This is a genomic window from Aquimarina rubra (assembly GCF_042684305.1).
Taxonomy (GTDB): domain Bacteria; phylum Bacteroidota; class Bacteroidia; order Flavobacteriales; family Flavobacteriaceae; genus Aquimarina; species Aquimarina rubra.
The window spans coordinates 115,344-171,141 of record NZ_JBHULE010000001.1; the positions used below are offsets into that span (position 1 = coordinate 115,344).

The following is a 55,798-nucleotide window of genomic DNA, read 5'->3' on the forward strand; positions in this document are numbered from 1 at the left end:
CTAAAGCCGCTCCTAGATTTTTTTCTAAAGATTTTCCTGCAATCTCCGAGCGTTTTTCTGATTCTTCAACCATTTCGGAAATATCATCCGATGATGATAAAATATCACTCCAAATCTCCAATGTCTTTTGAAGTTTAGCCCTCTCCAATTTTTTAGTTGACTCCGTAAGAAAAATCTTTTTACGCGCTTTACGATCAGGGTTCATGTTCTGAACATCGTCTATGCACGCTTCTAAAAGATCAAACCCACCATATCTGGCTAATTTTTCTTCGTTTATTTTAAGTTCCTTTGCTGGATTCTCTATTTTAACACTCTCTTGAGCTTGTTTTCCTGCTGCCATGTATTCTGTACTTTATCTTTTAACCTTGTTGTAATTCTGCTAATAATGATTGAATGGATCTTATCAATGCTTGTTTTGCATCGGGATCTGCCAAAGCGGTTTTCAAAATTTTGTTTGATTTAAGTTGTTTAACAACCTTAAGATACTGATCTTTTTCTGTATCCAAATCATTTAAAAACTTACTCTGATTGATAATCCCTTTTTTTCCAAAATCACCCAAATGGTTAAATTTTAGCGTTTCTTTACTCTCTACTCCATCTGCGTCTTCAAATTCAACCTCTACCTCAGGTTTGTAGTTTTCAAATACGTGATCGATCGACGTCAATCCATTAACTATTTGTGGTTTAATTGGCTGATCGTGCGTTAATTTCTGAACAAGAAGTGTTTTATTTTGTCCGATTTCCAATATAGCTTCACTAGCATCGGTTTTTACCTCTGTCCCTCCTAATCCATATGTGTTATTGCTCATATTTTCTCTAAATAATGATTGTGAATTATAAATATACTAATTTTATTGCAGGATACGGTCTTTATTCGTACGACCACTGCATTTTTTCATCTTTAACATCAAGCTTTACCTTGCTTCCTTTTCCTATCTTTCCGGTAATCAGCATCTTAGACAAAGGTCCTCTAAGATCAGTTCTAATGACACCTCGTAAAGGTCTTGCTCCATATTTGGGGGTAAATCCCTTATAAGCAAGAAATTCCTGAGCTCCTTCCGTCAACTCTAAGGTTACTTCTTGCTTGTTTAATGCTTTATGTAAATCTTTTAATTGAATATTAAAAATCTTAACTACATTCTCTTTGGTTATAGGCGCGAAAGGAACAATTTCTGTAAGTCTTCCTAAAAATTCGGGTCTAAAATGCCTAGACATAAGTTCTAAAAGGTCTGAAGATTTTGGTATTTCTCCGTCTGTAAATGACTTTACTACGTGCTCACTTCCTATATTGGAAGTAAATAAAATAACCGCATTAGAGAAATCTCCGGTTTTACCGAGTCTGTCATTTAACTTCCCTTCATCCAAAATCTGGAGAAAAATATCAAATACCGATGGGTGCGCTTTTTCAATCTCATCAAAGAGCACAATTGAATATGGTTTTTGTCTTATTTTATTTACTAATAAACCTCCTTCTTCATAACCTACGTATCCTGGAGGTGCACCATATAACAAAGCTGCAGAGTGTTCTTCTTTGAACTCTGACATATCAAATCTAATGATAGCATCTTCTGTCTGAAATAAGAATTCTGCCAAAGATTTTGCCAACTCGGTTTTACCTGTACCTGTGGGTCCTGTAAAAAAGAAAGATCCTGTAGGTAAACCAGGCTTACTTAAACCTGATCTGGATTCTAATACTGCTTCAGAAATAGTTTTAATGGCATGATCTTGACCAATCACTCTTTTTTTAAGGTGATCTTCCATATTCAACAGCCTTTCTTTTTCATCCGCCTGTAGTTTTCCAACCGGAATTCCTGTTTTATTTGCAATCGTAGCCGAAACATCATTTTTATCAACTAACGTTTTTTCTTCGGAAGCTTTCTTAAAAAAATGATCTAGAATTCCAACGATTTTTGTTTTGTAATTATCAAAATTTTCTTCACCCAAGATCATTTCGTCTTCACCTAGTTCGGTAAATAAGAGATAACTAAATTTACTTTTTAGATTGTTGTATATCCAACTTACCGATGATATCTTTTCTGATTCTTCTGATTCTTTTTCTCCAATTTCTTTTATATCTTTTAATAATGTCTCTACATTATTAGCTGTTGTTTCGATCATATACCTAGAAGCAGACATTGTTCTATCTATAAGATCTATGGCAGCATCCGGAAGGCTTCTGTCTTTATTAAATCGCTTAGAAAGTCGTATTGCTTCAGCGATAGTTTCATCTACAATATCTAAGTTATGATGCTTTTTATATTTATCGATAGTATTAGAGATCATAGTAAGCGCATCCTGTTCTGATGGTTCATCAAGGGCCACAATTTCAAATCTTCTGGTTAATCCTTCGTCGGTCTCTATGTGTTTTCTAAATGCATCATTAGTGGCAGTTGCAATAAAAGTAACTTCTCCTTTTGCCAACTCTGATTTTAAGATATTAACTAACCCTTGATTACCACTATTTTTATCGGTAAGATTATTAATCTCATCAATTAGCAAAACAGGTTTGTCAAATTCTTTTAATGCGGCTATAATTTTTTTAAATCGATCTTCTACCTCACTTTTATAACTTGCTCCCGAAACAAGATTAATAAAATCCAGTTCATAGATTTGAGCGTCTTTCAATCCCTCTGGAACGTTACCATTTACCACTGCTTCTGAGAAACCATCTAAAAGTACCGTCTTACCAACACCTGGTTCCCCAGTAATCAAAACGTTAGGTTTAGAATGTCTACCTAATATTTCTGTAATCATTTTTACTTCTGCATCCCGACCAAAAACATCGTCTAACTGTTTGTTTTTTGCTGCAAAAGTTTTATCAAAACAATACTCATCCAATATGCCCGAGTCACCTTTGGATACTGCTGCGCTTGCCGCTCCGCTTTTACCCGAAGTTCCCTTTACTGCTCCGGTTTTACCTTGTGTTGCAGCAATTAAAACTTCATCTGCCTTTAGCGGTAATGTTTTTAGTTGTTCATAGGAAAAACCAACACCCGGAGTACATAAGGCAATTAAAACAGCATGAGGCGTAATTTCATCCTTTCCAAGTTTAAGTTTTATGGTATCCGCTTCATTAAATACTGCTTCAATTGATTTATCTCCATTAATCGTATCCGGAATATTGACAACTCTAGGTAGTGCTTCTATTCTAACTTCAGACCATTCTTCATAATAGTAGATATCACCATCAATTTGGTTAAAAAAATCTTTTAATCCGACGTCTTTATGTAAAAGAGCTTTTAATAAGTGAGCAGCATTATACTGATCATTATAATACTCTTTAGCAATAGATTGCGCTATGTGAATAGCATTATTTACTTTTGGAGATAATGTATAGTCTAATATTTGCATGAAGTTGGTTTTTCGTAAAGTAAATAAATAACCGAGTAATTAGCAAAAAATTATCGACCAGCTCAACATAAAATTTAATATTTTATGATCTGGGAGGTATTTTCTGCCTACAACCTGTCAAATCATACTTTCTGAAATCAAAAGTACATTGTTTTTAACAGTATTTGCACCTAGTTTTTGGGTAAAGTGTTTACCCTGTTTTCAGTGAATTTATATCTTTCTTTTGTAATCTGCCAACCTAATTAAATTAGTAGCTCCACATTGTAGGAAAAGAAATGAGTCTGATATTTATCGAATCTGAGTAAATTTAATTCCCAGTTGCTTTTCTAAGTCTCTAATAACTTTTAATTCCTGCTTCACTATCAAAGCTAGAGACAATCCTGTTTTACCTGCTCTGGCTGTCCTACCGCTTCGATGTGTGTAGTACTCCATTTGGTCAGGTAATTGATAATGGACTACAAATGCCAAATTGGCTACATCAATTCCTCTGGCAGCTACATCTGTAGAAACTAATAGTTCTTGAGTACCTTTTTTAAAAGCTCTCATTACCTTATCTCTGTCTTTTTGGGTCATATCACCCTCAAGTAGGCCTACTTCATAATTTTTTGCAGTAAGTTGTTTGGATAATTTTCGAGCTGCCGCCTTGGTTTTAGTAAAAATGATACCTCTTTGATTTTTCTGGGATTTAAGAAAATAAGTGAGTGTGTCTAATTTATTTGCTTCTTCACCAATTACAAAATGATGCTCAATCCCTTTGTTCACAGCATCATTTTTATCCACAGACACTCTCACAGCATTCTTATCTACATAGGAATTAATAATTTCGTTAAGTGCTGAAGGAATGGTAGCAGAAAAAAGCCATACATTTCTGCGACCTTTGGTTTTGCTCAAAATTGTGGTAAGGTCTTTTTTAAACCCCATACTTAGCATTTCATCAGCTTCATCCATAATAATGGTTTTGATCTTAGAAATATCTACAGCTTTTCTTTCTATAAGATCAATAAGTCGTCCCGGAGTTGCTACAATAATATGTGTAGGCCTTTTTAATCTGGAAAGTTGAATTTCTATTTTTTCACCTCCGTAAACTGATTCGGTGAAAATTTTATCTGTATACTTGGTAAACTTAAAAAGTTGTTTAGCTATTTGTTGACCGAGTTCTCTGGTTGGAGCCAATATTAATGCTTGAACCTCTTTCTTTTCTGCATTTATACTAGTTAATAAAGGAATACCAAAGGCAGCTGTTTTCCCGGTGCCTGTCTGAGCCTTACCGATAAAATCTACTTGGCTGTTGATCAGAACAGGTAGTGTCTGTTCTTGAATTTTAGTAGGAACGGTTATTCCCATTTCTTTAAGACCCTTAATTAAATCTTTAGGAACACCTAATTCTGCAAATGTCATCCTTATATTCTTTTAGGGTACAAAAGTAAAGGAATATATCCATTACCCAACAAAAAAGGATATTACAAATATTACTAACAAGAAATTTTCATGAAATAACCAAATAACTGCTTTTTGAGAGTCAATCCTTTTTTATGGAAATGAGATTTATCCATACAAAAACCTCCTGAACAATTAAAATCAGCTCCTTCATCAGAAGAGATAATATCAATCAAAGAAATACGACTAAAACCAAAATCATGTGATTCACTATGGATTTCATGTTTGTGAGCACTGTGATCCATATCTGAATTGTAAGAAAAAACTTTCTCGCTATGAGATTCCTTATTTTCGGCTAACTCTAACCTATTAGTTATTGCCGCATCCTGATTAAATAAATCTATATTCTCAGTAAATACAATGCTCTGTGCCTGTAAAGAGGAAACAAACAAAATAGAAAAGAATAATAAAATGGAGTGTAGTCGTTTAGTCATATGTATTTATTTTGGCTTGTTAGAATTAGTTCAAATTAACATCGTTTTTGAAAAAACTTTCGTAAAATCAGAACGTTAACTCTTTAAAACATCGGCAAAATACACATAAACCAGATAAAGTGCAAAATATTTTTAAACTTTAACACTTTCCATTCCGATTTGACCTACAATCTTGATAATACTATTACTTTTTTTGAATAAATTCCTACTAAAACAAGGTAGCTCCATCAGATGAATGATTAGGCAAACTGAGATTTGTTCCTAAATCTCTATTCAGTAATTCAATAAAATATTTAGATAATAGCGGAGATTCTTTCTCTACATTTTGATGAACAAAAAAATGAATATCCTCTATACCCTGATTTTTCCAAGATTTTAATCTGTTGCTCCAATCTACCAATCTCGTATAATCTGTTTCATGATTGGCACCAACATATCGAATAAAAGCTTCTTTATTGGTAAGTCTCATATGCAATAAGTCCCTTCTTCCAGCAGAATCCGTAATAATGTTTGCGATATTATGATTCTCCAATAAATCATATAACTCATTGGCTACGTTATTATCATTAAACCAATCCGTATGTCTAAACTCAATTGCTAAACGTACATCTTTAGGCCATCTATCAACAAAATTAATTACCCGGTCAAAATATTTAGGAGAAAAATTACTGTGCATTTGTAAAAAAATGGTTCCTAACTTTTCTTTTAGATGAATCGCACTAGCCAAATATTGATCTACATATGGTTGCACATCATCATTTAATCTTTTAAGATGAGATATATTCTGAACCAACTTCGGAAAAAATTTAAATCCTTCTGGAGTTTTATCATACCACTTTTTAAATTGATCTTCGGAAAAAATTCTGTAGAATGTAGCATTTAATTCTATAGAATTGAACTGCCTTGAATAATAATGTAACTCATCTTTTGTGCCTCGAGGGTAAAAACCTTTTAACTCCTGTTTATTCCATTTTGCACATCCCACATACACAGATAATTCCTTATTATTTTCTTTCTTCAAAACTCTGGATGTATCTATATGATCTTTTGGCAGTGCAAAATCAATATGCTCGGGATGTTCTACTTTTCCGAATTTCATTATTTTAAATTTTAAAAATATTGAGATAAATAGTGTAACAAAAATAAGATTCGAATGACTAACTTTACATAAACACTAATAAAATTTAAAAATGAATACTTTAAAATCTTTTATTGTAGCATTAATGATAGCAATTATTGCTCCTGCGAATGCTCAAACTGCAGATGAAATTATAGCAAATTACCTCGAAAATACTGGAGGAAAAGAAAGCTGGGAAAAACTAGAAGGTATAGAAATGGTTGGAGTGATGAAAATGCAAGGCATGGAAATCCCTTTTGAACAGATATCTACAAAAGATGGAAAACAATTAGTTACTATAGAACTGCAAGGTAACCGCATGGTATGGTCTGCTTTTGATGGAGAAACCTCATGGCAAAGAAACCAAATGACAATGGAAGCTGAGAAAAGTGACAATGAAGCTACCGAAAACATTAAGAAACAGACAAAAGATTTCCCTGATGCATTATTAAACTACAAAGAAAAAGGATATACTGTAGAATTGATCGGAAAGGAAACTATAGATGGTACAGAAACTTTTAAAGTAAAAATGACTAAAGATCCTATTTTAGTAGACGGTCAATCTGTACCTAATATTATGCATTACTATTTTGATACAGAGAATTTTGTGCCAATTATCTTAGAAACACAAGTCAATCAAGGTCCTATGAAAGGACAGACTATCAAAACATCATTAAGTGATTACCAGGAAGTGAATGGTGTTTATTTCCCTTTCACCATTGGTAGTGATTTTCAAACAATGAGCTTCAAAGAAATAAAACTCAATCCAGAAGTTGACAGTGCAAAATTTGCATTTCCAGAGAAAAAGTAAAAGATTAAAACATACTACTATCCCCAATTCGTTGGGGATTTTTTTTCACATAAATTACTAATCAATCAAAAGGAATTATGAATAAAAAAATTATAATCGCAGGGCTTAGCGTTATATTTTCATTAGGATTACAAGCTCAAGATATTATTCTAAAAGGTAAAGAACTTTTTGGAAAACTGGAAGCAAGACATATTGGACCTGCATTAATGAGTGGTAGAATCATCGATTTAGAAAACCATCCTACCAATAGCAGAATTGTGTATGCTGGTACTGCAGGAGGTGGAGTATGGAAGTCCTCTAACGGTGGAGCTAGTTTTGCTCCAATATTTGATGATTATGCACAATCTATAGGTGTCGTCTCTATTGATCCTAATGATCCGGATAATACCGTTTGGGTAGGAACCGGAGAAATTTGGACAAGAAATAGTGTATCCATAGGTGATGGAATATATAAAACTACCGATGGTGGATCCAACTGGAAAAAAATGGGATTAGAAAACTCTGAGCGAATCAGTAGTATTCAGATAAACCCAAAGAATTCAAATGAAATCTATGTTGGTGTTATTGGAGCTTTATGGGGTGATAGTGAAGATCGTGGTGTGTACAAGACTACCGATGGAGGGAAAACCTGGGAGAAAATTTTGTACATTAATGAAAGAACCGGTGCCAATGAAGTCATTATGGATCCCAATGACCCCAATACACTTTATGCAGCTATGTGGGAATTTAGGAGAACAGCCTGGAATTTTAATTCGGGTGGACCTAATAGTGCATTATACAAATCTACCGATGCAGGAAAAACTTGGAACAAGATACACAATGGTTTCCCAAAGGGAGATTTAGGAAGATTTGCAGTTGCGGTTGCTCCATCCAATCCTAAAATCGTATATGCAGTTGTAGAAAGCAAGGAAGACAAAGGTTTATACCGCTCTGATGATGCTGGTGGAAGTTGGAAATTACTTAACGGGGATTTCGGATTGGTAGTTAGACCATTCTACTTTGCAAGGATCGTGGTGGATCCTAAAAATCCTGATATCGTAGCCAAAGGTGGATTATTTGGATCTATCTCACGAGATGGTGGAAAAACATTCAAGAACCTTGGCAACATGCACGCTGATATCCATGACATTACATTTGACATTAACAATTCTGATAGAATGTACGTAGGTACTGATGGTGGTGTTTACAGAAGCTGGGATGGTGGCTCTACATTGGATATGGTGGATAATCTACCATTATCTCAATTTTATCAAATTAGTGTAGATAATGAAGAACCTTATAATATTTATGGAGGATTACAAGATAATGGTTCCTGGTATGGTCCATCTTCTTCTCCGGGAGGTATTGAGGCACGCGATTGGAAACGCATAGGTGTTGGAGATGGTTTCAGAGTGCTTAGACATCCAACTAAAAAAATTATATACTCTGAAATGCAAGGAGCTCAAAATGTCTGGAGATATGATATTGATAAAAACAATACTAAAAACGTAAAGCCTCTACAAGTAAAAGGGAAAGCTGACCTTCGTTTTAACTGGAATGCTCCAATGGCTATAAGTGCTCATCAACCAGATAGATTTTATATGGGTAGTCAATTTCTTCACGTAAGTGAAGATATGGGGGATAACTGGAAAATTATCTCTCCGGATCTTACTACTAATGACCCTGAAAAACAAGACAAAGAATCTGGAGGTATTTCTACTGATAAGTCAGGAGCAGAGACACATACTACAATTTTCACGATTGCAGAATCACCTATCGATGAAAAGATCATCTGGGTTGGAACTGACGACGGAAATGTTCAGATAACACAAGATGGAGGAAAAAACTGGACCAATACAACACCTAATATCCAAGGACTTCCTAAGAATACATGGGTTTATCATATAGAAGCAAGTAATCACTCAAAAGGAACTGCTTATGCAGTTTTTGATGGACATGCTCAAAATGATATGAAACCATATGTGTACAAAACATCTGATTTTGGAAAAACATGGAAATCTCTGGTTACAGATGATATCATCGGTTTTGCACGGAACATTCAGGAAGATTATGAAAACGAGAACTTACTCTATTTAGGTACAGAATTTGGGTTATTCATAACAATTGATGGTGGAAAAAACTGGTCTCGTTTTACAAATAATATGCCTGCAGCCGCAGTTCATTTTATTGATTTGCAGAAAAAAACTAGTGATCTTGTATTAGGTACGCACGGTAGAGGAATTATTATTATTGATGATATTTCTCCGTTACGTCAAATTAATCAGGAAGTACTAAATAAAGATGTTCATTTCTTTTCATCAAAACCAGCTATCATAAAAGAAGAAGGTGGTTTTGGAGGAGGAAGTACAGAACTTCAATTCGTAGGAAACAATCCATCTTCTTCAGGTCAGATCATTTATTATCTAAAAAAGAGGCATACTTTCGGAAAAATGACTTTGTCTATTCAGGATAACAACGGAAAAGAAATTGTTTCTCTTGTTCCGGGAAAATCTAAGGGAATTAATATTGTTAACTGGGATTTTAGAACAAAACCTCCAAAAGTTGCTGCCGGTAAATCATACACTGCAGGTGGTTTTACTGCTCCAAGAGCTAAAAGCGGAATATATAAAGTTATTCTAAAGAAAGGAAAAAACTCTTATGAAAGCTCTATCAAATTAGAAAATGATCCTAATTCCAGTGTAACTGCTGCCGAAAGAGAAGCTCAATTTAAAACAACTAAGGAACTTTATGATGACATGGAAGATCTCGCGTATTTAGTGTATCAAATCGACCAAAACATCAAAAAAGCAGAAGAAGTTGAGAAGAAAGATCCTAAAGCTAAAAAAATAATATCCGCTCTGGTAGGTGAATTAAATTCATTAAAGGAAACACTGGTAGTGACAACTGGCGATAACTACGTTGCCGAAGCGGAGCCACAACTAAGAGAAAAATTGGCGTTATTATATAGTGATGTAGCGAACCTTTTTGAAAAACCTTCTTTATCTCAAATTGAGAATAAAGAAACACTCAAAAACAGATTAAACGAAGCAAAAGCATCTTTTAAAAAAATAGAAGCTAAGCAAGTAGCCAAGTTCAAGAAGTATTTAGAAAAGAATAATGGAGGTGCTATCAATATAAAGTCTAAAGAAGAATTCTTAAGTAAATAAGAAAATCTTAGTTATAATTCTCTGTACAAGGGGCTCTTTTTGAAAAGAGCCCCTTGTTGTTTTACTAAGAGAAAAAGAACTCCTAAATAATGTTCATAACTGGTTTAAAACTCTAAACACCCAGCTAGATTTTGGATCAAACAATTCTGTATTTTTAGTAAACACTCTTTATTATGGAAAACAGGGAATCAAATTTATTGGCTATCCGCCCACAAATTTTAAATGCAAGAGTTTCTGAAAACATGTCAGAAGATGAACAGTTTCAGAACAAAACAATCAGACCCATTATCAAACTTCAGGGAGAATTATTAATTGAAGTGTTTAGAAACTATATCAAAAAGAGGAAAAACACTTTTTACGAATTATCCTTGGAAAAACGTTTACTTTATATAGACAATGCTATACAAAAGGACATGAAATTCAGGAATAGCCTGAAAGGGATGATCATTGGTCAGTTTACTGTAGATGAATACTTAACATACGTCCAAAACTCTTCCTCATTGAATAAAAGAATGATGAATATTGTCAGAGAACGTCTTCATAGCAACATTCAGCTATTAGAACGTCCATTACTATCTTATTAAATAACTAGACCAAATAGAAAAGTGCGCATCAAAATTGATGCGCACTTTTTTATTGCTTTTAAAGTTTTAGTAAAGGGATTAATTACCTCCTTCTAAAGCTTTTAATTTACTTTTCATATCCTCAGCTTTTGGATCATCTAATTGATAAAAAATCTGCATTAACGTACGAATAGCTTCAACATTATCAGGCTTAGATTCTAAAGCTCCTTCTAAATAAGGAACAGCTTCTCTATACAAGTCTTGCTTCTGCTTTTTTAGAACATCGAATCTTTTATAATCTGCACTGGATCCTCCTAAACTGTTCATTTCTTCATTAAGAGCAGTTTCTCCACTTAAAATAATCGCTGCAATATTAATTTGAGCTGAAGAGTAATCTGGCTTTATCTCTAAAGCTTTTTTATAATATTCTTTTGCTTTTTCATTATCTCCTAAACGGGAAGCACTTACACCTAAATTATACAATAAATTAGGATTTTCAGGATCATTAGCAACTATCTTTTCCATTAATTCCTGATATTTAGCAAGGTTACCTAATTTGTAAAACATATTAGCTTCTTCTTGCATTAAAGCAGGATCATTAGGATTTTGCTTTTTAGCAGCTTCCATTGCCTTTATTGCCTCTTCGTCCTTACCTTGAGTTATATAGATAAGCGCAATATTTTTAGTGATTTCGGCTTGTCTAGATTTGGTTTTAGTAACTTCAGGTTTAATATGAGTACCAGCTTTAACAGAAAAATCTCTTAATTCTTTTGAATCAAAAGGATCAACTTCTCCAGTTTCTTTATTGGTAGCTGTATATTTATCTTCAATTCCTTTGTATCCAAGGTCGATTAACTCATTATAGTAGTTTAGAGCAGTATCATAATCTTTTCCATTTACGGCGTTAGATGCTGCAAAATACAAATAAGAAGTATCTGACTTTTTAGTTTTATATCCTAAATATAGTTTATCAGCAGCTTCTTTATTTTTTCCTGCTTTCTGATCTGCTACGGCCTGTTCTACTAAGGATTGACGTATTGTCTGTATTCCTTTATTAGCCTGATCAGAATATTTACTACTACCAGAAGCGTTCTCTATCTCTACAACTTTAGAATAAGCCATCGCAGCTTCCTCTAATTTTCCTAAAGATTTATCTGAAGAAGCAGAAGCTACCTGTCCTTTAAGTAAATAGTATTGTGCTTTCATCTTCTCGTCTGCAGCATCCAGTTGACCTTCAGCAGCAGTCAAAGCTTCACTAGCCACTTCTAAATTACCAGATTTTAATGCTTTTTTTGCTGCACTAATTGCTTTCTTTTGCGAAAATCCTATAGCACCTATAGTTAGAAAAAATGCTACAATAAATTTAGTTCTCATTACTCGTTTTTTTTTATGGGATTCTTTTATTCATTTGTTGATTCATCAATAGTCGTGCCATCCGATGCATCTTCATCATTTTGCAAAGATATGTCAATTTCTTCAATTTCACCATCAATATCTTCAACATCATCTTCATCGTGCATTACTTTGGCTACCGCAGCAATGGAATCCTTACCTTTTAAATTAATTAAACGAACTCCTTGTGTAGCACGCCCCATTACCCTTAAATCTTCTACTGATAATCTAATTGCAATACCGGATTTATTGATAATCATCAGGTCATCAGCATCAGTAACGTTTTTAATAGCCACTAATTGTCCGGTCTTATCTGTTACAGAAATGGTCTTAACTCCTTTTCCTCCTCTATTCGTAATTCTGTAGTCTTCTAACTTTGAACGTTTACCATAGCCATTTTCAGAAACCACCAAAATATTACTTTCCATATCATTAACAGCTACCATGCCGATTACTTCATCTTTGTCATCAGCAAGACGTATCCCTCTTACACCAGATGCTCCACGTCCCATTGGTCTTGTTTTTTCCTCTTCAAAACGAATGGCTTTTCCGGATTTAACAGCAAGCATTACCTGGCTTTTTCCATCGGTTAGCTTAGCTTCTAACAATTCATCATTATCCTTAATCGTTATGGCATTTATACCATTAGTACGCGGTCTTGAATATTGTTCAAGCGAAGTTTTCTTAACCTGACCTTTTTTTGTTGCCATTATGACATAATGAGAGTTTATATATTCTTCATCTTTAAGGTCTTGGGTACAGATGAATGCTTTTACCTTATCATCACTTTCGATATTGATCAGGTTTTGTATTGCTCTACCTTTTGATGTCTTACTTCCTTCCGGAATTTCATAAACCCGCATCCAGAAACATTTCCCCTTTTGGGTAAAAAACAACATATATTGGTGATTTGTTCCAACAAAAAGATGTTCCAGGAAATCTTCATTACGCGTGGTACTTCCTTTCTGACCAACTCCTCCTCTATTTTGTTTTTTGTATTCTGTTAATGAAGTTCTTTTGATATAACCAGCATGAGAAATAGTAATCACCACTTTCTCATTCGGTATCATATCCTCGATACTTAAATCACCTCCGGCATATTCTATTTGAGAACGACGATCATCTCCATATTTTTCTTTTACCTCAAGAAGTTCTTCTTTAATGATTTCCATTCGACGTTCTTTTTTATCAAGAATATCTTTAAGGTCCTCAATAGTTTTCATTAACTCCTCATACTCAGCACGTAATTTATCTTGCTCCAGACCTGTTAATTGTCTTAGACGCATTTCGACGATAGCTTTCGCCTGAATTTCAGTAAGCTTGAATCGCTCAATAAGCTTTTGTCTTGCCTCATCTGCATTAGAAGAAGCTCGGATCAACTTAATTACTTCATCAATATTATCTGAAGCTATGATCAACCCTTCTAAGATATGCGCTCTTTCCTCTGCTTTTCTTAGTTCATACTTTGTCCTACGCACAACAACTTCGTGTCTATGCTCTACAAAATAATGAATCATTTCTTTTACATTCAGCAATCGAGGTCTTCCTTTAACGAGCGCAATGTTATTAACGCTAAAAGAAGATTGTAATGCAGTATACTTGTATAAAAGGTTAAGAACTATATTAGGTATTGCATCTCTTTTCAAGATATAAACAATACGCATTCCTTTTCTATCAGATTCATCTCTAATAGTTGAGATTCCATCTATTTTCTTATCATTTACAAGATCAGCGGTTTTCTTAATCATATCCGCCTTATTAACCTGATAAGGAATTTCAGATACGATAATACATTCTCTTCCGTTTACTTCTTCAAAACTAGCTTTGGCACGCATTACTATTCTACCACGACCAGTTTTAAAAGCTTCTCTTACTCCATCATAACCATATATGATACCCCCAGTAGGAAAATCAGGTGCTTTAATGTGTTGAATAAGCTCATCTATCTCGATATCATTATTCTCTATATAAGCAATGGTTCCATCAACAACTTCGCTTAGGTTATGTGGAGGCATATTAGTTGCCATCCCCACAGCAATACCCGAAGCACCATTGATTAATAATCCAGGCACTCTACTCGGTAAAACCGTAGGTTCCTGTAAGGTATCATCAAAATTAAAGGTATGATCAACTGTATCCTTTTCAATATCAGCAAGCATATCTTCCGATATTTTTCGCATTCTTGCCTCGGTATATCGCATCGCTGCAGGACTATCTCCATCTACAGACCCAAAGTTACCTTGACCATCTACCAACATATATCGCAAACTCCACTCCTGTGCCATACGAACCATGGTATCGTAAACAGATGTATCACCGTGCGGGTGATATTTACCAAGAACCTCACCTACTATTCTTGCTGATTTCTTATGAGCACTATTGGCTTTAACACCTAACTCATACATACCATATAAAACTCTCCTGTGAACCGGTTTAAGACCATCTCTCACGTCTGGAAGCGCTCGCGATACGATCACAGACATCGAATAATCGATGTATGCAGACTTCATCTCATCCTCTATATTGATAGGTATTAGCTTTTCTCCTTCTGCCATAAAAATTATTTTATTCTAAAATTGATTTTATTTAACGGGCTAATTTAAGTAAATTAAGACGGTTTTAACAGCCAATAGCCTTTCTAATATACGTAATTTATTAACAACTTAAACGACCAATATAGTTAATAAGTCTGCTAATATAGATTTTGATTATTAATGCTTTTTTTGTCTATTTACTCAGAAAATCAGGTAATCCTGAAATTTGGTTTTCAAATAATTCAAAAAAACATTGTTTATATCTACAGAAATATGACAATAAAAGCATTTTTGTCAGCTTATCTGTTAATCATGGTTAAAAGGAATAGTTTTTGCCAATGTAATTTTAAAAATTACTATATTTAGTAATAAAGAAACACAGAAAAAGAAAGAAACTAATTATATGGATGATAATTTTTCACCAAGAGTCAAAGATGTTATTGCATACAGTAAAGAAGAAGCCTTAAGATTGGGACATGATTTTATTGGAACAGAACATCTAATGTTAGGACTATTACGTGATGGAAGCGGAAAGGCAATTAGTATACTTGATGCGTTAGATATAGATTTAACAAATCTGAGAAGAAAAGTTGAAATTCTTAGCCCCGCAAATCCCAACGTAGCAGTAGCTACAAATGAAAAAAAGAATTTACACTTAACCAGACAAGCAGAAAGAGCTCTGAAAACTACTTTTTTGGAAGCCAAGTTATTTCAAAGTTCTTCTATAAATACAGCACATCTGTTATTGTGTATATTAAGAAACGAAAACGATCCTACAACAAAGCTTTTAAACAAGCTAAAAGTAGATTATGATAATGTTAAAGATCAATTTAAATTTATGATTGCTAACGAAGAAGAGTACATAGAAAACCCAAAAGCAGAGTCATTTTCTGATGACGATGACATGACAGGGGATGCATCAAAAGAGAACCCATTTAATTCTCCAACTGGTGGAACAAAAGCCAACAAAAAATCTAAAACACCTGTATTAGATAATTTTGGTAGAGATTTAACTGCTATGGCAGAAGAAGGAAAACTAGATCCTGTAGTAGGAAGAATGAAGGAAATCGAGCGTGTTTCCCAAATCCTAAGTCGAAGAAAGAAAAACAATCCATTACTTATTGGTGAACCAGGTGTTGGTAAATCAGCTATTGCTGAAGGTTTGGCACTACGGATTATTAAAAGAAAAGTATCACGAATTCTTTTTGACAAACGGGTCGTAACACTCGATTTAGCTAGTTTGGTAGCTGGTACAAAATATAGAGGTCAGTTTGAAGAACGTATGAAGGCCGTAATGAATGAACTTGAAAAGAATGATGATATTATTCTTTTTATTGATGAAATTCACACGATTGTCGGTGCCGGTGGTGCTACGGGAAGTTTGGATGCGTCCAACATGTTTAAACCTGCACTTGCAAGAGGAGAAATTCAATGTATTGGCGCAACCACCTTGGATGAATACCGTCAGTACATCGAAAAAGATGGTGCTTTAGAAAGACGTTTCCAAAAGGTAATCGTAGAACCTACCAATATAGAGGAAACCATAGAAATCCTTAATAATATCAAAGAGAAATATGAAGAACATCACAATGTAAGCTATACAGATGAGGCGATTCAAGCCTGTGTAAAACTTACCAACAGATATATGACTGATCGCTTCTTACCAGATAAAGCTATTGATGCGTTGGACGAAGCCGGTTCAAGAGTGCATATCACTAATATTGATGTCCCTAAAAAAATATTGGACCTGGAAAAAAAGCTGGAAGAAGTTCGAGAGCTTAAAAACAGTGTTGTCAAAAAACAGAAATATGAAGAAGCTGCTAAATTACGGGACGATGAAAAAAATCTTGAAAAAGAGCTAAGCCAAGCACAGGAACAATGGGAGAAAGATTCTAAACTACACAAGGAAACAGTAGATGAAGAAAATGTAGCAGATGTAGTATCTATGATGACAGGTATTCCTGTAAACCGAATTGCCCAAACAGAAAGTAACAAACTTGCTGAATTACCAAGTCTTATCAAAGGCAAAGTAATTGGTCAGGATGAAGCGGTTTCAAAGGTTGTTAAAGCAATACAACGTAATCGTGCAGGTCTGAAAGATCCAAATAAACCTATCGGTTCTTTTATATTTCTTGGACAAACCGGAGTTGGTAAAACCCAACTTGCAAAAGTATTAGCAAGAGAGCTTTTTGACAGTGAAGACACACTGATCCGTATTGATATGAGTGAATATATGGAAAAATTTGCGGTATCAAGACTTATTGGAGCACCTCCTGGATATGTAGGGTATGAAGAAGGTGGGCAGCTTACCGAAAAAGTAAGAAGAAAACCTTATGCTGTTATTCTATTAGACGAAATTGAAAAGGCGCACCCGGATGTTTTCAATATGATGCTGCAGGTGTTAGACGACGGATATCTTACAGACAGTCTTGGTCGTAAGATTGATTTCAGAAATGCAATTATCATTATGACATCCAACATCGGAGCACGTAAACTGAAGGATTTTGGACAAGGTGTTGGTTTCGGAACTAGTGCAAAAAAGACACAATCCGATAGTTATGCAAAAGGCGTTATTGAGAATGCTCTGAAAAAGGCATTTGCTCCAGAATTCCTAAACCGAGTTGATGATGTCATTGTGTTTAATGCGCTAGAGCGCGAAGATATCCACAAAATCATTGATATCGAATTAGATAAATTATATGGAAGAATCAGCAGTCTTGGATATAAGCTAACACTTAGCGAAAAGGCGAAGGACTATATCACTGAGAAAGGGTTTGATAAACAATACGGAGCCAGACCTTTAAAAAGAGCAATACAGAAATATATTGAAGATGCTTTGGCTGAAGAGATTATTACTTCTCAATTGCGAGAAGGCGATAGTATCTATATGGATCTGGATGAGAACTCTAATGAATTAACAATTAATATTAAGAAAGCTGAGAAGTCAGCAGAATCTTAAAAAATTAAATAGTATTATATTTAAAAACTTCCTCTTTAACGAGGAAGTTTTTTTTTGATATGGAAGTAAAAAAATCTATTTTTTTCTTAATAAAACACTTCAAAGACCTTAAACACTTCTTAAAATTTGCACCATAACTCTAAATCTCAGTAAAACGTTCATAATCTAAGCCATTAAAAGCATATTTTTACGACATAGAAATGGAATCAAATGATTACCTCTTATAAGACAAATTTTGGTCTCGCAGAGATATACGAAGATTACATTAAAGTAATCATAAATGAGGGAATAACAGTATCCCCTAATGATAACAACACTTTATTGGAAATGGTAGAAAATCATTTTCAGAATAAAGCTTTCGTATATATCTCACATAGAATTAATTCTTATTCTATAGACCCAACTGTATACCTGGAAACTGCAAAGATTAAGAGTCTGGTAGGACTTGCTGTAGTTTCTGAAGACCCCAGGCAAGAAAAACAAACTCTGGTAGAAAAAACTTTCTTTGATAAGGAGTTTAGACATTTTAATGATATGGAATCGGCTTTAGCTTGGAAAGAAGAACTACTTAGTAAACGGAGCTAGATTTTGAACTGTTAAAACGCCTTTTCAGAAGAGATATTGCAAAACCTAAAATAAGGGAAAAATCCCAAACAAAGCAAAGGATTTCTACATTTCATAGTACTTAAAGCATATATTTGCACTTCTTAAAACAACACCCCAAATGATTACGTCATACCAATTAGATTTTGGCCTTATTGAAATTTTTGAAGATTATATAAAAGTTACAATGAACGAGGGAGTAACTGTTTCTCCTAAGCATAACTGTGTTCTATTAGAAATGGTGGAAAAACACTTTAAAAATAAAGCTTTTCTATATTTAACACACCGCATCAATTCGTACGCAGTAGACCCCACCATATACTTAGAAACTGCAAAAATTGAAAATTTAATAGGATTTGCAGTAGTATCAAAGGACCCAAGACAAAAAAAACAAACCAAACTGGAAAAAGCTTTCTTTAGTAAAGAACTAAGAAGATTCGATAACATAGAATCTGCTTTGCAATGGAAAGATAAATTGTTAAAAAAAAATCATAAACCAATCTTCTAAAATTTCCCCTTGAGAGCCATTACTGAAACAATTAGCTATTTTTATAAGTAATAGTTTTGTTGTAACTTACAGCAAAATTAACCATACTTAAATAATAGTTTTGTAATTACAAATGACAAAATACTATGATTTAGGTTTTGCTAAGGTAGAAATCCAAGAGGATTTTTTAAAGAATACTATTACTGAAGGCTTTTTAGTTAAACCAGAGCACAACAAATTACTTCTTGAATTTGTTAGGAAATATTTTAATAATAAACCCTTTGTATACATCTCCAATAGAGTCAATTCATATTCAGTGGATCCAACAGTTTATCACGAAACAGAAAAAATTGACAGTCTTGCTGGCATCGCCGTTGTCTCAAAAAACCATAGACAAAGAAAGCTAACAGAATTAGAAAGTAGGTTTTTTCAAAAAAAAATAAAATACTTCACAGATATTAATGAAGCATTAGAATGGAAAAATCAATTATTAGAAAAAATATAGGATTTTAACACTAAGTTTTTTTTATTTCTATCTCCTAAAAAGTATCTTACATACCTAATCTTTTTTTTTCAATCTACTATCTAAAAATCCCCAATGATTAGATTTTATGACCTAGACTTTTGCAAATTAGAAATACACCATAACTACATGATTGCGGTTATGAAAGAAGGTATTGTTGTTTCAGCTACAAACAACTCCATTTTAATAAAAATCGCCGAAAAACATTTTAAGAAAACTCCTTTTGTATATATTACACATCGAATTCATTCTTATTCCGTAGATCCAATTGTATACATAAAAACCGGAGAGGTGCATAATCTTTTAGGGTTTGCAGTAGTATCAAAGAATCCGATGCAAGAAATTCAGACCAAGTATGAAAGATCATTTTTTAAAAAAGAATTCCGCAGGTTTGATGATATCGAATCAGCACTTAGTTGGAAGGATGAACTTATAGAAAAACATCAAAGTAAAAAGACTCATACCGATGAAGAAAAAAAGGGAATCAATTGATTCCCTTTTTTTCTAACCACTGAGTGGTTATATTTTATTTAGCAATATTTACCGCTCTTGTTTCTCGGATAACGGTAATTTTAACCTGACCCGGATATGTCATATCAGTTTGTATTTTTTGTGAAATTTCAAAGGACAGACTTGCCGCTCTTTCATCATTAACCTTTTCACTTTCTACAATAACACGCAATTCTCTACCGGCCTGAATAGCATATGCTTTCTTAACACCGTTAAACCCGAATGCAATATCTTCAAGATCCTTTAACCTCTGTATATAAGAATCTAACACTTGTCTACGAGCTCCTGGTCTAGCTCCACTAATAGCATCACAAACCTGAACTATTGGTGATATGAGCGCTGTCATTTCTATTTCATCATGGTGAGCACCTATAGCATTGCATACATCAGGCTTTTCTCCATATTTTTCTGCCCACTGCATTCCTAAAATAGCGTGAGGAACCTCAGTTTCTGTGTCCGGAACTTTACCAATATCGTGCAGCAACCCGGCTCTTTTGGCTAGCTTAGGATTCAATCCAAGTTCTGAAGCCATAACACCACATAATTTCGCAACTTCTCTAGAGTGTTGTAATAAATTCTGCCCATAAGAAGAACGATATTTCATTCGCCCTACAGTTTTAATCAACTCTGGATGCAAACCGTGAATACCTAAATCTATAACCGTTCTTTTACCAACTTCTATAATCTCTTCATCTATTTGTTTCCTGGTTTTCTTCACCACTTCTTCTATCCGAGCAGGGTGTATCCTACCATCTGTTACCAATTTATGCAAAGACAGACGAGCTACTTCCCTTCTTACAGAATCAAAACAAGATAATATAATTGCTTCAGGAGTATCATCAACAATAATCTCTACTCCTGTGGCAGCTTCTATGGCTCTAATATTTCTACCTTCACGACCTATGATACGTCCTTTTACATCATCACTTTCAATATTGAAAACAGATACACAATTTTCTACAGCTTCTTCTGTTCCTATTCTCTGTATCGTATTAATAATAACTTTCTTGGCCTCCTGCTGAGCAGTCAGTTTTGCTTCTTCTATGGTATCTTGTATTAATGCCATAGCGTCTGTCTTTGCCTGCCCTTTTAAGGACTCTACCAGTTGCTCTTTAGCTTCTTCTGCAGACAAGCCTGATATCACCTCTAATTGTTGCACCTGACTTTTATGAAGCTTTTTTAGTTCGTTTTGTTTCTTTTCGAGATATTCATTGCGATGATTATAGTCTTTGATCTTCTGTTCCAATTCAGCGCTTAATTTCTTTCCTTTAGAAAGCTCATTAGAAACCTGAGATTCTTTATCCCTGGTTCGCTTTTCGGCTTCAGCCATCTTTTTATCACGAGATAAAATTACTTTTTCATGCTCTGATTTTAATTCTATAAATTTTTCTTTAGCCTGCAGTATCTTATCCTTTTTAATTGTCTCTCCTTCACTTTTAGCTTCTCTAATGATGCTTTGTGAAGTTTTTTTAGCGCTTTTGATAATTTCTGAGGCCTTACTGCGCTCTAATACTTTAGCAATAATAAAACCTATCACTAAACCCGCCACTGCCGCAATAATCAAAAATATAATGTTATCCATAATCCTAGTTAGTGTTTATATATAAAAAAAGCCTGCATTAGCTTGGGTTTTGTATAAACTCTGTAAAAACAGGTTTAGGGCTAACAAGTTGATCAAGGATCCGTAATACTGATAAATCAGCACGGCTTGCTTTTACAACTTAAACTCACCCTTTTGAAATAATTCTTGTTGAGTTTATCAAAAAATAACAACTAATGCAGGCAGTAACCTTATTTATTTTAATGAACGTTTATGATAGATAATCCTGTAACAAACTATTTAGGGCATTTAATCTGCCTGTAACTTGTACCTCATCACTATCTTTATCTATAACTTTTTGTTCTACTTGTGCAGCAAATTGCAAAGCACACATTGCTAATACATCTTGCTTATCTCTCACCGCATAACTTTGCTCAAATTGCTTAATCATAGCCTCAATCTTTTTAGCTGCTTTTCTCAATCCTTCTTCTTGATCAGGATTAATTGTTAATGGATACACACGATCCGCAACTGATAATTTGATTTTTAATTTATCTGCCATATCTTAATTACTCAGACAATTGTGCTATACACACGTCAATCTCCTTTATTAAGGCATTTATTTTGAGCTTGGTTTCCCTTTTATATTCGTCACTGCCCAGCATTGCGTTTGCATTTTTGAGTGCACTGAATTTTTCTTCCCACTGCTTTAATTGATCAACCTGAAGTTCTGAATTAGACTCCAAATCTTTTATTTTCTCCTTAAGATTGGTGTTTTGTTGTTTCAGTAAATCATACTTATGTAGTAACTTACTTATCCTATTCTCAAGAGAATCAACAATTTCAATTAAATCACTCATTATAATTTCACGCAATACTTCGTTACACAAAGTTAACATACCAATTGAAAAAACCCAATAGTTTTTAAACTAATTTTATAGCTTCAATAACTCTTCAATCAAGTATTTAGTTTATAGCCATTTAGTTTTTAATTAACATCACTTTAATTTTAATACTTAAATATTTACTTTTACCTGCTATGCGAGTAATTACATTATTTTTAATCCTAAAATTTACAATAGGATATAGTCAAAGTGATATTCCTACTGACTATTTCATAAATCCTTTAGATATTCCTCTTGCTGTGTCGGGAACTTATGGTGAGCTTCGATCCAATCATTTTCACTCTGGTCTGGATCTTAAAACTGAGGGACAAGAAGGTTTACCGGTGTATGCATCAGCAACCGGAACGGTAAGTAGGATCAAAATTTCGCATTTTGGTTATGGAAAAGCAATGTATATATCACATCCTAATGGGTATACAACTGTATATGCCCATCTTCAAAAATTTTCTCCTAAAATAGAGGCCTACATTAAGAAAAGACAATATGCCAAAGAATCTTATGAAATAGAACTTTTTCCCAAAGCCGGAACGCTATCTGTTACTAAGGGAGATGTTATTGCTTACAGCGGAAATACAGGAGGCAGTGGTGGTCCACACTTACATTTTGAAATAAGGGATGCGAAGGCCAGACCTATGAATCCAATGAGTTTTGGTATAGATGTAAAAGATACTAAAAAACCAATAATCAACAGTGTTTGGTTATACAGCCTGGATGAAACCTCTCATATCAATGGCAATCAAGAACCTGCCAAATTAAGATTAATTCCCCAAGATGATGGAAGTTTTAAAGCATCAAGTGTCGAAGCTATCGGAAAAATAGGAATTGGTGTTTCTACCATAGATCAACAAAATCTGGCAGCCAATAAGAATGGTATCTATAAAATCTCGACAGCGCTTAATGGTCAGGAAAATTTTGCTTTGGAAATGAAACGATTTTCATTCTCAGAAACCCGCTATATCAATCGTTTAATTGATTATGAATACTACAAAAAGAATCGCAGTAGGATTACAAAACTTTTTATTGAAAAAAACAATCCGCTTACGATTTACAAAAACCCTATTGACAAGGGTATTATTAAAATTGAAGACAGCCTGTCTTATACTGCTAAGGTTTTTGTAAGAGATTTTAAAAATAATACAACCATCATTAGCATTCCTATACAAGGGAAAAATATCACAGAGATTACTACAAGAGAAATCATCAAGACTCCCTATCTCGTGACACCAACAGAAAATTTTACGTTTAATTCTGGGATCTTTGATCTTTACATCCCAAAGGGTAGTTTTTATGAAAATGCTTATTTGGATATTCAGGCTAATGGTGATACGATTAAAATTCATCAAGACGAAATCCCTTTACATAAAAATATGACTGTAGTATTTGATGTTTCTAATTACAGCGAAGCAGATAAAAAAAAGTTATATATCGGAAGATTAGGATACAAAGACACACACTACCACGTAAAAACTAACAAGAAAAATAATCGTTTTTCTGCAAGAACAAGAACATTAGGAAGTTATTCTTTATTCTCTGATGAAAGTAAACCAACCATTGTACCTATTAACGTTTCTGATAAAAAATGGATGTCTAAAGCTGATTTCTTGAAAATAAAGATTGATGACGCCGATTCTGGTGTTCAAAGTTATCGCGCTACCATAAATGGAAAGTTTATTTTAATGGAATATGATTACAAAACCGGAATGCTTGTATATGATTTTAATGACAAAATAATTACGGAGACGGAAAATAAATTTAAACTTATTGTGTTAGATAAAGTAGGAAATAATGCTACATTTGAAACAACATTCTTTAGAAAACCGTAAATAGATATACTCTTTGAAAAATCTTCTCTTCCTTTTTGTTTTTTTTCTAGTTTCTTTAAGTCATACCATAATAGCCCAAAACGCAGTTGTAAAAGGTGTAGTACTCGATGAGTCTAACAAGCCAATTATTGGCGCTAATGTATCCTATGAGGATGATGGAACATTAACAGATGAAAATGGTGTGTATGTACTTACCATCCCAGCTAACAAAGAAATAAAAATTAAAATTAGCCATGTAGGACTAAAGGATATCACTTTCACTATTAACCTAAAAGAGAATCAGGAATATGAACTAAACCCGGTTCTGAAAACAGATATAGAGCAAATCAGTGAAGTAGTCATTACCGGTAGAGAACGAAAAGTAGTGGAAGGTATCACTACCCTTGATCCTGAAACTATTCGTATTACTCCATCTGCCAATGCCGGAGTAGAAGGTTTATTAAAAACCCTACCAGGAGTGAGTTCTAATAATGAACTTAGTACACAATATGCGGTAAGAGGAGGAAATTTTGATGAAAATCTAGTATATGTTAATGAGATAGAAGTATATCGCCCATTTCTTATTCGCTCAGGACAACAAGAAGGATTAAGTTTTGTAAATACAGATCTAGTGAGAAATGTGGATTTCTCTGCCGGAGGTTTTCAGGCTAAATTTGGAGACAAACTTTCTTCTGTTTTAGATATCACCTATCGCAGACCTACGCGATTCGCTCTGACAGCAGATCTAAGTTTATTAGGAGGTAGTATATCTGCAGCTGGAATCACAAAGGACAAAAAATTTGCCGGAGTGGTAGGAGTTCGATATCGAGATAATAGTCTTTTAGTAGATGCTCGTCAAACAGAAACCAATTTCAGACCTAGATTTGCAGACGTACAGACGTACCTTTCTTATAATTTCTCTGATAAATTCGAGTTAGGTTTCCTTGGTAATATCGCTATCAACAAATATGATTACGAACCACTTACACGCCAAACTAATTTTGGAACCATAACCGACCCAATAGCGTTAACAGTTTTTTACGACGGTCAGGAAAAAGATCAATATGAAACGTATTTTGGCGCGCTAAAAGGAACATATCAGGTAAACGAAAATTTAACTTTAAAATTAATAGGTTCTGCTTATCATACCCAAGAACAAGAGTATTTTGATATTTTTGCGGCTTATTTCATAGGAGCAGTAAATACAGATATTGGTAGTGAAGATCTAGGTGAAGTTGAATTTAGCGAAGGTATTGGTTCTCAATTGACTCACGCCAGAAATGATCTGGATGCACTTATATTTAATCTAGAACATAAAGGAACATACATTGCTGATGAGCATCAAATAGATTGGGGTATAAAATACACTTCCGAAGATATTAGAGATCGAATTCAGGAATATGAAGTTATAGACTCTGCAGGATTTTCTATTCGTCCTCCCGGCACCTTTGTTAATGATCAGCCATACAATCCTAATGCAAGTCCGATAGTTCCATTTACCAGTGTAAGAGCAACAAATATGGTAACGATAGATCGATTTTCGGGCTATGCTCAGTACAGCTATCGATCTACAATTAACGAACACGAAATTTGGGCAAATGCGGGAGTGCGAGCTCATAACTGGAGTGTTTCTGGAGATGGAATTAACAAAACATCTCAGACCGTGTTCAGTCCTAGAGCGCAAATTGCTATTAAACCCGATTGGAAAAAAGATATGATCTTTAGACTATCTGGAGGATGGTATCATCAGCCACCTTTTTATAGGGAACTTAGAGATATTCAGGGAACTGTTCAGCCTGATGTAAAGGCCCAGCAATCTATCCATATCGTAGCAGGAAATGATTATAGCTTTACGATGTGGAAAAGACCGTTTAAACTGACCACAGAATTATACTATAAAAAACTTACAGATGTTAATTCATACACCATAGAAAACGTAAGAATTAGATATCGTGCTAACAATAATGCAGAAGCATATGCTGCCGGATTCGATCTACGATTAAATGGAGAGTTTGTTCCAGGAACCGAAAGTTGGGTAAGTCTCGGTTTGCTAAAAACCGAAGAAAATCTAGATGACAGGGGTTATATCGCAAGACCTACCGATCAAAGAATAAAAGTTGGAGCCTTATTTCAAGACTACGTTCCTACGATTCCGAATTTAAAAATGTATCTGAACCTTGTATACCAGACCGGTGTTCCCGGAGGTTCACCCAGTAATGCTGACCCTTATGCATTTCAAACCAGGTTACGTGATTATAGAAGAGCAGATTTAGGAATTTCTTATATCGTAGTGGATCAAAAAATAAGACGCAAAGAAGGTAGTTTCTTTAATAAATTCAGAGAATTAAATGTAGGACTTGAAATCTTCAACCTTTTTGACAACCTTAATTCTATTACAAATACTTTTGTTAGGGATGCTGCTTCTCAACAACAATTCGCGATTCCGAACTTTTTAACTCAACGGGTTTTTAATGTGCGATTAGGGATGAAGTTTTAATTCTCTATAAACTCCTTTAATACTTCAACCACATAGTCCACTTCTCCTTTTGTATTATACTTAGAAAAAGAAAATCTAACAGAAGGTTTCAGCATATCTTCTTCAGAAAGTATTTCTGCAAGCACATGAGAGCCTTTACTGCTGCCACTTTGGCAAGCACTTCCTTTAGAACAGGCTATTCCTTTAATATCTAATTGAAATAATAAAATACCGGCTTTTTCTTGTGATATCGGTAGACACACATTGATTAGAGTATACGTACTATGGCCTAGATCACAACAGTTTGCATTAAACTTAACACCATCAATATTTTGCCGTAATTGATCAACAAAATACTGTTTTAGATTAGAAATATATGTTTTTTCTTCTTCCAAGTTCTCATACGCTAATCGTAATGCTTCATCCATTCCTGCTATATTATGCACCCCTTCTGTTCCACCACGATATCCTCTCTCCTGCTCTCCTCCGTAGATCAATGGTTTTAAACCGGAGTTTTTCTTAATATATGCAAAACCTACTCCTTTGGGACCGTGAAACTTATGAGCACTTACCGCGGTAAAATCTACATGTAATCCACTAAGATTTACATCCAGATGCCCTATCGATTGTACCATATCACTATGAAAAAGAGCCTCATATTGCTTACAAAGATCACCCACTTTTTGAATATCTAAAATAGTACCTACCTCATTATTCACGTGCATTAAACTCACCAGAGTTTTTTCTGGAGTTTCTTTTAGCAACTTTTCAAGATGGCTGTAATCAATAGAACCATCTTTATTGATATTAACATAGCTTACCGATATATTGGTATGAGATTGTATTTCTTGTACTGTATGTAACACCGCGTGATGTTCTATTTTGGAAGTAATTATATGTTGTACTTCTAAATCTCTAACGGCACTATTCAGGGCTAAGTTATCTGCTTCAGTTCCACCTGATGTAAAAATGATCTCAGAAGCTTTTACACCCAGATATTTTGCAATATTCTTACGAGCCTGTTCAATATGATTTTTTGCTGACCTACCAAATCCGTGAGTAGAAGAAGGATTACCATAATCCTCTTTTAACACCAAAGCCATTTTATCAATTACCTCAGGTCGCACTTGTGTTGTTGCCGCACTATCGAAATAAACCTTTTGCATTAAATTTAAAAAATTAGTTGTTCACAGGTCAAAAAATACGATTCATGCAGTAACTAATAATGCATTTTATCATATTCCTATTATAAAACCACAAATCTAATTCAAATAAAATTATTTTCCTCGCTGCACGTTATAATCTTTCAATTCCTTTATTTTTGCTCTGATACATCAGATAAACTTAAAGATGCGTAAACATGTTGAAATTTTATTCGTCTTTAAATAAAATTCTTTCTGATATGTTATTAATTTTCAAAAGACAGCATGTGAAAAAGCTTTTATATACTTTAATTTTTTTAGGATTAGCTGCTTGTGATGACGGTGATATTATCGTTACTAGCTTTGATTTTGAGGATGTTGACCTTCAACTATGTGAAGGAGCAAATCCTAATGAATTTGTATTCTTTAAAATAAATACTTCCGTCAATGAAGCGATATCATACAACTTTAGTGACGCAAGATACTCTGAAACAACTACCACAGAAGAGCCTATCATAATTAATTTGGAAAACTCTGATAACAGCTTAATCTATCGACAATTCAATAATTCGATTACTGCAGATTATTATTGTAACAATATTCCTGACAGCAATATTATTGTAACCGAAGAACTTGTTAGTGAGGGTGGTGAAGCAACTATTACGAATGTAATAGTTAGTGAAGATGATAATGATGGAGTAGCATCTACTTTAGAATCTCCTAATGAAATTGATCCGGAAGATGATCCCGACGGAGATGGAGTTCCAAATTATCTTGACGATGCTATGGATGATCCGGAAATTGGTGATGCTAACGGATTGATAGAAGATGGATATGATCAAGATGGTGATCAAATTCCTAATTTTAAAGACCAGGATGATGATAATGACAACGTTTTAACTAGTGTAGAATTTTTTAATATTGATCCTAATGATGATAGTTTTCCAGACACTGATGATGATGGCACTCCTGATTATTTGGATGATGATGATGATGGAGATAAGGTTTCAACTTTAGATGAAGATGTAGATGGCAATGGAAATCCAAGAGATGACGATACGGATAATGACAATATCGCTAATTATTTAGACGATGATGATGATGGAGATGGAATTTTAACTAAAGATGAAGATACTAATGGTAATAATAATCCAATGGATGATGATGATGATATGGACGGGATCCCTAATTATTTAGATAATAATACTGCAGAAGATGTAGCTAATACTAATATGGATAATCCATCTATACTGGACAACACTGTCATAACTATTTTTAGAACTACCTTAACGATTCGTAATCTTAGTCTTAATGAAGTTAACGATCAATTTACGAGTGATACATTCTCTTTTGGCTTTAGAGATGAAACTATTTCTATAACTACCGAAAAAAATGAAGATTAATATAATGATAAATAAATTAGGCTTTTTAATTTGTATTCTTACCATTTTCGGCTGCAGTGAAGGTGATATTCTAGATCTTTCTGTGGAATTCGATCCTGAACCAGAACTTCAGAACTGTGCTAACGAAAATGATAATACTTTTGTTTTCTATACAATTGATAGTTCAATGAAAAAGTCATTATCCGTTAATTTTACCAGTACTACGTTTGATATCGCTCCGGAGGCAGAAGACGTTCCTGTTAACCAAATCACTGAGATTACATTAAACGCAAGTACTAATCAACTCATTTATAGAGAATACGGATCTACTATTGTGGGAGAAGATTATTTTTGCAATAGTGTCCCTCCTGCTAATGTTAGTGTTACTGAAGAACTTATCAGTACTAATGGGACTTTGGAAATAATGTACGAAGCGCTCACTACAAATTCTGAAACACAGGAAAGTTTCAATAGAAAATTGACACTACGAAACATCACTTTAGAAGGTAATGGTAAAGCCATAAGAAGAGAGTTTTTGGATCTGGGAACGGAAGTTATAGATATAGACATTTCAATAGATTTTGATGCAGAATTACTGAATTGTTCTGACACTAACGGAACTTCTTTTGTCTTCTACAAACTTGATCAAGATTCTAATTCATCATTATCTTTTAATTTTGTGGATGCAGCTTTCGATATTACTCCTGCAATTGATGATATTTCTGTAGACACACCAACAGTTATTAACTTAAACCCTACTAACAATCAGATAATTTTCAGAGCATATGATACTGCTGTTACTGATTCAGATGCTGTTGAATATTTTTGTAATAACACTCCACCTATTGGCGTAAACATTACCAAAGAACTTATAAGTTCCAGCGGTACTGTAGAGGTTAGTTATGAGGAATCGGATCCGGTAGAAAACCCGAGAAAATTCACTCGGACATTGACTTTAAAAGATAATGTTTTTGAAGCTGCTAACGGCAATCCTATTCAAATAGAAAGTTTAGTAATTGGGTCAGACGAAATTATAGTAAACTAGTAACTATTTAGGATTTTGTAATATATATATTTCCATAGCTCCAAGACCATATTTTTTGTAATCGGCGTCAGATATTTTTACGTTATCATATCTACCAAACAGGTACTTTAGTTCTTCCTTAAGCACTCCTTGACCCACCCCGTGTATGAATACAATTCTAGGAATACGTTTACCTATCGCAAAATCCAGCTGTCTCTTGGCGGTATCCAATTGTAAAGTTACCATATCGTGATTGGTCATTCCTTTTGTAGACTTTACTAGTTTATGAATATGAAGATCTACTTCCATGGGTGGAACATTTCTTTCTTTCGGTTTTGATAGAGGTCTTTTGGGTTTCTTTTTGAAGACTTCTTTTTGCTGAAGGTTTTTCTCTACTTCTTCGTATGAAGGAACAATTAAACTATCAGATTCTTCTTTGACCAATTCGTGAGCAAAAAACGTCATATCAAAACCATCACTGGACTCGATCGTAACCTCATTTCCTTTGACAGAAACTACTGTACCAATAATTGGTTCATCTAATACAGAAACTTTATCTCCTATTTTAATCATATTCATTTACTCCTCTTCTATGCTATTTTCCTGGTACTCTATATTGGTTTCTGTTGATCTGGATGATACACTAGAATTGACCAAAAACAGTCCTGTCATTAAGCAAATTAGTCCTCCACTTTGAGCATAATAGTTTTTCTTTGACGATGCTATTTCAATAATTAAAAGCACAGCACCCACTATAATTAAAAGGAAACTAATCGTCCTTTTCAACTTTGTTTTATTCATTGTGCAAAAGTATCAAATATTAGATTTTTTTACACACATTAATTCTGGAATACTCAAATTGTGTATATTGTGTCTCTTAATTCAAAAAAATGTCTTTGGAAAAGTATATGTTTCCTTGTCTAAACAAAAAACTATTTGGTGTTGATTGTTTAGGATGTGGTTTACAACGATCTTTAGTGCTCCTGTTTAAAGGAGAATTTGCGGCTGCTTTCCAAATGTATCCGGCGATATACCCTTTACTTATACTGCTTTTTTTCTTAGGGTTTAATTTTTTTATTAAATTTAAATATGATTTACTTATCAAAGTGAGTCTTACTATTATATCTCTGCTTACAATCGTTGTAAGCTATCTAATCAAAATGAAGTTCATTTTTAACTAATCAACTATTTTATGGAAAAACAAACCTTACCCAACTCCACCCTGATTTTAGTCTTTGGTATCTTATCGATTGTGGGATGCTGTTGTTATGGAATTTTGGGATTAATCTTCGCTATTGTAGCTTTAGTGTTAGCTAATAAGGCAACTGCGCTTTATACAGAAAATCCTGAGTTATATGAAGGTTTTAGCAATGTTAAAACTGGTAAAATTTTAGCTATTATAGGATTAATTCTAAGTGGGATTTATATTATTTTATTGATTATATCATTTGCTATGTATGGATTTATGAGTCCAGAAGAAATGCAAGAAATGATCAGGCAATATCAATAATACCTATATTAAAACTATCATCAGACTGCCCGAGTAATTTATCGGGCAGTTTTTATTTATAGAATTTGTCAATAATGAATGAGGTAGTGACTTTCCTAGAAAATAATCTTCTATTCTGCCCTACCAAAAACTTAATAGGAATTGATTGCTTAGGTTGTGGGCTTCAGAGGAGCTTTATTCTTTTGATAGAAGGAAACTTTGTAGCTTCTATTAAAATGTACCCTGCTTTAATCCCTATGCTTATGATGTTTGGGTATTTAATCAGCCATTTATATTTTAACTTCAGAAATGGCGCAATGATCCTTAAATGCTTTTATTTCTTGAATATAATTCTTATTGTTGCCAATTATTTTATTAAACAATTTTTACAGGTATAAATGGAAAACAAACAACAATTACCAAACGCTACTATAATCCTTATCTTCGGTATCGTTTCGATAGTTACTTGCTTCTGTTATGGAATTCTTGGTCTTATATTCGGAATCGTAGCACTCGTCCTTTCTAAAAAAGCAATCGAATTATATAATACTAACCCTGAATTATATACAGGTTATGAAAATGTAAAAGCAGGAAAAATTTGTGCAATCATTGGGATCGTCTTAAGTTCCTTATATTTATTATTTATCATTGGATACTTGGTTCTTATTGGTACAATGATGCCTTGGGGCGAGATATTGAATCAATAATTTATCCTTATTCTATTTTTATAACAACTTCTACTTCAAATATTAAAAATCTAAAGTTTGTTCAATTTAGCTGTTATCCTACGATGTAATTAATAATTTATGACAACACTACATAAAATATGTAGGTAAAATAAACCGCTTCTTTTTGTACTTTAGATTTGTATTGAAAAAAGCTGTTTCCATATTATTATATTTAATTATTAATTTTGCTTTTTCCCAGCAAAATTTAATTCATTACACCAGTGCTGATGGACTTCCTCATGATATAACCTATGGTATTTATCAGGATAAGAAAGGATATATTTGGATAGGAACCGACGATGGTTTAGCCAAATTTGACGGAAAAGAATTTAAAAACTATACCACGAATGATGGTTTATCCTCCAACTACATTATTGATATTAATGAACTATCGACCTCAGAACTTGTATTAGCTACTTGGAGAGGAGGAATAAACATTCTCGATACAGAAACTAACAGAGTTTTTAACAATTCCAACAGCCCTCATAAAATAGGAAACCTTCAGGTATTTAATGATACTATCTACAACACTCATAATAAACACAATAATATTTACTGGTTTTCTGAAGATGCTACAATCAACTTTAGAACCGAAGTTATAACACAAAAAGAAAAATCCGGTGAAATACATACTACCTCAAGAGTAGATAAAAAAGCAACGGCATTGAAATATCAAGTAATTGATGATACTCTATACGCACATGCCACATCTACTATAGCGCTTCCTATTAAGGGACTTCTGGTTAAGAAAAAAGATATGTTTTCTCATCGGTTTTTATTTCTAAAGGACAAAATCATTACCTCATTTACTAAAATTGATATATCATTCTATGTAGCAGCGCAAAACGATACATTACTTTTTTTTAATAACAACAAAATTCTCTTTACCGATAAAATAAATATTGATGGACTATCAATAAACAAAATTATTTCTAGAAATCAAGAGGAGCTTATCCTACAGGCTATTGATCCAAACGGTTTTAAATATGCTTTTAAATATCATATAAAAAGAAAAAGCATAACGGATCTTAGGGATTATCACGGCATAGAATCTACCATTTCTGATGTTTTAATAGATCGAGAAAACAACCTTTGGATTTCTACTTTTGGAGAAGGTATATATTGTATTTCCTCCTACAACAATGAACTAAGCACTTTTGAAACGAATACTAACATTATTGATATCGTTTTTCTCAAAAATAAAACATATTTAGCCTCTAATTATAAGTTATTCGTTCTGGACTCTCTATATAAGTTGGAAAAAGAACTTAAGCTAAAGGGATTCGTCAAAGATCTGTTCGTACTAAATGACACCATCCAAGTAGGATCATTGGACCTAAGAAATGATAATATAATTAATGAAATAAAGGAAACCTTTGCTTACAACTTTTTTCAGACCAAAACATATGGAACTATTATAATAAATGACAGTATTCGTTTTGTTAACAAAAAAAAATCCTATCCCTACCCTAGGTTAGATTATAATATTTTTAATGCTTTTGAGCATAAAGAACAATTATATTTTGGAACAAATAAAGGCTTGTTTTGGTTCAACCCCATTCTTGATAAAGTCGAAGAAGCTTCATCTTTAAATTCAAGATTTGGCAAACAAGTAATAAATTCTGGAAAAACAGTAGGAGACACACTTTATCTAGGTACAAATGAAGGCTTATTCAAAATTTATGATGAAAAATTTGTTCGATTTACTGAAAAAGATGGTTTATTAAATAATAGAATTAATTCTTTGACTATTGATCACAAAGGAAATATTTGGATTGGAACTCAGAAAGGTCTTTCTGTTCTAGAAAAAGATAATTTTATTAGTTACAATCAAAAAAATGGTTTGACCTCTACTTATATAAGCAAAGTTGTGGAGGATTCTAATTATTCTATATGGGCTACAGGTAATAAAGGAGTTTCAATTATTGACAATAAACAGAGTTTAGTAACATCAAAGCCACCAGAAATAGAGGTTTCCAGATCGGAGTTATTATTTTACTATAGCGCAATCACATACAACCCTAATGAACCAATAGTACAGTACAAAATAAACACCTCTGACTGGATAAAAATCAACAAAAACGAAGGAATCTTAAATTTTAATGATTACAAATCCGGATCTTATTCCTTAACGATTAGATCAAAAAACATTGATAGTGTTTGGAAAGAAACAGGTTCCTATAATTTTGTAATTAAATTACCTTGGTATAAAACCTGGTGGATTATATCCTTGATCAGTTTTGTATGTTGCCTTGTCATTATTACATTTATCTTACATAGATTAAAAAAATCTAGACAAAAAAACAAACGACTACAAAATGTAATAGAAAGAAGAGATCAACTCGAAAAAGAACTTATCTCAGTAAGAAATAATATTGCTCAAGATTTTCATGATGATCTTGGCAATAAATTGGCACGCATATCTATCCTCTCTAATCTGTTGAATGAAGATAAAAATTCAATAAAAAAAGAAGATAAAGAACTATTGCAACAGATAATTTCTGATTCGAACTATTTATTTAAAGGTACTAAGGATTTTATTTTTTCACTACAATCTCAAAGTGACTATCTAGAAGAAGTAATTACGTATCTATCCGACTTTGGAGAAGAATACCTCTCTCAATTTGACATTATTTTTGAAGTTGAAAAGTCCATTTCTAATGATATCAAGCTACCATATTATTGGAGCAAGCAACTTATCTATATTTTTAAAGAAGCAATTACTAATGCTGTAAAACACTCCTGCTGTAAAAAAATATGCATGCATTTTAAATATACAGAAGACGTATTAACCATTATTTGCAAAGATGATGGAATAGGTTTTAAAACTGAAGAACAAAAAAGAATCAATGGTTTAGAAAATATAAAAAGAAGAGCTGCCAAAATAAATGGACAGCTCTTTATAAAATCAGTGATTACAAAAGGTACCGAAGTGTATTTTTCTGGTAAAACCACATCAAATGTGTAGTCATCTTTATTAAAATCAGTAGTATTTTTGTTAATTAAACACTATGAACCATAATATCGTAATCATTGAGGATAATATCCCATTAAGCAAAGGTTTCAAAACTATAATTGACAGAACTCCATCTTATACGGTTGTAGCTATGTATGAAACCTGTGAAGAAGCTATTGAGAATTTAAAATTCGATAAGCCAAGAATTATCCTGATGGATATTGAGTTACCAAAAATGAATGGTGTTCTGGGTACTAAGAAAATCAAATCTTTATATCCAGAAATAGATATTCTAATTGTGACTGTATACGAAAATTCTGAAACTGTATTTGATGCCTTATGTGCAGGTGCGTCTGGTTATTTAACTAAAAATGCCTCTAAACTTCAATTAGTATCTGCCCTTGATGAAGTCTTAGATGGAGGAGCCCCTATGAGTATACATATTGCAAAAATGGTTGTTCAATCTTTTAGAAAATCACCCACTACTATTCTTTCAGAACGCGAAACCGAAGTGCTTACTTTACTTGCCTCAGGAAAAAGTTATAATAGTGTGGCCAAGGCATTATTTATAAGTGTTAATACCATTAGATTTCACGTAAAAAATATTTACGAAAAACTACAAGTTTGCACCAAAGAAGAAGCTATTCAAAAAGCAAACAAGGACCGCTTGATATAAAATCTACATACTTTATGTAGTCCAACTTACTACATTAGTGAAGTAGTTTTGATTCATAAACAAATTATTATAGTTATGAGAAAAATCTACTTCTACTTTGCCATATTCTTTGTGGCCACTGGATCTGCAATTAGTCAAACCACACCAATTCCTGATAGCACTTTCGAAAACTGGTTGATATCAGAAGGAATTGACACCAATGGTGCAAATGGAAATATCTTAAATAGCGATGCCGCTGGAGTCAAAGAGTTAATTTTACTAGATATTCCCGTATCTAATTGGACAGGAATTGAAGCCTTTGTAGATCTTGAAAGGTTATTAGTAACATCCTTGTTCGCTCCGCCATCTGCAAACCAAGCTACCGCATCGTCTATAGATGTAAGCCAAAATCTCAAGTTAAGATATTTACAATACAGGAGAAATAATGCTATCACAGGAATAAATGTGAATGCGAACACAAGTTTGGACAGCTTGTCTGTTCAACAAAATGGTTCTCAGTTCACATCATTAGTCTACAATAACAATCTGAAACTACTCAGCATTGATGGTTCTCCGGGACTTACATCTATAGATTTATCAGGTAACACACAGCTAGAATCTTTATCATTTGGAAGCTCAGGTTTGAACTCTATTACCCTACCCTCTTCTGCCAACAATCTGACTACAATTATCATGGGTGGTTTTAGTAATATTTCTTCTTTGGACTTTTCTGCTTATCCGAGCTTAGAAAGGCTATTTTCCAGAGACCCTAGCAGTTTGACCAGTATTAATTTTCCTTCAAATAGCAATCTAAATCTTGTTGATGTCTCTAACTCTTCGCTAACCGGATTAGACCTGTCCAATAGTCCACTATTGACTTCACTTAATGTATCCGGATGTAATTCTCTGGCAACTATAAATCTATCTGATTGTACTTCTTTACCATCTCTTAATGCATCAGGACTCACTTCACTGGGAACTGTAAATGTTTCTAATTGTACTTCTTTGACATCATTAGATGTTAGCAACCTGGCAAATCTTATTAGTGTCAACTTAACTAATTGTGCTGCGCTGCGATCTCTGTTAGCTAATGATTCTGATTTGACAAGTTTAGATCTTTCTACTAATACTGCTCTTAGGAGTGTAGAGTGTATGAATAATAGAATCGGTTCTATAAATTTTGGAGCTTCATTACCTAACCTACTAACGGTGAGGGCAAATGACAATCAGCTTACCACTGTTAATCTCACTGCTCTTACTGCTGCAACAGAACTCTATTTCTTCAATAATTTGTTGAGTGGTCCGGGAGTTACTTTAGGTACCCATAACGATTTAACTATTTTTGATGCCAACTTTAATGATATCAGCACCATCAATGTTAGTGGTTGCCCATCTTTACAAACTCTTAATATGAGAAATAACAGCCTTTCAAGCATAGATGTTGCTGCTAATCAAGTTTTAAGAACTCTATTGCTGTCAGACAACATATTGTCTTCTTTAAATGTAACCGCTAATCTAAATATTCAAAACATAGATGTTAGTAATAATAGCACGTTTACCGGTTTCACTTTTGGAAATAATACTAATTTATTTTTCTTACGCGCAAATAATTGTAACATCAGTTCTCAGAGTTTTAATACATTAACCAATCTGGTATTACTATTGGCAAATAATAACAATCTAAGTTCAATAGACCTAACAAGTAATATGATTCTTGAGGAAATTGATTTATCTAACAACAACTTAAGTACGCTAGATTTATCTATGAATCCTGTACGCATTTTAAACATTTCACAAAACAGTGTTACAGATTTAGATCTTTCATCTAAAGGTAATTTGAGTAGTGTTATATGCAATGATAACAATCTAACCACCTTAAATCTTAAGAATGGAAATAATATGAATATAATGACTATGGATGCAAGAAATAATTCTCTAAGCTGTATAGAAGTAGATGATGCCAATACTGCTAATGTAGGGGCTCCTCCTTACTTTTTTTGGCAAAAAGATGCATCAACGGTTTATTCAGAAAACTGTGCTACCTTAAGTGTTGAAGATTTTGATACTAATCAAATAACATTTTATCCAAATCCGGTTAAGGAGTCATTTACCATAACATCAGGAAAATCTGATAACATTACGCTGTATGATTTACAAGGTAAAATTGTAAAATCTTTTACCGAGCAAATGCCATCTTATAACATTGAAGACCTAACCGACGGTATATATTTTTTACACATCGCATCAGGAAAAGGAATCTCTATTAAGAGAATTATAAAATTATAAAATCATGGAAAATATTCTTGAAAAATATCGACTAAAAGCGGCTTTGCTAATCTTGTATTCTGCATTATTTGCTTTTGTCTGGTATTTATTTTAATAGTTGGTAGGCAACCAAAAAAAGCACCCGTAAAAAGGGTGCTTTTATGTTTTTATAAACACTTTCTAATTAATTCAAACTACCATTATATTTTAGTTACAACACAAATACATTCTAAAAGTTTTGTGTTTTTTAATGTTACAAGTATGAATAATAGTTGGATGAACTAATCTTATCAACCATTCATTTCTTTACAGAAAAACAACTGATTTCAAGATTAAAACTAAAAAAATCCCGCTTACACGGGATTCTTATACAATTGGACGAAAATGAAATTATGTCAATACATTTTCTTTAGAAGATGCAGTCACAGCAAGATTATATACAACTAATCCGAATCCTATTTTATTTATAGCATCCCCGATATTGTATACTACATCCATGGCTAAGCCCCCGAAAATACCGTCATACCATCCAGGTGTTCCAGCCATATACCCTATAGGATAAATAGCCCATCCAACAAGCACAAACCAACAAAGAGTTTTATGTGCACTTAATACAGCTCCTCCTGCCTCTTGAGCAAGCTTTTTGGCTCTTCCTAACCAAATATCATAGACAATTACAAAGTAAGCGATACCCGATACAAGACCCCATAACCAGGCCTGATCCCTATAGACAGCTTCTCCAAAGTAACCTGTAACCAGCATGATAACCGATAAGAAAATCAATCTCCACATAAGGGATTTTTTTGCACCCGCTACCTTAAGAATTAAATAAAACTCAACACACATTAAAGGAACGGTTAAAATCCAGTCCACATAACGGAAAAATGTAGGGGAGTTTCCATAATCATACCAATAATCTCTCATATACCAATAATGAACAGCGGCAATAAAAGTAATAAGTCCAGAAACCAGAATAGATGTTTTCCACTTTTTATCGAAACTACTCATTGAAAAGAAGAAAAACGCAGAAGCGGCCATCATAGCCATACATCCAACAAAAAATGTAAAACCTACATAATCATCAGTTGCAATCTCTGGAGACAAAAACATAAATGTTAAAAAATTTTTCATAACGCGATTATTTATTTTGTTTAGACAAATTTAATAAAGGTTAAACAAAAAATGTTTAACTTTATGATAACTTTATTAAACATTATGAAAAATAAAAGCCGTTTTTTTATTGACTTGAGAAATTATATGTTAATACTCACTTTTTTCTCCCTTTGGGTTTCAACTTATTTCAAAGACGAAACCGAGAATATTCTAGCGTATATTTTAATATTATCTCTAGGAATATTACACGGAACAAATGATATAAAATTAATTGAAAAAGAATCTCGTGATAAAAACAAGAAAACAGGTAAAAAAATCCTGTATTTCTATCTTTTATTTATTGTAAGCGGAATTTTACTTTTTTATTTTATTCCTTCAATCGCTCTTTTAATTTTTATTCTTTTTAGTGCGTACCATTTCGGAGAGCAACATTGGATTTCTCGACTTACTAAAAAACCTATCGCCACTAAACTTATTTATATGGCTTACGGGATTACAATTCTTGGTATATTGTTTTTAAATAATGATTTAGAAGTATCTACAGTAATTGGTAATATTACAGGTATATACCTTTTTAAAGATGTTTATTTATATACGACGATATTCTCTTTTTTAGTTTTCGTTATTACATCTATAAGGTTAATTGTGAATAAAACAATCAAAGTGAATATATGGGAAGAATTATTTTATCTATTGTTATTCTACATAATTTTTCAAACTGCATCCTTATTATGGGCCTTTGCGATTTACTTCATTTTTTGGCATAGTATTCCATCCTTAGTAGATCAAGTTTATTTTTTGTACGGAAATTATAAAAAGGAGAATTTTATTAAATACTTAAAATCCTCCTTTCTGTATTGGGTTATTTCTATTGTTGGGCTAGTAATACTTTTCTTAATATTTGGAAATCAGGATAGACTTTTCCTTTCGATTTTCTTTACATCGATCGCTGCAATTACTTTTCCCCATGTTTGGATTATGGCCAAACTCAATAAATAAAAGGTTATTTTTCAAAATCCTTCAGTGTCTTGGTAATAATTGCAACACATTCTAATAACTGCTCCTTTGTCATCACTAATGGTGGTGCAAAGCGTATGATATTACCGTGAGTTGGTTTTGCTAGTAAACCGTTTTCTTTTAATGCCATACAAATATTCCAGGCAGTTTCACTTTCCTCATCATCATTAATTACAATAGCATTTAGCAATCCCTTACCACGAACAAGGTTCACGATATTTGATGTTTTGATATATTCATTCATTTCTGATCTGAATAATGCTCCTAACTGATACGCATTTTCTGCAAGTTTTTCATCTCTAACAACTTCTAATGCCGCAACTGCAACTGCCGCTGCCACAGGATTTCCTCCAAAGGTGCTACCATGGTTACCAGGTCTGATTACTTCCATAATGTGATCATCTGCTAATACCCCGGAAACCGGATATGCTCCACCACTCAATGCTTTACCAAGAATTAAAATATCTGGTTTTACATCTGGTGTTCCTGAGCAATTTTTATCGCTACAAGAACAATTTCCACAAGTAGCTAATAATCTTCCTGTTCTTGCAATTCCTGTCTGAACTTCGTCTGCAATAAATAACACGTTATACTTTTCGCATAATGCTTTTGCCTTAGATAAATAATCTTCAGATGGGACATACACTCCAGCTTCTCCTTGTATAGGCTCAACTAAAAATCCGGAGACGTTGTTATTGTTTTCTAAAGCTTCCTCTAGAGCCTTTAGATTATCGTACTCAATTTTAATAAATCCAGCTGTATAAGGTCCAAAATTCTTTCGAGCTACAGGATCATTAGAAAAAGAAATGATGGTAGTAGTTCTTCCATGAAAATTATTTTCACATACTATAATCTGAGCTTCATTCTCCGCAATACCTTTCTTTTCGTACGCCCATTTTCTACATATCTTTAATGCAGTTTCTACAGCCTCTGCACCTGTATTCATTGGTAATAACTTATCAAAACCAAAATATTCTGAAGCAAATTTTTCGTATTCTCCTAATTTATCATTGTAAAAAGCACGAGAGGTTAGTGTCAATGTCTGAGCCTGCTCCATCATTGCTCCTACTATTTTTGGATGACAATGACCTTGATTCACTGCAGAATATGCACTTAAGAAATCATAATATTTCTTTCCTTCTACATCCCATACATACACACCTTCTCCTTTACTTAGAACTACTGGTAAAGGGTGGTAGTTATGAGCTCCATATTTGTTTTCTAAATCGATTGCTTGTTGAGACGTTAATTTTTCTAAAACAGCCATTTTTTATAATTTAAATTGATAAAATAACCATTCCTTCTGTACCTTTATCCTTTCGAAAAGACTCGAAAATTCAGCGTGGGAGAGAAATCATCCCTAAGAGAATTGCAAAATTACTAAATCTTTATTGATTTTTTAATTTTCGAGTCTGTAATGCATTCTATTTTTAATTATTCAAAATAATAGGTTTACTATATTACGATTTAAGAAATTCAAAAGTTAGCACACCTAATTATTTATCATATTTTGCAGCTATAGATGAAATCTGTAACTCCAGTCTTTTAATTTCTCGTAACAACGCATTTTTATCCATTTGCATCCAAGAAAACAACTTAAGCATTCCTGTTATCATAATACAAAAAAATCCTGCTGCACTCCACCTTATGAGTTCATTGGTATTATCAGTATTTAAAAACTGAATTAGACAATATATAAAAAGTCCAAATACTACAAGATTTACAATAAACATTATAATGATAATCCAACTATTCCTTGTTTTGAAAAGGCCTCCGACCATTTCTAATAAGTTTTGCTCATCTAACTCGTCATAAAACTTGGCCTCTTCATTGGTTAATGTTTCTTTTATCAATTTATCGATATCTTCCATTTTATTTTTCATGATTTTTACTTTTTAGAATTAATTTTAATTTTTCTCTGGCGGTAAACAAACGAGATTTTACGGTACCTGTAGAAATGTTCGCTATTTTACCTATCTGCTTTACACTATAACCTTCTAGATAAAAAAGATGAAGCACCATTTGTTGATCACTAGGCAAAGTTTTTATAGCTTTTTTTAATACTATCATTATTCTATCATCCTTATCACAAGTATCATCACCCATAGAATCTTGATATAAATTTTCGCTATAAGAGTTTAGATGCTCTAATTCTTTTTTATTTTTTCTTAGCCAATCATATGACTTTCTGGTAACGATCGTTAAAGCCCAACTTCCGAAGCTATTAGGATCCTTTAGATGATGGATCTTTAGTAATATGGTACTCCAGCTATCTTGAGCTATATCTTTAGAAGCTTCTATATCCTTACTGTACCAATATGCTTGTTTACATAATTTCTCATGCCATCGTTTTACAAGAATTGCTGCAGCTTTCTTATTTCCGGATTGGCATTGCAATACCAACAAAGAGTCAAATGTTTTATTGGTGTTTGTCATAGTAACCTTTATAATATAGACGTAGAAATATAAATTAGGTTCATTTTTTCTGTTTCTTTTTATAAGATATATTGATTATTTCATAAGTATATAGTTTCTATTCTTATTTTTGCGCTATGGCAAGAAAAAACAAAAAACAAGTTTTTGAAAATATAGAAGTGATTGATGCCGGTGCAAAAGGAAAAAGTATTGCCAAGGCTCCTGATGGAAAAATCATTTTTCTAAGTAATGCAGTTCCCGGTGATGTAGTAGATATCCAAACCACAAAAAAACGCAAAGCATATTATGAAGGTTCGGCTATCGTATTTCATAGTAAGTCGGATAAACGTGTAGATCCTGCTTGCAAACATTTTGGAACCTGTGGAGGGTGCAAATGGCAATTTATGGGATATGAACATCAACTGGCATATAAAGAACAGGAAGTTGTAAATAATCTAACCCGTTTAGGTAAAATTGAATTACCAACTGTTACTCCTATTCTTGGATCAGAAAATCAATTTTTTTATAGAAATAAAATGGAATTTTCTTTTAGCGATAGTAGATGGCTAACATTAGAAGAAATCCAAAGTGATACCGAAATAGGAAATCGCAACGCATTGGGTTTTCATATTCCGGGAATGTGGGACAAAATATTGGATATCGACAAGTGTCACTTACAAGAAGATCCTAGTAATGCCATAAGGAACAAGGTAAAAACCTTTGCTACAGAAAATAATTTACCATTTTATAATGCTAGAAATCAAAGTGGTTTCCTTCGTACTTTAATGATGAGAATTGTATCTACAGGAGAAATTATGGTGCTTATCCAGTTTTTTTATGAAGATGTGAAAAAAAGAACATTACTATTGGATTATATAGTTTCTGAATTTCCTGAGATCACTTCTTTACAATATGTGGTAAATACGAAAGGGAATGATACCATCTATGATCAGGAAGTAGTCTGCTATCACGGAAAGGATTATATCGAAGAGGAAATGGAAGGGTTACGCTTTAAAATTAATGCAAAATCCTTCTACCAGACCAACTCCAAACAAGCTTATGAGTTGTACAAGATAACTAGAGATTTTGCTGGTCTTACCGGAAATGAATTAGTATACGATTTATACACAGGTACCGGAACTATTGCTCAATTTGTAGCAAAAAAAGCGAAAAAGGTAATCGGTGTAGAAGCAGTACCTGAAGCTATAGAAGATGCAAAAGAAAATGCAAAGCGTAATAATATTGACAACGTAGCATTTTATGTTGGAGACATGAAAAAAGTGTTCACCACAGAATTTATTGCGACTCACGGGAAACCCGAGGTGGTAATTACAGATCCTCCAAGAGATGGAATGCATAAGGATGTGGTAGGTCAATTATTGAACATTTCGCCAAATAAGATTGTGTATGTAAGTTGTAACAGTGCAACACAAGCAAGAGATTTGTCGTTATTAGATAGTATGTATAAGGTTACCAAAGTACAACCCGTAGATATGTTTCCGCAAACACATCACGTGGAAAATGTGGTCTTATTAGAAAAAAGATAATTCATGAAATTATATAAAACTTTAATCTTTGTGATTTGTAGCCTTATTGGGCTCTATCTCAGTTCCAGTTGTCAACGAGATGATATTTGTGCAGAAGATACTCCCACTACTCCATTTCTTATCATCAAATTCATTGATGATCAAACAGTTTCTGACATTAAACAGCCAAATGAATTACAGGTAAAAGCTATAGGAGTTGACGAAATTCTTGATTTTACTGCTACTAATCAGGATTCTATTCTTATTCCTTTGAGAACAAATGCGACCTTAACTGAGTTTGAATTTACTATAGACGCTGATGATGGTGGGGAAGACCCTAATACAGACTCCTTAAGTTTTCAATATACTCCTGTAGAAGAATATGTAAGCAGCGCATGTGGCTTTAGAGTCAGTTATAATGGACTTACTCGTACTCTAACTCAGGAGGAGAATGGTGGAAATTGGATTAAAAGAATAACAATAGTAGAAGATAACGTAACCGATGAAACAGCTGCACACGTACTTATTTTTCATTAGCCTACTCATTTCGGGTACGATATTGAGTCAAGAAACGGAAACTAATATTTCTGCAAGAGACACTTTACCTCCGTCAGAAAAGTATGGATTAAGGGTCGGAACAGATATTGCTCGATTAATCAGAACTGCTGTAAACGAAGACTATTCTGGATTTGAAATCAATGCAGATTACAGAGTATATAGAAACTATTATTTAGCAGCTGAAATTGGTAACGAATCTTTATTACGAGGTGAAACTAATATTGAAGTAGAAGGCTCTGGTAGCTATATCCGATTTGGTATTGATTATAATACTTATAAAAATTGGTATGGAATGCAAAATAATATCTATGCAGGGCTTAGATATGGTTTCTCTGCATTTGATCAAAACTTAAATAACTACAATATTTTTACAGGTACTGATTATTTTGGCTCTTCAGAAAATTCCAGAAATGAGATGATAGAAGTTAAGGACTTAACCGCTGGCTGGGTAGAACTTGTACTAGGTCTTAAAGTAGAAATTCTAAATAATCTTTATTTAGGAGCCAGCGTTTCTTTAAGAGGAATAGTAAATGAAAAAGATCCGATAGGTTTAGATAACGATGGAAATACAATAAGATTTGAAAATCTATTTATTCCCGGATACGGAAGAACAAACGATTTTAGTCAATTTGGCGTGGGGTATACTTATACTATTAGTTACTTAATTCCTTTTGTGAAAAGGAAAAGATAGTTAGTTTTCTTATGTATAATAGTCACTAAGGATTATTTTGAAATTTAGCCTTCTTACTACCTGCATACATTTCGTATTTTACCAGACGGCATTCTAGCTTACCATTGAATACTTTTATTTTTCGTGAAGGTCGTAATCCGACATACTTTAAAGCTTCAAGGTTTGATGTTATAAACCATGCATTTGTATCTGGATAACTTTGCTTAAGAGTATCTCCTATTTGTGCATAAAACTTTTCTTCATCCAACTCTAAACGTTCACCATATGGAGGATTAAAAACCATGTGAAGTTTTTTATCCTCTTCTTTAACACTTTCGAAGAAATTACCTTCTTTTATTTTAACAAAATCAGTGAGATTTGCATTTTCTACATTCTCTTTAGCTTTTCTAACAGCAGATGGTGCTTTATCAAACCCTATTATCGAATGATGAAAATCTCTTGTTTTTTTCAGACTAGCTTCTTCTATCTTTTCGAATAGATCCATATCCCAATCCAACCACTTTTCAAAAGCAAACTCTTTTCTATTTAGATTAGCAGGAATATTACAAGCAATCATTGCAGCTTCTATAGCAAAAGTTCCACTACCACACATAGGATCTAAAAAATCGCATTGTCCATCCCATCCCGAAAGGAGTAACAAACCTGCAGCTAACACTTCGTTTATAGGAGCTATATTGGTGGCTGTACGATACCCTCTGTGATGCAAAGACCCTCCAGAACTATCTAAAGAAACTGTACATAAATCTTGCTGAATATGAATATTAATAGTCAAATCAGGATGATCGGTATCTACACTAGGTCGATGCCCTGTTTCTTTTCTAAATTTATCAACGATAGCATCTTTAGATTTTAAAGAAACAAATTGTGAATGAGTAAATATAGTAGAGTTAACAGTTGCATAGATCGCAAAAGAATCATTTGTATCGAGATATTCCTCCCAGCGGATGGATTGAATAAAATCATATAAATCTTTTTCATTACGTATCTTTTTGGAAGTAACAGGCTTTAGTATTTTTAACGCAGTTCGTAAGCAAAGATTTGCTTTATACATAAAACCAGTATCTCCATAAAAACTAACCATTCTGTTACCCACCTGAACTTTCTGAGCACCCAGATTTGTTAGTTCTTTTGCTAATATCTCTTCAAAACCAAAAAAGGTTTTGGCTACCATTTTAAATGAATTACTCACTATCTTCGTATTCGCTATTATTAAACCGCAAAAATACATTAATTTTGCGCCCTATGCTAAAAGATTCTACAATGTGGTATGCATCTTGGTTTGATACGCCATACTATCATATTTTATATAAAGACAGAGATCATAAGGAAGCGAAAGAGTTTATGGATAACCTGACCAATTATCTCAATCTGGAACCTAATGAAAAAATATTAGATCTTGCCTGCGGAAAAGGAAGACATAGTATTTATCTAAATCAGCTCGGGTATGACGTTACTGGAGTTGATCTCTCTAAAAATAGTATAGAATATGCTTCACAGTTCGAAAATCAAACATTAAGATTTAGAGTACACGATATGTCTAAACCTTACGCTGAAAAGTTTTCGGCAGTTTTTAACCTTTTCACGAGCTTCGGTTATTTTGAAAAAGAAGAATGCAATCTGAATACCATAAAAGCTATTAAATCGGATCTTAATGAAAAAGGATTGGGTGTTATCGATTTTATGAATGTTGATTATGTCATTGATAACCTGGTACCCGAAGAAACGAAAGAAGTTTCAGGAATTACCTTTCATATAAAACGATATCTACAAGATGGTTATATTTATAAAGAAATAAAATTTAATAATAATGATGAAGACTTTTTCTTTACAGAAAGAGTGAAGGCTCTTACCCTAGAAGATTTCCAAAACTATTTTGATGATGCTGAAGTTAGTTTACTTGATATTTTTGGAAATTATAAGCTTCAAAAATTCCATAAATCCAATTCTCCCAGACTTATACTGATTTTTAAATAGTGTACAACTATATCTTATCCATATCCGCAGTTTTTATAGGCTCTTTAATCGTCTATATTTTTAAACCTAATAATCAAAAAAAGCTAAAACTTCTTTTAGCCTTTAGTGGTGCTTTTTTGCTAGCCATTACCATTTTCAATTTATTACCCGAAGTATTCGAGGAACATCAATATGCTAAGAAGACTGGTGTTTGGATTATGATAGGTATTTTACTACAAAAAGTATTAGAGTATTTCTCAAAAGGAGCAGAACACGGACATATTCATATTGACAAAGAAACTACTAAGATTCCTAAACTTCTTTTTATTAGTTTAGGGATACACGCGATTTTAGAAGGATTTCCTATTCATCATACTGAAGGTATCCTTCTCGGAATTATTGTTCATAAAATTCCCGTGGCCATGATTTTGACTACCTTTTTGTTTCAGACAGAAATAAAAAGACCTATTATTATATTATTCCTTATTCTTTTTGCCTTAATGACACCGCTAGGTACATTTATTTCTGAACATTTCGAATCGGTTCAGGAATATTACAAAGAGATTACAGCCTTAGTAATTGGGATATTTCTTCACGTATCTACCACCATCTTATTTGAAAGTAATGAAGGCCATAAGTTTAACATTACCAAATTAATGGTAATTCTAGCTGCAACAGCGACTGCTTATTTTATATGATATGTTTAGCAAAGGAGAGTCAAAAAAAATAAGACAAGAATTCTGGACAACTTTTGGAATAACCTACCCTAAAAAATGGCTTTTATACAATACAAAAATTAAAGATGTAACGCTTAAATTTACATTTACTACAAAACTTGCGCAGGTATCTATTGATGTGGAACCCCAGGATGAAGTCATACGAGCATATTACTATGACAAACTCTTAAGTTTAAAAAATATTATTATTTCAGAATACCTTGATGATATCATTTTTGATGAATTTTATGAATTAGAAAATGGTAAAGTCATTTCTCGTATTTATGTAGAGCTACCAAATGTAAGTGTGCATAATAGAAAAACCTGGGATGATACAATGAAATTTTTACACGACAAGATGCTTAAACTTGAAATCTTCTTTTTAGAGTATAAAGATTTTATAGAAAGTTGATATTATCTCCATTAACATCTTTTTTCAGTAAAGAAAACTTGGGTAGATGGTAAACCAAATATCTGAATAAAACATTATAACGATAAAAACTAATAGTGTATAAACAGGAGCATAGACTACTGTTTATACACTATTGCCTCGAGAATTATCTCTTAATTACTTTAATTATTTGTTTTTTTGAAGAAGATTCTACCTCAAAAAAGTAAACACCTTTTACTAGATTATCCATCATAACCTGCAATACTGATTGAGAATTATTTGGTTTAACTTGTTTCAGTAATCGTCCATTAATGTCTAAAACTCTAATTAATGTAATAGGATTTTTACTTTCAATATTGATAATTTCATTAACAGGATTAGGATATAAAACAACAGAAGATGATTCCAAATTAAATTCTTCAACTTCTAAAAGTTCTATTACCTCTGTGCTTACAGTATTCGTTATAATTGGTGGATTAAAATCAAAATAAATATTTGCTTTTCCTGAAATAATATCTCCAACCGTTACATCATTCTTAGGTTTGATCCTAAAAGCTACAAAACCATTACTTCCTTCTTGATCATCTTGTTCTGCCGGAAGATTTATATTATCAAAAATAAATTCTATAAAATCACCATTGGTTATTTGTACTCTATAGGTATGACTACTAGATATTGGTTCAATTGTATTCAAATCAAGTTTTTCACTTAACCGATCTGTAATTCTCACATTGATTGCACTTGCGCTACCTGTGTTCTGAAAACGTACTATATAATCCAGATATTCATCCGTTTGCTCAGTGAAAATTTCAGTTCCTTGTAATACTTGTTTATCATTAGGGTCGTATGAATTGACTACGATTTGTTCTAAACTGTACACATTGTCCTCTTGTGTTTGATCCAAATCAATCGGACTAATCGAGGCTATAAAATTTAATACATCTCCATCATTAACTATTGGCGGAACAAAAGTAGACATCACAATATCAATAGTTCTGCTTTCGAAAGGTTTCAAATCACTATAATCAAAAGTAATAGAACTTGATAATTCTGTTGTTTCAGCAGGTACTGCACTTACAAAAGATTGTTTACTACTATCAAATTGAAATGTAATTGTTCCGTTTAAATTAGTAATACCTTTATTTTGATAAATCAATTGATATTTGGATTCAAAACCAGGGCGTGCTTGTGTGATTGGAAATAACAATATTCTTAGATCATCTATATTACCATTTGTCGGTGTTAGACAAAAATCTACAATCTCTGAATTTCCAAAGCTAGTAAAAACAGTATTCTCAGTTTCAGGAGAGGCCGTTACAAAACTAGGAAGCATAGATATTGAAGTATCATAAACGTTATCTCCCAAAATTAATCTGTAAAAACCACTATTATTTGTAAAAGTACTAAACTCATTCACTCCATCTGTAGTAGTAACTCTTATATTAGGAGTATAAAAATCAGTTGGATCACATCCATCATTCATTTCGTCCAAAACTAACGAACCTTCAATAATATTGTAGTTAATAGTATTTTGAGCACAGTCTTCTACAAAAAAAGTTAATGGCTCCTTATTTGTGAAATTATTAATCGCATAATTTATGTCATCTACACAAACCGTTTGCAAATTAGGAGACCCGATGGTATAGAAATTTTCCGAAGTAATATTCTGGTTATTTCCATTCTTTAGATTAATACTCTGAAGATGATAGTTATTACCTATTCCTAAAATACTTAGATTAGGATTCTGTGAAAAATCTATACTTCTTAGAGAGCTTCCATACGAGTTAAAATAATAAAGTTTAGGGTTCTGCGTAACATCAATATCCTGTATTGGATTATTACCAAAACTCAATCTACTCAATTCTGGATTTTGAGTAACATCGAGTGTTGTTAATTGGTTATTATAGCAAGACAAATCATCTAACATTAAATTTTGAGACAAGTCTAAATCAGTAAGATTATTAGAATAACAAGATAGTCTTCTTAAATTAGGGTTTTGGGTTACATCTAAACTAGTAATTTCGTTATTACCTGAAAGTAATGTCTCAAGCAAAACATTTTTACTAACATCAATCTCAGTTAAAGGATTATTCCAACAGGACCAATAATTTAATTTGAGATTATTTGACACATCAAAAGTTGTAAAATTATTACGTGAACCAAAAATGAGGGTTAGTTCTAAGTTTTGTGAAAGATCAATCGTAGATATTTGATTATCAGAAATAAACAAAGTCCTTAAATTGGGAGCTTGAGTCACATCAATGCTAGTCAATTGGCATCCAACACAATTAAAACTTTCTAATAATATATTATTGGTTATATCCACCTCCGTAATCGGGCTATCATCTACCGCTAACGATTTTAATGCTACATTTTGAGTTACATCAATACTAGATATTTCATTGCCGCCACAACTCAAATTTTCTAAAACTGAATATACCGTAACATCTATAGAATTGAGATTATTATTATAACACTTTAATGTTTTTAACGGACTATTTGATACGTCAACTAAACTAGAAATATTGTTATTACTAATATCCAAATATTCTAATGAACCATTTGATACGCCAAGTAAACTAGAAATATTGTTATTACTAATATTCAAATATTCTAAACTAGTGAAATATTCAATTCCTGTCAAATCACTTATTTTCTCACTTAATGGAGTTGAAAATTCGTTGGAAAAATCTAAATAAGTTACGAAAAGTGCTTCACTTTCTTGAATTTCTCCATCATTATTAATATCCACGTCTACTTCATCATATGCACCTCCAATATTTGGGTCATTATCCAGTTGAACTACTCCCCTATTTACTAAAGCATTTTTTAAATTTACATCCGGAATGTTTATAATGTTACTAGCTTCATTAGAAATGGCCAAAACATTAGTAGGGGAATCTGGATTTGATATTACAAAATAATACGTCTTATTAGCAATTAAATCTAACTCTGTTGATGAACCAGCAACACAATCATTCCCAGAGGCCAAGGTTAATTGAGAATCTGATGTCGCATTTGGAACACTAGATTCATATGCTAACACTATAGAGTTCGTACTATTTTCAGAAACACCAATCATAATCGATTCATCCTGTATCGGAACGTATCGATAATATACGCGAGTAAAAACATTGCTAAAATCACAATCATTCATTCCTCCACCTGAATCTGCTGTAGCTCGATCTGTTCTTACAAACTGATCTACAAAAGGTAAATTATTTATGATGGTAGCATTTTCGACTCTATCATTTGATGGAATTTGTCCGTAGGAAATAGTAGCAAAGATAATAAATACAAAAAAGTAGATTTTTTTCATAGGTTTTCATTTTGGGGGTAACAAAAATTTTTTTCTAAAAAATGCAATAATACAACATAAAATTGAAAAAACAGCCAGCCTAATAAAATGGTGAAAAAGTAACAATTATTTTATCCTATGTTACACGAATAAAACAATAAATCTCCCTAATCCAAATGAGGTATTTTAAGAAATTAATGAAAAGGTTTTAACTCAGCCTCTAAAGAGAAATCTTAACCTATATGTATCAAAATTTCAGAATAGAGTTTTTCAAAGTTAAATTACATATTTCAATACAAATAGATAATGAAATACACTACCAGCTAATACAAACAAGTGCCATATTACGTGATTAAAATTTAATTTATTAAAAGCGTAAAAAATTATTCCAAAGGTATACGCTAATCCACCCAACATTAGGTAAGTAATTCCATTTGCACCTACTATATCGGTTAATGCAGAAATGTCTAACATAATTAACCAGCCCATCACCAGATATAGGATCACCGAGATTATTTCGAATTTCCCGGTAAAAAAGAGCTTTAAAATAGATCCAAAAGCAGCCAAAGACCAAACAAGTATAAAAAGAAGCATTCCTTTACTATCGATCAACCCAATCAAGGTGACAGGTGTATATGTACCCGCTATTAGTAAGTAAATACTAACATGATCCATAATCCTAAATCGCTTTTTAAGATCAGCTCTATTCGTATAATGATACGCAGTAGAAGCAAAATATAGAACCATTAATGACGTTGCATATAAAAGAATCGAAAACGTACTGTAAGAAGTTTTATGAGCATCATTAAATAATAATAAAAATAAACCTACCACAGAAAGCACAAAACCGAATCCATGAGTTAACCAATTCCATCTTTCTTCTATAGGCGTTTGTATTTTCATAGGATACAAAAATAATGAAGCCTTTCATCCTTACAGCATTATTTTATGACAATAAAATTACACAAAAGTAAGATTAAACCTACTCAAACAATAGCGAAGTACTTCAAAAAACACTTTAAACACGTATTTAAAGTACTTTATCTCCGTAATTATATTTTTTTTACATATATTTAACAACCCCAAACTCATACTAACCAATGAAAAATATTAGATTCTCGAAGTATTTACTATGTTTTCTTTTTTTTAATTTACTTTACTCTATTGTCTACGCCAATCAATACGAAGAAATGTCCTTTTCGGATCTGAAGACAACAATAATTGATACCGAAAATCATTTAAACTCTATCGGAAGGGCAAATAGTGTAATGATCATTGAGACCATCATTGATGTCTCTGAAAAACTTAGTCCGCAACAAAAATATTACCTAAAAGGATATTCTTACAATCTCCTAGGTAAAATTCATTTTTTAAATAAAGATTTTAAAGAAGCTCTAAAAGAATATAAAATTGCAGAACTTTTTATAAAAGAACTAAAGTCATATCCCGAATTAATGATAGATGTTAATAATAACATTGCATTAGTATATTTAGAAGGGTTTAACATGCCCGGAAGAGCATTAAAAAGAATAAAACATATCTATGAAAACTCTGAAGACTTAAATAAACACTATAAACATATTTTAGAACTAAACCTGGCTAATATTTACTTAAAAACAAGAAATTATCGTAAAGCATATAAGTTATTAGACAAATGCCAGGAATATTTTAGTAAAGACTCCCAACATATAGGTAAACTATTAATGACTTATACCAGCTTTGGAGAATACTATAAGATTCATAAAAACTATAACAGTGCCATTAAATATTTTGAAATGGCTGCTTCTCTTGCCGAACAAAACCAAATGTTTAGGCAGGCAATGACTGTATATAGAAAATATGAAAATCTCTTAATCAAAATTGGAAGACAAGATAAAGCATATACCATCTTAAAGAAATACACCAAGCATCATGAAACCGCTTTAGAAACCGAAAAATTAGAAACAAATCAGTTTAAGGAAAAATTGGTAGTCAGTAATAAAAATAACACCATACAAACCCAAAAGGCTAAACAATCGCAAACCATATCTATATTCACCCTTTCACTACTTTTATTATGTCTAATATTATTTTGTTTCTTCATTTATAACCACCGAAAAACAAAAGTACTTGGTGAATCTTTGGTAATTAAAAATAAAGAACTTAAGATTTCTAAAGAAAAATCAGATAGGCTTGCTGCAGTAAAAACAAAATTTATATCGACAGTAAGTCATGAGCTTAGAACACCTCTATACGGAGTTGTAGGTTTATCTTCTATTCTTATGGAACGAATTAAAGACGAAGAAAACCATAAGTTTATAAAATTAATGAAGTTTTCAGCAGATCATTTGCTTAATCTTATTAATGATGTCCTACAAGTAACCAAAATGGAGTCCTATGAAATCAGTCTTGATACATCCTCTTATAATATAAAAAGTTTGGCAGATGATATTAAAAATTCATTTGAATATCAGGCTGATAAAAATGGCAACACTCTTCATTTAAACTTTGATCCAAACATTCCTAATTCGCTTATTGGAGACCAGGTGAGATTGTCTCAAATTTTAATTAACCTTATTAGCAATGCAAATAAATTTACCAAAAATGGAAACATTTGGCTAAATTTTATTAATCCTGTTATTACTAATAACAATGTTACAATCACCTTTGAAATAAAGGATGATGGAAGAGGAATACCATTTGATAAACAAGAAATTATTTTTGATAAGTTTTCTCAAGCTGATTCCAAAGATCATACTACAGGTACAGGATTAGGGTTACATATTGTCAAAAATTTAGTAAATCTTCATGGAGGAGACATTAAAATAAAAAGCTCTCCTGGTGAAGGAGCTACCTTTTATTTTACTATTCCCTTCGAAATTGATTCATCTATTCAGGAAAAAAATCAGATTAACAATGCACAAGATTATATTCCACTTTTGAATGAAAAAGACTATAAAATCTTAATTGTTGAAGACAATAAAATAAACCAGATAGTAACGAAAAATGTTCTTAAAACAAAAGGGTATAATTCTGAAATAGCAGACGATGGACTCATTGCCATAGAAATGGTAAAGAAGAACGAATATGATCTTATTTTGATGGATCTGAACATGCCTAATATGGGAGGGATGGAATCTACTAAAAATATCAGGGAGTTTAATTATGACATCCCAATCATAGCTCTTACCGCATCAGATACCAATGATACGGTACAGGCAATACTTCATCCAGATTCTGGTTTCAACGACTTTTTGAGAAAACCATACAAGAATGAAGAATTTTTTCATAAAATAGAAACCAATCTTAATAGAACGATTTCCAAAGCATCTTAAAAAAAAATATAATCATCCAAAGAATTTCTGCTATTTTAAATACTAAGACAAAAGTATAGACTTAGGTATAAAGGAGTCTATCGGATATACGGTAAAGTTGTTGAAGAATTTGGTTTTTTAAGCATTGAGGTGATAAAGATTCTCAAACAAGATTACATTCAGGATCCTAGATATACATAAAATCTATAGACAGCTTATAGGTGTGCTTTTACGAGTTAATGTATTGATAATTTTTACAAGTTGCTGTATTGATAATGAGGTTGACAATAGCCCATAAAAAAACCCTTCATTGTTATAATGAAGGGTTTCAAGGAAGGCGGCGACCTATCCCTTAAGTTTCCAGGAGCATAGAATGCGACTGGCTAAAACGAAGTGATCCCGCTAAAAACGGGACCTTCTATGTAATATTATAAAAAAAAAGATCCTGACCAAATGATGATCAGGATCCAAAGGAAGGCGGCGACCTACTCTCCCACGATTGTAGTACCATTGGCGCTAACGGGCTTAACTTCTCTGTTCGGAATGGTAAGAGGTGAGCCCCGATGCTATAACCACCTTAAGTCGTTATAAATGAA

At 32.9% G+C, this 55,798-nt stretch carries 48 protein-coding genes, 1 rRNA gene and 1 other RNA gene (1 of these 50 running past the window's edge); 27 read left to right on the forward strand and 23 right to left on the reverse strand.

The genetic code is table 11. From position 1 onward, the window contains the following. The 6 genes from ACFSR1_RS00430 to ACFSR1_RS00455 all read right to left on the reverse strand — a co-directional run. A protein-coding gene (locus ACFSR1_RS00430; protein WP_378288528.1) for a DUF5458 family protein crosses the window boundary here: on the reverse strand, positions 1 to 340 show its start. It extends 1,013 nt beyond the left edge of the window; the window shows 340 of its 1,353 coding nt (coding positions 1-340); its start codon is at positions 338 to 340; its stop codon lies beyond the left edge, outside the window. Between the two features lie 19 nt (positions 341 to 359). Further along, a complete protein-coding gene (locus tag ACFSR1_RS00435; RefSeq protein WP_378288530.1) occupies positions 360 to 809 on the reverse strand; it encodes a hypothetical protein in 450 nt (149 codons plus the stop codon). Between the two features lie 61 nt (positions 810 to 870). Continuing rightward, complete coding sequence (locus ACFSR1_RS00440; RefSeq protein WP_378288532.1) at positions 871 to 3,351, reverse strand: ATP-dependent Clp protease ATP-binding subunit; 2,481 nt, start codon at positions 3,349 to 3,351, stop codon at positions 871 to 873. A 288-nt stretch (positions 3,352 to 3,639) separates the two neighbouring features. Continuing rightward, positions 3,640 to 4,749, reverse strand: coding sequence for a DEAD/DEAH box helicase (locus tag ACFSR1_RS00445; protein ID WP_378288534.1), 1,110 nt, complete (start codon positions 4,747 to 4,749; stop codon positions 3,640 to 3,642). 74 nt (positions 4,750 to 4,823) lie between these two features. Beyond that, positions 4,824 to 5,222: a hypothetical protein gene (locus ACFSR1_RS00450; RefSeq protein ID WP_378288536.1), complete on the reverse strand. Its 399-nt coding sequence runs from the start codon at positions 5,220 to 5,222 to the stop codon at positions 4,824 to 4,826. Between the two features lie 208 nt (positions 5,223 to 5,430). Beyond that, positions 5,431 to 6,321, reverse strand: coding sequence for a DUF72 domain-containing protein (locus tag ACFSR1_RS00455; protein ID WP_378288538.1), 891 nt, complete (start codon positions 6,319 to 6,321; stop codon positions 5,431 to 5,433). A gap of 91 nt (positions 6,322 to 6,412) precedes the next feature. On the opposite strand from ACFSR1_RS00455, the gene ACFSR1_RS00460 reads away from it, so the two are divergent. The 3 genes from ACFSR1_RS00460 to ACFSR1_RS00470 all read left to right on the forward strand — a co-directional run bounded on the left by ACFSR1_RS00460 (position 6,413) and on the right by ACFSR1_RS00470 (position 10,880). Then, on the forward strand, positions 6,413 to 7,150 hold the full coding sequence (locus ACFSR1_RS00460; RefSeq protein ID WP_378288540.1) for an outer membrane lipoprotein-sorting protein: 738 nt from the start codon (positions 6,413 to 6,415) through the stop codon (positions 7,148 to 7,150). Between the two features lie 77 nt (positions 7,151 to 7,227). Continuing rightward, the gene (locus ACFSR1_RS00465) at positions 7,228 to 10,296 is read left to right on the forward strand and encodes a WD40/YVTN/BNR-like repeat-containing protein (protein ID WP_378288542.1); all 3,069 of its coding nucleotides are present in this window, start codon (positions 7,228 to 7,230) and stop codon (positions 10,294 to 10,296) included. A 173-nt stretch (positions 10,297 to 10,469) separates the two neighbouring features. Continuing rightward, complete coding sequence (locus ACFSR1_RS00470; protein ID WP_378288544.1) at positions 10,470 to 10,880, forward strand: glyoxalase; 411 nt, start codon at positions 10,470 to 10,472, stop codon at positions 10,878 to 10,880. A gap of 78 nt (positions 10,881 to 10,958) precedes the next feature. On the opposite strand, the gene ACFSR1_RS00475 is transcribed toward ACFSR1_RS00470, so the two are convergent. Then, the gene (locus ACFSR1_RS00475; protein WP_378288546.1) at positions 10,959 to 12,233 is read right to left on the reverse strand and encodes a tetratricopeptide repeat protein; all 1,275 of its coding nucleotides are present in this window, start codon (positions 12,231 to 12,233) and stop codon (positions 10,959 to 10,961) included. Positions 12,234 to 12,259: 26 nt separating this feature from the next. Further along, positions 12,260 to 14,806 (reverse strand): DNA gyrase subunit A, encoded by a 2,547-nt coding sequence (gene gyrA, locus ACFSR1_RS00480; protein ID WP_378288548.1) that lies wholly within the window; start codon positions 14,804 to 14,806, stop codon positions 12,260 to 12,262. A gap of 382 nt (positions 14,807 to 15,188) precedes the next feature. On the opposite strand from gyrA, the gene ACFSR1_RS00485 reads away from it, so the two are divergent. From ACFSR1_RS00485 to ACFSR1_RS00505, 5 genes are all read left to right on the forward strand, one after another. Continuing rightward, a complete protein-coding gene (locus ACFSR1_RS00485; protein ID WP_378288550.1) occupies positions 15,189 to 17,744 on the forward strand; it encodes an ATP-dependent Clp protease ATP-binding subunit in 2,556 nt (851 codons plus the stop codon). A gap of 210 nt (positions 17,745 to 17,954) precedes the next feature. Next, positions 17,955 to 18,329, forward strand: coding sequence for a hypothetical protein (locus ACFSR1_RS00490; protein ID WP_378288552.1), 375 nt, complete (start codon positions 17,955 to 17,957; stop codon positions 18,327 to 18,329). A gap of 139 nt (positions 18,330 to 18,468) precedes the next feature. Next, positions 18,469 to 18,855, forward strand: coding sequence for a hypothetical protein (locus ACFSR1_RS00495; protein ID WP_378288554.1), 387 nt, complete (start codon positions 18,469 to 18,471; stop codon positions 18,853 to 18,855). Positions 18,856 to 18,967: 112 nt separating this feature from the next. Beyond that, positions 18,968 to 19,339, forward strand: a complete 372-nt coding sequence (locus tag ACFSR1_RS00500) for a SpoIIAA family protein (protein ID WP_378288556.1) — start codon at positions 18,968 to 18,970, stop codon at positions 19,337 to 19,339. 93 nt (positions 19,340 to 19,432) lie between these two features. After that, positions 19,433 to 19,849 carry a hypothetical protein gene (locus tag ACFSR1_RS00505; RefSeq protein ID WP_378288558.1) on the forward strand — a complete coding sequence of 139 codons (417 nt, stop codon included), beginning with the start codon at positions 19,433 to 19,435 and terminating at the stop codon, positions 19,847 to 19,849. 34 nt (positions 19,850 to 19,883) lie between these two features. On the opposite strand, the gene rny is transcribed toward ACFSR1_RS00505, so the two are convergent. The 4 genes from rny to ACFSR1_RS00525 all read right to left on the reverse strand — a co-directional run bounded on the left by rny (position 19,884) and on the right by ACFSR1_RS00525 (position 22,267). Next, positions 19,884 to 21,449, reverse strand: a complete 1,566-nt coding sequence (rny, locus tag ACFSR1_RS00510) for a ribonuclease Y (protein WP_378288560.1) — start codon at positions 21,447 to 21,449, stop codon at positions 19,884 to 19,886. A 55-nt stretch (positions 21,450 to 21,504) separates the two neighbouring features. After that, positions 21,505 to 21,623, reverse strand: a non-coding RNA gene (gene ssrS, locus ACFSR1_RS00515) — 6S RNA. Positions 21,624 to 21,678: 55 nt separating this feature from the next. Next, positions 21,679 to 21,969, reverse strand: a complete 291-nt coding sequence (locus ACFSR1_RS00520; RefSeq protein ID WP_378288562.1) for a cell division protein ZapA — start codon at positions 21,967 to 21,969, stop codon at positions 21,679 to 21,681. Positions 21,970 to 21,976: 7 nt separating this feature from the next. Beyond that, a complete protein-coding gene (locus tag ACFSR1_RS00525; RefSeq protein ID WP_378288564.1) occupies positions 21,977 to 22,267 on the reverse strand; it encodes a hypothetical protein in 291 nt (96 codons plus the stop codon). Positions 22,268 to 22,446: 179 nt separating this feature from the next. Between ACFSR1_RS00525 and ACFSR1_RS00530 the strand changes: the two genes are divergently transcribed. After that, the gene (locus ACFSR1_RS00530; RefSeq protein ID WP_378288565.1) at positions 22,447 to 24,135 is read left to right on the forward strand and encodes a M23 family metallopeptidase; all 1,689 of its coding nucleotides are present in this window, start codon (positions 22,447 to 22,449) and stop codon (positions 24,133 to 24,135) included. 13 nt (positions 24,136 to 24,148) lie between these two features. Further along, entirely contained in the window at positions 24,149 to 26,611 is a 2,463-nt protein-coding gene (locus ACFSR1_RS00535) for a TonB-dependent receptor plug domain-containing protein (RefSeq protein ID WP_378288567.1), read from the forward strand. Here ACFSR1_RS00535 and ACFSR1_RS00540 read toward each other — a convergent pair. After that, a complete protein-coding gene (locus ACFSR1_RS00540) occupies positions 26,608 to 27,756 on the reverse strand; it encodes a cysteine desulfurase family protein (protein WP_378288569.1) in 1,149 nt (382 codons plus the stop codon). The two genes, ACFSR1_RS00535 and ACFSR1_RS00540, sit on opposite strands and share 4 nt — an antisense overlap. A 263-nt stretch (positions 27,757 to 28,019) precedes the next feature. Here ACFSR1_RS00540 and ACFSR1_RS00545 point away from each other — a divergent pair, with 263 nt between their 5' ends. Further along, positions 28,020 to 29,135, forward strand: coding sequence for a hypothetical protein (locus ACFSR1_RS00545; protein WP_378288576.1), 1,116 nt, complete (start codon positions 28,020 to 28,022; stop codon positions 29,133 to 29,135). Next, positions 29,125 to 30,159 (forward strand): hypothetical protein, encoded by a 1,035-nt coding sequence (locus ACFSR1_RS00550; RefSeq protein WP_378288578.1) that lies wholly within the window; start codon positions 29,125 to 29,127, stop codon positions 30,157 to 30,159. Before ACFSR1_RS00545 ends, ACFSR1_RS00550 begins: the two co-directional genes overlap by 11 nt. A gap of 3 nt (positions 30,160 to 30,162) precedes the next feature. On the opposite strand, the gene ACFSR1_RS00555 is transcribed toward ACFSR1_RS00550, so the two are convergent. Both ACFSR1_RS00555 and ACFSR1_RS00560 read right to left on the reverse strand, forming a co-directional pair. Then, complete coding sequence (locus ACFSR1_RS00555; RefSeq protein WP_378288580.1) at positions 30,163 to 30,717, reverse strand: DNA mismatch repair protein MutS; 555 nt, start codon at positions 30,715 to 30,717, stop codon at positions 30,163 to 30,165. Beyond that, positions 30,718 to 30,939, reverse strand: a complete 222-nt coding sequence (locus ACFSR1_RS00560) for a hypothetical protein (protein WP_378288582.1) — start codon at positions 30,937 to 30,939, stop codon at positions 30,718 to 30,720. Positions 30,940 to 31,046: 107 nt separating this feature from the next. Between ACFSR1_RS00560 and ACFSR1_RS00565 the strand changes: the two genes are divergently transcribed. The 7 genes from ACFSR1_RS00565 to ACFSR1_RS00595 all read left to right on the forward strand — a co-directional run bounded on the left by ACFSR1_RS00565 (position 31,047) and on the right by ACFSR1_RS00595 (position 38,252). Continuing rightward, positions 31,047 to 31,319, forward strand: a complete 273-nt coding sequence (locus ACFSR1_RS00565; RefSeq protein WP_378288626.1) for a DUF2752 domain-containing protein — start codon at positions 31,047 to 31,049, stop codon at positions 31,317 to 31,319. Between the two features lie 11 nt (positions 31,320 to 31,330). Next, a complete protein-coding gene (locus ACFSR1_RS00570) occupies positions 31,331 to 31,648 on the forward strand; it encodes a CCC motif membrane protein (protein WP_378288584.1) in 318 nt (105 codons plus the stop codon). 74 nt (positions 31,649 to 31,722) lie between these two features. After that, complete coding sequence (locus ACFSR1_RS00575; protein WP_378288586.1) at positions 31,723 to 32,025, forward strand: DUF2752 domain-containing protein; 303 nt, start codon at positions 31,723 to 31,725, stop codon at positions 32,023 to 32,025. Beyond that, positions 32,026 to 32,334 carry a CCC motif membrane protein gene (locus ACFSR1_RS00580; RefSeq protein WP_378288588.1) on the forward strand — a complete coding sequence of 103 codons (309 nt, stop codon included), beginning with the start codon at positions 32,026 to 32,028 and terminating at the stop codon, positions 32,332 to 32,334. It abuts the gene before it with no gap. Between the two features lie 145 nt (positions 32,335 to 32,479). Beyond that, positions 32,480 to 35,323, forward strand: coding sequence for a ligand-binding sensor domain-containing protein (locus ACFSR1_RS00585; protein WP_378288590.1), 2,844 nt, complete (start codon positions 32,480 to 32,482; stop codon positions 35,321 to 35,323). Between the two features lie 43 nt (positions 35,324 to 35,366). Next, entirely contained in the window at positions 35,367 to 35,987 is a 621-nt protein-coding gene (locus tag ACFSR1_RS00590; RefSeq protein WP_378288592.1) for a response regulator, read from the forward strand. A gap of 75 nt (positions 35,988 to 36,062) precedes the next feature. Further along, a complete protein-coding gene (locus ACFSR1_RS00595) occupies positions 36,063 to 38,252 on the forward strand; it encodes a T9SS type A sorting domain-containing protein (protein ID WP_378288594.1) in 2,190 nt (729 codons plus the stop codon). A gap of 369 nt (positions 38,253 to 38,621) precedes the next feature. Here the strand turns inward: ACFSR1_RS00595 and ACFSR1_RS00600 are convergent, their stop codons facing one another. After that, entirely contained in the window at positions 38,622 to 39,362 is a 741-nt protein-coding gene (locus ACFSR1_RS00600) for a bacteriorhodopsin (RefSeq protein ID WP_378288595.1), read from the reverse strand. Positions 39,363 to 39,446: 84 nt separating this feature from the next. Between ACFSR1_RS00600 and ACFSR1_RS00605 the strand changes: the two genes are divergently transcribed. Beyond that, positions 39,447 to 40,343 carry a Brp/Blh family beta-carotene 15,15'-dioxygenase gene (locus tag ACFSR1_RS00605; protein WP_378288597.1) on the forward strand — a complete coding sequence of 299 codons (897 nt, stop codon included), beginning with the start codon at positions 39,447 to 39,449 and terminating at the stop codon, positions 40,341 to 40,343. 4 nt (positions 40,344 to 40,347) lie between these two features. On the opposite strand, the gene rocD is transcribed toward ACFSR1_RS00605, so the two are convergent. The 3 genes from rocD to ACFSR1_RS00620 all read right to left on the reverse strand — a co-directional run bounded on the left by rocD (position 40,348) and on the right by ACFSR1_RS00620 (position 42,797). Further along, positions 40,348 to 41,628, reverse strand: a complete 1,281-nt coding sequence (rocD, locus tag ACFSR1_RS00610; RefSeq protein ID WP_378288599.1) for an ornithine--oxo-acid transaminase — start codon at positions 41,626 to 41,628, stop codon at positions 40,348 to 40,350. 229 nt (positions 41,629 to 41,857) lie between these two features. Continuing rightward, complete coding sequence (locus tag ACFSR1_RS00615; RefSeq protein ID WP_378288601.1) at positions 41,858 to 42,244, reverse strand: DUF6768 family protein; 387 nt, start codon at positions 42,242 to 42,244, stop codon at positions 41,858 to 41,860. After that, complete coding sequence (locus ACFSR1_RS00620; RefSeq protein ID WP_378288603.1) at positions 42,234 to 42,797, reverse strand: RNA polymerase sigma factor; 564 nt, start codon at positions 42,795 to 42,797, stop codon at positions 42,234 to 42,236. The genes ACFSR1_RS00615 and ACFSR1_RS00620 overlap by 11 nt, the downstream gene beginning before the upstream one ends. Before the next feature lie 116 nt (positions 42,798 to 42,913). Between ACFSR1_RS00620 and rlmD the strand changes: the two genes are divergently transcribed. Genes rlmD through ACFSR1_RS00635 form a run of 3 tightly spaced genes read left to right on the forward strand, consistent with a single transcriptional unit; the run spans position 42,914 to position 45,551 of the window. Further along, the gene (gene rlmD / locus ACFSR1_RS00625) at positions 42,914 to 44,323 is read left to right on the forward strand and encodes a 23S rRNA (uracil(1939)-C(5))-methyltransferase RlmD (RefSeq protein ID WP_378288605.1); all 1,410 of its coding nucleotides are present in this window, start codon (positions 42,914 to 42,916) and stop codon (positions 44,321 to 44,323) included. A gap of 3 nt (positions 44,324 to 44,326) precedes the next feature. After that, on the forward strand, positions 44,327 to 44,839 hold the full coding sequence (locus tag ACFSR1_RS00630; protein WP_378288607.1) for a DUF6452 family protein: 513 nt from the start codon (positions 44,327 to 44,329) through the stop codon (positions 44,837 to 44,839). Next, positions 44,805 to 45,551, forward strand: coding sequence for a DUF6048 family protein (locus ACFSR1_RS00635; protein ID WP_378288609.1), 747 nt, complete (start codon positions 44,805 to 44,807; stop codon positions 45,549 to 45,551). Before ACFSR1_RS00630 ends, ACFSR1_RS00635 begins: the two co-directional genes overlap by 35 nt. Before the next feature lie 25 nt (positions 45,552 to 45,576). Here the strand turns inward: ACFSR1_RS00635 and ACFSR1_RS00640 are convergent, their stop codons facing one another. Then, complete coding sequence (locus ACFSR1_RS00640) at positions 45,577 to 46,722, reverse strand: THUMP domain-containing class I SAM-dependent RNA methyltransferase (protein ID WP_378288627.1); 1,146 nt, start codon at positions 46,720 to 46,722, stop codon at positions 45,577 to 45,579. Between the two features lie 71 nt (positions 46,723 to 46,793). Between ACFSR1_RS00640 and ACFSR1_RS00645 the strand changes: the two genes are divergently transcribed. The 3 genes from ACFSR1_RS00645 to ACFSR1_RS00655 are packed head-to-tail and all read left to right on the forward strand — an operon-like array spanning position 46,794 to position 48,632. Beyond that, the gene (locus ACFSR1_RS00645) at positions 46,794 to 47,525 is read left to right on the forward strand and encodes an SAM-dependent methyltransferase (RefSeq protein ID WP_378288611.1); all 732 of its coding nucleotides are present in this window, start codon (positions 46,794 to 46,796) and stop codon (positions 47,523 to 47,525) included. Beyond that, positions 47,525 to 48,202 carry a ZIP family metal transporter gene (locus tag ACFSR1_RS00650; protein ID WP_378288612.1) on the forward strand — a complete coding sequence of 226 codons (678 nt, stop codon included), beginning with the start codon at positions 47,525 to 47,527 and terminating at the stop codon, positions 48,200 to 48,202. The genes ACFSR1_RS00645 and ACFSR1_RS00650 overlap by 1 nt, the downstream gene beginning before the upstream one ends. A 1-nt stretch (position 48,203) precedes the next feature. Then, entirely contained in the window at positions 48,204 to 48,632 is a 429-nt protein-coding gene (locus ACFSR1_RS00655; protein WP_378288614.1) for a DUF4268 domain-containing protein, read from the forward strand. 145 nt (positions 48,633 to 48,777) lie between these two features. Here ACFSR1_RS00655 and ACFSR1_RS00660 read toward each other — a convergent pair whose 3' ends face one another. Both ACFSR1_RS00660 and trhA read right to left on the reverse strand, forming a co-directional pair. Next, entirely contained in the window at positions 48,778 to 51,930 is a 3,153-nt protein-coding gene (locus ACFSR1_RS00660; RefSeq protein ID WP_378288616.1) for a DUF7619 domain-containing protein, read from the reverse strand. 255 nt (positions 51,931 to 52,185) lie between these two features. Then, positions 52,186 to 52,812: a PAQR family membrane homeostasis protein TrhA gene (trhA, locus tag ACFSR1_RS00665; protein WP_378288618.1), complete on the reverse strand. Its 627-nt coding sequence runs from the start codon at positions 52,810 to 52,812 to the stop codon at positions 52,186 to 52,188. A 197-nt stretch (positions 52,813 to 53,009) separates the two neighbouring features. Between trhA and ACFSR1_RS00670 the strand changes: the two genes are divergently transcribed. Next, positions 53,010 to 55,223 carry an ATP-binding protein gene (locus ACFSR1_RS00670; RefSeq protein WP_378288620.1) on the forward strand — a complete coding sequence of 738 codons (2,214 nt, stop codon included), beginning with the start codon at positions 53,010 to 53,012 and terminating at the stop codon, positions 55,221 to 55,223. A 451-nt stretch (positions 55,224 to 55,674) separates the two neighbouring features. Here ACFSR1_RS00670 and rrf read toward each other — a convergent pair. Further along, a 5S ribosomal RNA gene (gene rrf, locus ACFSR1_RS00675) occupies positions 55,675 to 55,782 on the reverse strand. Positions 55,783 to 55,798: the final 16 nt, after the last annotated feature.

Excerpts from the sequence above, each read along its gene's own strand:
- ACFSR1_RS00435 (WP_378288530.1), bottom strand. The coding sequence starts at position 809 with ATGAGCAATAACACATATGGATTAGGAGGGACAGAGGTAAAAACCGAT.
- ACFSR1_RS00440 (WP_378288532.1), bottom strand. The coding sequence starts at position 3,351 with ATGCAAATATTAGACTATACATTATCTCCAAAAGTAAATAATGCTATT.
- ACFSR1_RS00445 (WP_378288534.1), bottom strand. The coding sequence starts at position 4,749 with ATGACATTTGCAGAATTAGGTGTTCCTAAAGATTTAATTAAGGGTCTT.
- ACFSR1_RS00450 (WP_378288536.1), bottom strand. The coding sequence starts at position 5,222 with ATGACTAAACGACTACACTCCATTTTATTATTCTTTTCTATTTTGTTT.
- ACFSR1_RS00455 (WP_378288538.1), bottom strand. The coding sequence starts at position 6,321 with ATGAAATTCGGAAAAGTAGAACATCCCGAGCATATTGATTTTGCACTG.
- ACFSR1_RS00460 (WP_378288540.1), top strand. The coding sequence starts at position 6,413 with ATGAATACTTTAAAATCTTTTATTGTAGCATTAATGATAGCAATTATT.
- ACFSR1_RS00465 (WP_378288542.1), top strand. The coding sequence starts at position 7,228 with ATGAATAAAAAAATTATAATCGCAGGGCTTAGCGTTATATTTTCATTA.
- ACFSR1_RS00470 (WP_378288544.1), top strand. The coding sequence starts at position 10,470 with ATGGAAAACAGGGAATCAAATTTATTGGCTATCCGCCCACAAATTTTA.
- ACFSR1_RS00475 (WP_378288546.1), bottom strand. The coding sequence starts at position 12,233 with ATGAGAACTAAATTTATTGTAGCATTTTTTCTAACTATAGGTGCTATA.
- gyrA (WP_378288548.1), bottom strand. The coding sequence starts at position 14,806 with ATGGCAGAAGGAGAAAAGCTAATACCTATCAATATAGAGGATGAGATG.
- ACFSR1_RS00485 (WP_378288550.1), top strand. The coding sequence starts at position 15,189 with ATGGATGATAATTTTTCACCAAGAGTCAAAGATGTTATTGCATACAGT.
- ACFSR1_RS00490 (WP_378288552.1), top strand. The coding sequence starts at position 17,955 with ATGATTACCTCTTATAAGACAAATTTTGGTCTCGCAGAGATATACGAA.
- ACFSR1_RS00495 (WP_378288554.1), top strand. The coding sequence starts at position 18,469 with ATGATTACGTCATACCAATTAGATTTTGGCCTTATTGAAATTTTTGAA.
- ACFSR1_RS00500 (WP_378288556.1), top strand. The coding sequence starts at position 18,968 with ATGACAAAATACTATGATTTAGGTTTTGCTAAGGTAGAAATCCAAGAG.
- ACFSR1_RS00505 (WP_378288558.1), top strand. The coding sequence starts at position 19,433 with ATGATTAGATTTTATGACCTAGACTTTTGCAAATTAGAAATACACCAT.
- rny (WP_378288560.1), bottom strand. The coding sequence starts at position 21,449 with ATGGATAACATTATATTTTTGATTATTGCGGCAGTGGCGGGTTTAGTG.
- ACFSR1_RS00520 (WP_378288562.1), bottom strand. The coding sequence starts at position 21,969 with ATGGCAGATAAATTAAAAATCAAATTATCAGTTGCGGATCGTGTGTAT.
- ACFSR1_RS00525 (WP_378288564.1), bottom strand. The coding sequence starts at position 22,267 with ATGAGTGATTTAATTGAAATTGTTGATTCTCTTGAGAATAGGATAAGT.
- ACFSR1_RS00530 (WP_378288565.1), top strand. The coding sequence starts at position 22,447 with ATGCGAGTAATTACATTATTTTTAATCCTAAAATTTACAATAGGATAT.
- ACFSR1_RS00540 (WP_378288569.1), bottom strand. The coding sequence starts at position 27,756 with ATGCAAAAGGTTTATTTCGATAGTGCGGCAACAACACAAGTGCGACCT.
- ACFSR1_RS00550 (WP_378288578.1), top strand. The coding sequence starts at position 29,125 with ATGAAGATTAATATAATGATAAATAAATTAGGCTTTTTAATTTGTATT.
- ACFSR1_RS00555 (WP_378288580.1), bottom strand. The coding sequence starts at position 30,717 with ATGAATATGATTAAAATAGGAGATAAAGTTTCTGTATTAGATGAACCA.
- ACFSR1_RS00560 (WP_378288582.1), bottom strand. The coding sequence starts at position 30,939 with ATGAATAAAACAAAGTTGAAAAGGACGATTAGTTTCCTTTTAATTATA.
- ACFSR1_RS00565 (WP_378288626.1), top strand. The coding sequence starts at position 31,047 with ATGTTTCCTTGTCTAAACAAAAAACTATTTGGTGTTGATTGTTTAGGA.
- ACFSR1_RS00570 (WP_378288584.1), top strand. The coding sequence starts at position 31,331 with ATGGAAAAACAAACCTTACCCAACTCCACCCTGATTTTAGTCTTTGGT.
- ACFSR1_RS00575 (WP_378288586.1), top strand. The coding sequence starts at position 31,723 with ATGAATGAGGTAGTGACTTTCCTAGAAAATAATCTTCTATTCTGCCCT.
- ACFSR1_RS00580 (WP_378288588.1), top strand. The coding sequence starts at position 32,026 with ATGGAAAACAAACAACAATTACCAAACGCTACTATAATCCTTATCTTC.
- ACFSR1_RS00590 (WP_378288592.1), top strand. The coding sequence starts at position 35,367 with ATGAACCATAATATCGTAATCATTGAGGATAATATCCCATTAAGCAAA.
- ACFSR1_RS00595 (WP_378288594.1), top strand. The coding sequence starts at position 36,063 with ATGAGAAAAATCTACTTCTACTTTGCCATATTCTTTGTGGCCACTGGA.
- ACFSR1_RS00600 (WP_378288595.1), bottom strand. The coding sequence starts at position 39,362 with ATGAAAAATTTTTTAACATTTATGTTTTTGTCTCCAGAGATTGCAACT.
- ACFSR1_RS00605 (WP_378288597.1), top strand. The coding sequence starts at position 39,447 with ATGAAAAATAAAAGCCGTTTTTTTATTGACTTGAGAAATTATATGTTA.
- rocD (WP_378288599.1), bottom strand. The coding sequence starts at position 41,628 with ATGGCTGTTTTAGAAAAATTAACGTCTCAACAAGCAATCGATTTAGAA.
- ACFSR1_RS00615 (WP_378288601.1), bottom strand. The coding sequence starts at position 42,244 with ATGAAAAATAAAATGGAAGATATCGATAAATTGATAAAAGAAACATTA.
- ACFSR1_RS00620 (WP_378288603.1), bottom strand. The coding sequence starts at position 42,797 with ATGACAAACACCAATAAAACATTTGACTCTTTGTTGGTATTGCAATGC.
- rlmD (WP_378288605.1), top strand. The coding sequence starts at position 42,914 with ATGGCAAGAAAAAACAAAAAACAAGTTTTTGAAAATATAGAAGTGATT.
- ACFSR1_RS00630 (WP_378288607.1), top strand. The coding sequence starts at position 44,327 with ATGAAATTATATAAAACTTTAATCTTTGTGATTTGTAGCCTTATTGGG.
- ACFSR1_RS00635 (WP_378288609.1), top strand. The coding sequence starts at position 44,805 with ATGAAACAGCTGCACACGTACTTATTTTTCATTAGCCTACTCATTTCG.
- ACFSR1_RS00640 (WP_378288627.1), bottom strand. The coding sequence starts at position 46,722 with ATGGTAGCCAAAACCTTTTTTGGTTTTGAAGAGATATTAGCAAAAGAA.
- ACFSR1_RS00645 (WP_378288611.1), top strand. The coding sequence starts at position 46,794 with ATGCTAAAAGATTCTACAATGTGGTATGCATCTTGGTTTGATACGCCA.
- ACFSR1_RS00655 (WP_378288614.1), top strand. The coding sequence starts at position 48,204 with ATGTTTAGCAAAGGAGAGTCAAAAAAAATAAGACAAGAATTCTGGACA.
- ACFSR1_RS00660 (WP_378288616.1), bottom strand. The coding sequence starts at position 51,930 with ATGAAAAAAATCTACTTTTTTGTATTTATTATCTTTGCTACTATTTCC.
- trhA (WP_378288618.1), bottom strand. The coding sequence starts at position 52,812 with ATGAAAATACAAACGCCTATAGAAGAAAGATGGAATTGGTTAACTCAT.
- ACFSR1_RS00670 (WP_378288620.1), top strand. The coding sequence starts at position 53,010 with ATGAAAAATATTAGATTCTCGAAGTATTTACTATGTTTTCTTTTTTTT.